This window comes from Arthrobacter sp. NPDC080031 (genome assembly GCF_040702485.1).
Lineage (GTDB): Bacteria > Actinomycetota > Actinomycetes > Actinomycetales > Micrococcaceae > Arthrobacter.
Genome location: NZ_JBFBLA010000021.1, coordinates 1 through 56,290, shown reverse-complemented (window position 1 = coordinate 56,290; position 56,290 = coordinate 1). Strand labels below are relative to the sequence as shown.

The following is a 56,290-nucleotide window of genomic DNA, read 5'->3' as shown; positions in this document are numbered from 1 at the left end:
CGTGATCACGCGGCAGCAGCCCAGGATGCTCTTTGGTCCCGTCCTGGCATTCATCCTGGTCCCCGCTGCGGCCGCGTTCGCCTGTGCATGGATAGTAAAGGGCGGCCCCGGCAAGTTGCTTCCGGTCATCACGAGCGACTGGACCCAATGGTTGGTGGCCGCGTGCCTGGCGATAGTGGCGATTGTGCTGCTCGGCTACAGCCTGCCGCGATTCATCCGCTGGCGCGGCATACGGTACATCCTGACAAGCGGCCGGATAGTTGCCCGCTTCGGAATGCTTCGCCGGGGCGACTGGCAGGTTCCGCTGGCTGCGGTGCGCAGCGTGGGGATCGAACAATCGCTCCTCCAACGGATATTGCGCTCCGGGAATATATCCTTGGATACCGGGCACCCCGGCGCGGCCGTCCTCACCGACGTCCCGGAGGTCGGCAGGTTTCGAAGTTTCATCCTGGATGCCATGGCCGAGCTTCCGACGAATATCAGGTTCGGCCCCGGCGACGTGCCGGAGACCGGCGATTTTGACAGTTTTGCCGGACCAGGTGACTACCCTGGTGCCGCGTTGCCCTGGGATATGAGAGAAGGTGGAAGAGATGAGCGTTGACGAGCAGGAGCCTGAGTACATGGACCACGAGCCCGACGCCGTGCCCGAACCTTCCGTGGACCAGGCACCAACGGGGGTCCCCCCCGTCGTGTCCCCGCCAACCGGCGCCCTGTCGGCAGAACGGCTTGCCATCAAGGCTTTGGAAACAAGGCTGCTGGGCGGCGAACGCAAACTCCGGCGACGCGAAGTGGCGGCGGGCGCAGGCGTCTCGCTGCTGTCGGCCCGGAAACTATGGCGAGCGCTGGGTTTCCCCAACATCGGCGACCAGGACGTGGCATTCACAGAGCGCGACCTTGCCGCGCTTTCCACGATCCTTGACCTTGTCCGCGCAGGAAAGCTCACCGAGGAAGCTGCCATTTCCGTGACGCGCGCCATCGGGCAGATGACCGACCGCATGGTGGTGTGGCAAGTCGAGGCACTCATTGAAGACATGGTGGTGCAGCAAGGCATTCCCGACGCGGTTGCCCGCAAACAGTTGGTCAACGAACTGCCCAACCTCGTGGATGCCATGGAAGAGATCCTGCTGTACTCGTGGCGCCGCCAGATGAACGCCGGCGTGCAGCGCCTGGCCGTCCGTGCCGAAGCGGGCTTGCAGGCCAGCGAGGCCGGCCGCGAAGGCGACGAAGACGATGCCCCGTTGCCCTTGGCACGCGCCGTGGGCTTTGCCGACCTCGTCTCCTACACGAGCCTGTCACGCCGCATGAACGAGAAGACCCTAGCCCAGTTGGTCCAGCGCTTCGAGAACAAATGCGCGGAGATCATCTCCATCGGCGGTGGACGCCTCGTCAAGACTGTCGGCGACGAAGTCCTCTACATCGCCGAGACGCCGGCCGCCGGCGCTGAGATCTCCCTGGCACTCGCCCAGGCCTTCACGGAAGACGAAATCCTGCCGGAAGCCCGCGTGGCCATGGTCTGGGGGCGCATCCTTTCCCGTCTCGGCGATATCTACGGCCCCACCGTCAACCTTGCGGCCCGACTCACGGCCTTGGCTGAACCCGGCACGGTCCTCGTGGACGAGATGACGGCGGCAGCGCTCGGCCAGGACGATCGCTTCGTCCTGGTTCCGCAGGCCGCCGAGAACGTTCGTGGCTTCGGGGAAATCCTTCCTGTCCGGCTTGCCCGCGGCCTTGGCAAAGGACTGGTTCTCGACTGATGAATTCACCCTCCGCATCGACCGCCCCTGAGCCGGGATTCACGCTGAGCTATGGCTACGGGACGGACCGCGGACTCAGCCGGGAACTCAACGAAGATTCGTTCATTGCGGAGGATCCGGTCTTCGCAGTGGCCGACGGCATGGGCGGGCATGAGGCAGGCGAGATTGCCAGCGCCTTGTGCGTGCGTACTCTCGGCAGCCTGCCGCAATTGGCGTCGGGAGTCCGCTCGGCGACCGCTGTTGCCATGCAAGAGTGCATCTTCGCGGCCGACTTCCAGATCCGGAATGCCACAGGTGGCCGCGCCGGAACCACACTCACCGGCGTCGTCGTCGCTGAGCACATGGGCGTCCCGTATTGGCTGGTCATGAACATCGGCGATTCGCGGACGTATCGCTTGAGCGGGGGCGATTTCAGGCAGATCACCGTGGACCATTCGGAAGTCCAGGAACTCGTGGAGGCCGGAAGCATCACGCGTGACGAGGCCATGGTGCATCCGCGCCGCCATGTAGTGACCCGCGCCCTTGGAACCGGCGGCGCAAACGAGCCGGACTTCTGGTTGCTGCCCATCGAGGATGGGGACCGGATGCTGATCTGCTCGGACGGACTCACGGGGGAGCTGAACGACGAGCACATGTTCCGGATCCTGAGCACGGTGGAGAAGCCTCAGGACGCCGTGGACGCCCTCATCCAGGAGGCGTTGCTGAGCGGCGGACGGGACAACGTCACGGCGATCGTGGTGGATGCCAGACTCGGGTAATACGACGGCGAATGGGCCGGCGCACGCTCCTGCCGATGGGGTTTTTGGAGAACGGGATTTGCGACACGCCCGGACTATGTAGGAAGATTCCGGACAATACCACCCCAACTCCGGGCGGCCCGTGCCGTCCTGCAGAGGTAAACATGACCCAACGCTCCTCCGCGCGCTCTGGCGGCGCGAACCGTGCCGCTGTGCGACGCCCGTTCTCCGTTGCCCTCGCGGGCATTGCCATGGCTGTGGTGATGTGCGCTTTCCCGTTGCTTTCGGCCCACGCCGAGACCGTCATGGCTCCCGGCCAGGGACAAGTTTCGCCCACCTCCCCGGCCCCGGCCCCGGACCCGGCACCAACCGAGCCCACGCCGACACAGCCGAAAGTCGTGGAACCCGCTCCCTCCAAGCCGCCCGTCGTCGTGCCGGTTCAACCCGCCCCGGTGGCACCCGCGCCGGCCGCGCCTGTCGCCCCCGCCCAGGGCCCCGTGACTCAGGTGACGGTGGAACCGGAACCCGGCGTGGCGCCGTCGGAGGCTCCGGTGGCCTCCAGCCAGGCGACCCCGTCGGACAGCCCGACGACGAGCAGCGCCTCGCCGTCGGCGTCGTCCAATTGGAATACCCCCATCCAAGACGGGCTCAAGGCCACCCAGGCGGCCTCGGTGAGCGATGCCAAAGGGCCGGGTTCGGATATGTTCGCCGTGATCGCCATCATGGGCGGCGTGCTTTTGGTCGCGGCCGGCGGCATTGCCTTCGCTTTGTGGAGCCGCCACCACTTTACGCACTGATTCCTGCTCGTCCCTTCTTCCCGTCTTCCCGTCCCTTCTTCCCGTCCGGGGGCCCTATTTTGTCGCGGCTTTGCGGCAAGATAGGTACGTGAGCACAGCAGAGAGCGAAACCGCAGTTCCAACGGAAGCCGTACGGGAAGAGTACGAAAACCTCGCAGACCTCGTCCGCAAGTACCGCTACGCGTACTACCAGGAGGATGCGCCGACGGTTTCGGACGCCGAGTTCGATTCCCTCTACCGCCGCCTTGAGGAGCTCGAGGCCCTGCACCCGGAGCTCGTGTCCAACGATTCGCCCACGCAGGAAGTGGGCGGAGAGGTGTCGGCCGCTTTCGCCGCCGTCGAGCACCTTCAGAGGATGTACAGCCTGGAGGATGTCTTCACGCTGGACGAGTTGGAAGCGTGGGTCCGAAAGGCCGAGGCCTCGGTCGAAAGACTGGGCACAGCGGCTTCCCGCATTGCATGGCTGACGGAGCTTAAGATCGACGGCCTCGCCGTGAACCTGCTCTATCGCGACGGCAAGCTGGTCCGTGCCGCCACGCGCGGAGACGGCACCACGGGCGAGGACATCACCCACAACGTGCTCACCATCAAGGAGATCCCGCGCCAGCTCAGCGGCAGCGGATATCCGTCCGAGGTGGAAATCAGGGGCGAAGTCTTTATTCCGTCCAAGGCTTTCGCCGAATTCAACGAAGCGCTGATCGAGGCCGGCAAGGCGCCGTTGGCCAACCCCCGCAACGCCGCGGCCGGTTCCCTCCGCCAGAAGGACCCGGCGGAAACGGCCAAACGTCCATTGCGGATGTTCGTCCACGGCATCGGGGCGCGCGAAGGCCTGGATGCCACCAGCCAGTCGGAAACGTACAAGCTCCTGGAAGAATGGGGCTTGCCGGTCAGCCCGTACCTGAAGGTCCTGGACTCCTTCGAGGAGGTCCTGGACTTCATCAAGCACTTCGGTGAGCACCGGCACGACCTCCTGCACGAGATCGACGGCATCGTGGTCAAAATCGACGACTTCGCCACGCAGCGTGCCCTCGGCTACACCTCGCGGGTTCCTCGTTGGGCCGTTGCCTACAAGTACCCGCCGGAGGAAGTCCACACCAAGCTGCTGGACATCCAGGTCAACGTTGGCCGCACGGGCCGCGTCACCCCGTACGGGGTGATGGAACCGGTCAAGGTGGCCGGATCCACCGTGGAGATGGCCACCCTGCACAACCAGGATGTGGTCAAGGCCAAGGGCGTCATGATCGGCGACATCGTGGTGCTGCGGAAGGCCGGCGATGTCATTCCCGAGATCGTCGGGCCGGTATTGGCGCTGCGTGATCAACAGGATCCTCCCGTGCGTGAGTTCGTGATGCCCACGGAATGCCCGTCCTGCCACACGCCGCTGGCTCCGGCGAAGGAAGGCGACGTCGATATCCGCTGTCCCAACGCGAAGTCGTGCCCGTCCCAACTGCGCGAGCGTGTCTTCCACGTCGCGAGCAGGGGCGCCTTCGACATTGAAGCGTTGGGGTGGGAAGCAGCCATCGCCCTCACGCAGCCCGCCGAACCGGAAATTCCGCCCCTGCGCAGCGAGGCGGCGTTGTTCAGCCTCAGACCGGAGGACCTCGCCGACGTCCGCATCCGCCGTGAGAAGCGCTCCAAAGGCGTGGGCACGGGAACGTTCGAACTGGTGCCCTACTTCTATTCCAAGGCCACCGCCAAGACCCCTTCAAAACCCACGGCCACCACGGAGAAACTGTTCAAGGAACTCGAGAAAGCCAAGACGCAACCCCTCTGGCGCGTCCTCGTTGCCCTGTCCATCCGGCACGTCGGCCCCACTGCTTCCAGGGCGCTGGCTACGGCCCTGGGGAGCATGGACGCCATCCGGGCCGCCTCGGAGGAGGAACTGGCCAACGTTGACGGGGTGGGACCGACCATAGCCGCGGCACTCAAGGAATGGTTTGCCGTCGACTGGCACCAGGAAATCGTTGATAGCTGGGCCGCCGCCGGGGTGCGCATGGTTGACGAACGCGACGCAGGCGTCGAGCGGAACCTCGAAGGCCTCACCATCGTGGTGACGGGTTCGTTGCCCACGCTTAGCCGCGACGAAGCCAAGGAAGCCATCATCATCCGGGGCGGCAAGGCAGCCGGCTCGGTTTCCAAGAACACCAGTTACGTCGTGGCCGGAGAGAACGCAGGCTCCAAGCTGGACAAGGCTGAGCAGCTCGGCATCCGGGTGTTGGACGAGGATGGCTTCAAGGCATTGCTCGACGGCGTCCTGGAACCAGCCGGCGGCATCGCTCCGGATGATGAAGACGCCGCTGTTGCCAGGGCGGAAATGGAAGCCTCGTCGGACACGGACGCCGCCGAATGACGGCCGATGTCTTGGAGCTTCTCGCCGTCGCCCGCACGGCGGCCGCGGCAGGAGCGGAGGTGCTCGCAGCCAGGCCTGCCGGCCCCGACTCGGCCGGGAACCTCGGCGTCGTGAACAAGGGCGACGCCGGCGACTGGGTGACGGCCTTCGACGTCGCGGCGGAGAACGCTGTGCGGAGCGCCATCACGGCAGCCCGCCCGCACGACGCCATCACGGGCGAAGAGCACGGCACCACCCGGCCCGAGCACCCCAGTGGCTATCGATGGTCCATCGATCCGCTGGACGGCACCACCAACTTCATCCGTAATATCGTCTACTACGCCACGTCCGTGGCCGTTGCGGATGCCGACGGCGTCTGGCTGGCCGGCGTCGTCAACGCCCCCGCGCTGGGACGCATCTACTCGGCGGCACGCGGCCACGGAGCGTGGCTTGAAGAAAACGGGCAGCGCACCCAGCTGAGCGGACCGCTTTTGGGCCGCACCGGGCTGATCGTTGCCTCCGGGTTCAGCTACGATCCCGCCACGAGGGCCGAGCAGTTCGCCGGGCTCGGGAACCTCATGGAAGGCTTTGCCGACCTCCGCCGGTTGGGCTCTGCAGCGTTGGACCTGTGCCTTGTGGCCGATGGAACCTACGACGCCTTCGGAGAGCGGGGGCTCAACGAACACGACTACGCGGCAGGCGCCCTGATCGCCGAGGAAGCCGGATGCTGGGTCCGGCGCCCACGGCTGAGAAGCCCGCTGGACGGCGGCCCCACAGATGCGGACCGTTTGGAAGCGTGGACCTGCGCGGGAACCCTTGAGCTCTCGGGCAAGTTCCCGCTCTAGCCCCTGCGACGCCCGCTCGCTTATGTGGTGTTTCCCGCGGACGCCCCCTCACTTATGTTGGCTTTTTGGGCGACGGGGTCCGAGTCCCGTCAGGCGCCGGCATTGGCGAGCGGCCCCACCGCTGAGAACCGGTTCGCGGGGCGTTCCAAGCCGTAGTGTTCGCGCAGCGTGTCACCGCTGTACTCGCTGCGGAACAGCCCGCGTTCGCGCAGCACCGGCACCACCTGGTCAACAAAAGTCTCGAGACCCGACGGTAGAACGGCCGGCATGATGTTGAAGCCGTCGGCCGCGCCGTTTTCGAACCATAGCTGGATCGCATCGGCGACTTGCTCCGGCGTTCCGGCGAAGGTCAGGTGTCCTCGGCCGCCTCCCAGCCTGCCGATCAGTTGCCGTACCGTGAGTTTCTCGCGGCGGGCCAACTCCACAATGAGGGTATAGCGGCTCTTCGCTCCTTCGATCGAGTCCTCGTCCGGGAGATCCGCGGGAAGCTGCCGGTCCAGCGGCAGCTCCTCAGGATCCACCCGGAGGGTCCTGGCAAGCTCGGCCCTGGCGTATTCGGGCCGGATGAGCTCGTCCAATTCGCGTTCCAGGTAAAGGGCTTCGGCTTGGGTGGAGGCGATCACGGGGACAATTCCCGGCAGGATCTTGAGGCTCTCAGCTGACCGGCCGAGTGCGACGGTCCGGGCCTTGAGGTCAGCGTAGAACGCCTGTGCAGCTTCCAGGGTTTGCTGGGCGGTGAACACTGCCTCCGCGTACCTCGCCGCCAGGCCCTTGCCGTTCTCGGAGGAGCCCGCCTGGACAATCAGGGGATGGCCTTGGCGTGAGCGCGGCACATTGAGCGGCCCTTGGACCCGGAAATGCTTGCCCACATGATTGATGGGCCGGACCTTGGCCGAGTCTGCCCAGACGCCGCCCTCCTTGTCCGCGAGCACGGCGTCGTCCTCCCAGCTGTCCCAGAGCTTGGCGGCCACCTCCAGGAACTCGGCTGCCCGTTCGTAGCGGGTGGCATGGGCGGGCTGATCATCTATGCCGAAGTTGCGTGCAGCTTCCGGTCCGGCGGTGGTCACGACGTTCCAGCCGGCCCTGCCACCACTGACGAAGTCCACCGAGGCGAAGCGCCTGGCCAGGTTGAAGGGATCGTTGTACGTGGTGGACGCCGTGGCGATGAGGCCAATCTTTTCGGTCGCAGCCGCAATCGCGGTGAGCAGCACCGTCGGTTCCAGCTTCCCCGCGGGGCGGCGTCCGACGTCGCCGAAGATCACGGGGGAGTCGGCGAAGAAGATCGAGTCGAACGTGCCGCGCTCGGCGATTTGTGCGAGGTTTTGGTAGTGCCGGATGTCGGTGTTGGCGCGCGGGTTGCTTTCCGGCAGCCGCCACGAAGCTTCGTGGTGGCCGGTGCTCATGAGGAAGGCGTTGAGGTGGAGTGTGCGTTGCTGCGGGCTCATGGGGGTTCCTTTCGTTGGGTCCTGGCCGCCAATCAACCACGCGGCACCCGCCCTGCGCCAGCATCGCGAAACCTTCCCGCAACAGCAGGAAACCAGGCTTCACCGTCCGCAACCCGACTCAATCTGGCGCCATGCACAGCAATGTTTCAGGCGCCGCCGATGCTCGCTCGGTGTGTATGTGAGCGGGCGTTGGGGTGTGGGGGTGTGTATGTGAGCGGGCGTTGGGGGGTGATAGTTCGGTCACGGAAACGGCGCTTTGGCGCACCGGCCCCCGTGGACGCGACTACCATGGATCAGTGCATTCGCAGATTACTGTCCGTCCCGCCCTGCCCGAAGACTACGCCGCCGTAGCCCGTATCACGATGGCGTCGTACGTGACCGCTGGCTACTACGGCAGCCCGGATCACCCGTACCTGGAGAAGCTGCGCGATGTGGCCGGCCGCGCCCGGCACGCCGACGTTTTCGTCGCCGAGCGCGATAGCAGGGTCATCGGCTCCGTCACGTCAGCCAAGGCCGGAGGCGACTTTTCGGACATTGGCCTTCCGGACGAACTCGAAATGCGCACCTTGGTGGTTGACCCGGAGGTTCAGCGCTCCGGCGCGGGACGAGCCCTCGTTCAGGCGGTAGTCGACCAAGCCCGCTCGATGGATGGCATCAACGCCGTTTCGCTCACCACCGGCGCCACGTGGGAAAGCGCGAATGCCCTCTACGCCAAGACCGGATTCGAGAGGGAGCCCGAGCGCGACTGGTTCGTACCCGGGACCGACATAAAGCTGTTCGTTTACCGGCAGGATGTCCGCCAGCCATAAAGTTTCCTCGTAAACCCCGGTCATCGGGCCGGGTGCGGAAACTGAGAAAGGCGCGGCATGCGCAAGACATTCGGCACGGGTTCGGTCTGGGAACAGACCCTTGGATACTCCCGGGCGGTCCAGGTGGACAACACGCTCTTCATTTCGGCCACGGCGGCCAGTGGCCCCGATGGCATTGTGGGCAATGACTTCTACTCGCAGACCAAGTACATCCTCGAAAAGCTCGAAGCGGTCCTGGCTGACGCCGGGTTCTCTTACGAGGACGTCGTGCAGTCCAAGCTCTACCTGACCGACATCAGCAAGTGGGAAGACGCCGGACGTGCGCACGGCGAAGTCTTCGGCGAGATCGGTCCCACCCTTTCCCTGGTCCACGTCCTGCCGTTCCTCGACCCGGAAATGCTGGTCGAAATCGAACTGGTAGCCCAGAAGAGCGCCTAAGAACGATCAAGGGTTGGGCGCGAGCTGGCAGCAGATGCCCTCAGAAACGGCGGGGAGGGTCATTTGCTGCCAGTTCGCGCGGGGACGCCGTAGCGGTGTTCCGGGCGGCCCGTGGTGCCGTACCGCAGTTGGATCTCGACGGCGCCGTCGTCGCCCAGCGAGGACAGGTACCGTTGCGCCGTGGCGCGCGAGACGCCCACCCGTTCCGCCACTTCCGTGGCCGAGTATTGTTCCCCCGGCGCCAGGGACTCCAGCACTGACGCTTCGGTCGCCGAACGGGCCTTTCCCGACGGCGCCACGTCACCGGCGACGAGCGCCCGCCGTGGTCAGCATGGTCATGGCCGCGGCTGTCCTCACAGGTGTCCTCAACGGCACCGGCATGGTCAAGGAAATGTCCCGGTGGCTGGTCCACATCATCCCCGCCGAGGTGGGTCCGTTCATGGCCGTCATCACCGGCCTGCTCAGCATCCCGATGACGTTCTTCATGAGCAACGACGCCTTCTACTTCGGTGTCCTGCCGGTCCTGAGCGAAACCGCCGCGCACTACGGCATCAGCGGCGCAGAAATGGCCCGCGCCTCCATCGCCGGCCAGCCCTTCCACCTCCAGAGCCCCCTGGTCCCCGCGATCCTGCTCCTCGTCTCGCTGGCCGAGGTGGAACTGGGAGACCACCACAAGAAGGTCCTGTGGCGCACGGCGGTCATCTCCGTCGTCATGCTCGCAGTAGGCATGCTGACTGGAGCTATCGGCATCGGGTAGCAAAGCGATCACCCGCACCAAGCAACGCGGGGTCACTTACAGCCCATCCCGGACCTCCGGATGGACCGTAAGTGACCCCGCGTTGTTCGTCGTCCAACCAACGTAGACTAGTCCGGAAAACCATTTGAACTTTGCAGGGGAGATCCATGGCTGCGATCAACCGTGACGACGTCGCGCATCTTGCGCGTCTGGCTCACATTGAAATGAGTGCCGAAGAGCTGGACAGGATGGCCGGCGAGCTTGCCGTCATCGTGGACTCGGTGAAGTCCGTCAGCGAAGCCGCCGGGGACGATGTCCCGGCTACGTCCCACCCGATTCCGTTGAGCAACGTGTTCCGTGAGGACGTCGTGGGCCACACCTTCACGGCTGAGCAGGCGTTGTCCGGGGCTCCGGATTCCTTCGAGGGCCGCTTCAAGGTTCCGGCAATCCTGGATGAGGACTAAGCGAATGACTGAATTGAACAACTCCGAACTCATCCGCCTGTCCGCAGCACAGCTGGCCGCCAAGCTGGCCGCGCGCGAGGTCACGTCCGTCGAGGTCACCCAGGCATACCTGGACCGCATCGCGGATGTCGATGGGCAAGTCAACGCATTCCTGCACGTCAACGCTGAAGAAGCGCTCGCCGTCGCCGCCGAGGTGGACGCGATCCGCGCCGCCGGCGGTGCCGAAGCTGAAGCGCTGCACGAACTCGCCGGCGTACCCATCGCCGTCAAGGACCTCATCGTCACCATTGGCCAGCCCACCACGGCCGGTTCCAAGATCCTCGAGGGCTGGCACAGCCCCTATGACGCCACCGTCATCAAGAAGCTGCGCGCAGCGAAGATGCCTATCCTGGGCAAGACCAACCTGGACGAATTCGCCATGGGGTCCTCCACGGAACACTCGGCTTACGGCCCCACCCGCAACCCGTGGGACCTGGACCGCATTCCCGGCGGCTCCGGCGGTGGCTCCGCGGCCGCCGTCGCAGCTTTCGAAGCTCCCCTGGCCCTCGGCACGGACACCGGCGGGTCCATCCGTCAGCCAGGCGCCGTCACCGGAACTGTCGGCATGAAGCCCACCTACGGTGCGGTCTCGCGCTACGGCGCCATTGCCATGGCGTCTTCGCTGGACCAGATCGGCCCCGTTTCGCGGACCGTGCTGGACTCGGCCCTGCTGCAGGAAGTCATCGGTGGCCACGACCCCTTCGACTCCACTTCGCTGACGGACCCCTTCGACACCCTCGTTGCAGCAGCCAAGACGGGCAACGTCACGGGCATGAAGATCGGCATCATCAAGGAACTCCACGGCGAGGGCTACCAGGCCGGCGTCGAGAACCGTTTCAACGAGTCCCTTGAGCTGCTCAAGGAGGCCGGCGCGGAAATCGTCGAGGTTTCCTGCCCCAACTTCAAGTACGCGCTGGGCGCCTACTACCTGATCATGCCGTCCGAGGTTTCGAGCAACCTGGCCAAGTTCGACGGCGTGCGCTACGGTCTGCGGGTTCTGCCCGAGGACGGCCCCATGACAATCGAACGCGTCATGGCCGCTACCCGCGCCGCCGGTTTCGGCGATGAAGTCAAGCGCCGCATCATCCTGGGCACCTACGCCCTGAGCGCAGGCTACTACGACGCCTACTACGGTTCCGCGCAGAAGGTCCGCACGCTCATCCAACGCGACTTCGACGCCGCGTTCACGCAGGCCGATGTCCTGATTTCGCCGACGGCTCCCACCACGGCCTTCAAGCTGGGGGAGAAGCTCGACGATCCGTTGGCCATGTACCTCAACGACGTCGCCACCATCCCGGCGAACATGGCCGGTATCCCGGGCTTGTCCCTGCCGGGCGGCCTGGCCGACGAAGACGGCCTGCCCGTCGGCATTCAGCTGCTGGCGCCTGCCCGCGAGGACGCCCGACTGTACCGTGTGGGCGCTGTCCTTGAATCCTTGCTCGAAGAGAAGTGGGGCGGCCCCTTGCTGGACCGTGCGCCTGTTCTCGGTTCCAGCTCCACCATCGCCGGAGGTTCCAACTGATGTCTACCGACGCCATCCTCAGCTTCGAAGAGGCCATGGAAAAGTACGATCCCGTCCTTGGCTTCGAGGTCCACGTGGAGCTCAACACCAAGACCAAGATGTTCTCCTCCGCCCCGAACGTCTTCGGCGACGAGCCGAACACCAACGTCAACGAGGTCGATCTCGGCATGCCCGGCGTCCTGCCCGTGGTGAACAAGACCGCAGTGGAATCCTCCATCAAGATCGGCCTTGCCCTGAACTGCAAGATCGCCGAGTCGTGCCGCTTCGCCCGGAAGAACTACTTCTACCCGGACACACCGAAGAACTTCCAGACGTCCCAATACGACGAGCCCATCGCGTACGACGGCTACCTGGACATCGAACTCTCGGACGGCACGGTATTCCGCGTCGAGATCGAACGCGCACACATGGAAGAGGACGCCGGAAAGCTCACCCACATGGGTGGCGCCACGGGACGCATCCAGGGCGCCGACTACTCGCTCGTGGACTACAACCGCTCCGGTGTTCCGCTCGTGGAAATCGTCACCAAGCCGATCGAGGGCGCAGGCAGCCGGGCACCCGAGCTCGCCAAGGCCTACGTTGCCGCAGTGCGCGAAATCGTCAAGAACCTCGGCGTTTCCGACGCCAAGATGGAACGCGGCAACGTCCGTTGTGATGCGAACGTCTCCCTGCGCCCGCACGGCCGCGAACGTTTCGGCATCCGTTCCGAGACGAAGAACGTGAACTCGCTGCGCGCCGTCGAGCACGCCGTCCGTTACGAAATCCAGCGCCACGCCGCCGTTTTGGACTCCGGCGAGCCGGTCGTCCAGGAAACGCGCCACTGGCACGAGGACACGCGCACGACGACGTCGGGCCGGGCAAAGTCCGACGCCGACGACTACCGCTACTTCCCGGAGCCGGACCTCGTTCCGATCCTCGCGTCCCGTGAATGGGTCGAGGAACTGCGCGCCACGCTGCCCGAGCCGCCCGCGGCCCGCCGCAAGCGGCTCCAGGCCGACTGGGGCTATTCGGACCTCGAGTTCCGCGACGTCGTGAACGCCGGCGTCATGGACTCCATCGAGGAAACCATCGCCGCCGGTGCCAGCGCCTCTGTGGCACGTAAGTGGTGGATGGGCGAGATCGTCGGACGCGCCAAGACGGCCGACGTCGATCCCTCCGAACTCGGCGTCACGCCGGAAACCATCGTGGAGCTCAACAAGCTCGTCGAGGGCGGCAAGATCAACAACAAGATGGCTTCCCAGGTGCTCGACGGCGTCCTCGCCGGCGAGGGCACCCCGGCGGAGATCGTCGAGAAGCGCGGCCTCGCCGTTGTGTCCGACGACGGCCCCCTGTTGGAAGCGATCGACGCCGCACTTGCGGCCCAGCCCGACGTCGCGGAGAAGATCCGCGGCGGCAAGCTTCAGGCCATCGGTGCGATCGTCGGCGGAGTCATGAAGGCTACCCGCGGGCAGGCCGACGCCGGCCGTGTCAGGGAGCTGATCCTGGAGAGGCTCGGCGTCGAAGGCTAGTCCCCGCCGCCACCCTACCCTGCCCCAACTAGGTCGCAGTTGTTGTCGTTATGAGCCGTCAGAACGACAACAACTGCCGGGCCCACGCCGCCCGGGTTCCCTGGCCGAGCGAAGCGAGGTTAGGGAGGCGGTGGGGACTGGTTGTGTCTGGATCCACAGCCGCTACACAGCTTCAAGGATCATGATGGAGTCATCAGTTCTTTGCTGCCCGCCCCTTACCGGCTCGGGGAGGAGCGGAGGAAGGATTCGGCCATGTCCACGATGACTCCGGGGCTTCGCAAGGCCCTCATCGCCGGCGGTATCGCCGTCGTGCTGAGCGGCGGTGGTGTGGCTGCAGTCTGGGCTGCGGGCCAGATCATCCCCTCGTACGTAGAGGCTGCGACGCCCACAAGCACGGCATCGCCGGCCACTCCGCCGCCCGGGGCTACCTCGCCGGCTACCCCGTCGCCCGGCAAGGGCCGGCCGTTCCCGGTACTTCCCCGCGGCCTCGCAGGCCCGGGGATCCACGGTGAGTTCACGGTCAAGAACAGCGACGGCAGCTACACGACCCTGGTGACGCAGCGGGGCACTGTGCAGTCCGTCAGCGATTCGAGCATTTCGGTGAAGAGCGATGACGGATTCACGCAGAGTTACGCGATCACCCCGTCTACCACCATCGTCAAGCTCCCCGCCTCCGGAACCGGCATGCAAGGCCGGCGGCCATCGCCCCAAACCATCAAGGCCACCGACCTGAAGGCGGGGGACACCGTCGCAGTCTCCGGTACGAAGAGCGGCACCACGGTCACGGCCACGCGCATTATCGGGGGTACCCTGCCCACGGCGCCCAATGATGGCGGACGGCGGCTGGGCTATGGGGGCGTTTCTTCCTGACCCGGCGCCCGGTCGTCTGGCTATGATGCTACTACCGCCGAACCACGCCCGTGGTTCGGCGGCTTAGCCAAGAAGGAGACGAATGCGCCCCACGATCAAGTCCGTGGCGGCGGCAGCCGGGGTTTCGACGGCGACTGTGTCCTACGTGCTCTCAGGCAGGAGCGGCAAAGACGGCAGCAGGAGCGGGTCCGGCGTGGCCCCCGCTACCGTGCTGCGGGTTCAAGAGGCTGCCCTTGCCCTCGGATATCGCCCCAACCAATCGGCCAGGGCGATCCGCACCGGACGAACGAACCTGCTCATGTTGTCGCTGACCATGATCTCGGATCCATGGGCACTGGATGTGAGCCGCGCCGTCGGTGCGGCTGCTGCCCAACGCGGCATTACGCCCATGATCCTGGCCGATACCGACTGGCGGGTCGCCCTGAAACGGCAAAACGCAGACGTTACCTTCATCGACGGCGCCGAAGAGCCCGGGGATGCCGAACTGCTGGCGCAGGCGGCGAGATTGCAGCGCTTGGTGGTTTTCAGCGACACCATGGAACCTGAGGGATTCGACGTCGTGCGGCCCTTGGCCGGTTCGTCTTGCGAACAGGCGGTGGATCACCTCACCGGGCGGCACCGCCGGGTAGCTTGCCTGATCTCCTCAAGGCATTCGGTGAGCACCATGGACATCCGGTTGGGCGCCTACACCCGTGGCCTGGCCAAGGCTGGTTTGGATTACCGGGACGACTACGTCGAGACGTATGACCGCGACGAACTCAGCGCCTTCGATGCAGCGCTGCGACTCCTGCAGCGGGCCGACCGGCCGACGGCGATCTATGCGACCACCGACTTCGCCGCGATCGCAGCCATCCACGCGGCCCAACGGCTGCAACTCCGCATTCCCGAGGACATCGAAGTCCTCGGTATCGGCAACACCACTGAAGGCGAGCGCATGACGCCGTCGTTGACCACCGTCGGTCCCGAGGGCTTTTTCGATGGACTGGCCGCATTTTTGCTCGATCGCGCAGAGAATCCCGATGAACCGGCGAGCGTCCTGGAATTCCCGTGGAAGCTCATCGTGAGGGAATCAGCGCCCTCGGTGTGAACCACGCCGCCCGAATGTGAACCTGACCCTATTCCCGCGGCGTGCCAAGGCGCGTGCCCGATGATCATCCCACCCGCTCTCCATGCACTTTGATGACGTTTTCCACCCATAAAAGTTAAAGAAAGATCATTCCGCATCTTGCCTTTAAACGATTAACATGATGTGATCAACTGCACAACACCAGTTGGGTTGGCTGTTCGCCGAATGCGGGCCCGCCCCGAAGGACCGTCGGTCTTCTGACCAAGACATCGGAGAATTCTTATGAACCACAACGTGACCCGCAGGTCATTCCTTTCCTTTGCGGCTGCCGGTGCCGCCGTCGTTTCGCTCGCCGCCTGCGGCGGGAACAGTGCCGCCGGGGGTAGCGCAGCCAAGGCCGCCTACGCTGCTCCCGCCAAGGACCTGAGCGCCGAGCTGAGTTACGCCATCTGGGACGCGGCGCAAAAGCCCGCGATGCAGAAGATCGTGGCCGAGTTCAACAAGCAATACCCGAACATCAAAGTCACCATCGACGTCACGCCGTCGAAGGGCTCGGCCTACTGGACGAAGATCCAAACCCAGGCAAGCAGCAACACCCTGCCGGACGTTTTCTGGATGAATGGCCCGCACATCAAGCTTTACGCGCAAAACAACCAGCTGATGCCCTTGGACGGCCTGGTGTCCGGCAAGGCAGTGGATACGGCCAATTACCCCAAGGCGTTGGTCGATCTGTACACCATCAACGGGGCGTTCTACGGGGTACCCAAGGACTTCGACACCAGCGCGCTTTTCTACAACAAAGCCCTCTTCAAGGAAGCCGGCGTGTCCGAGCCGACGTCCAACTGGACGTGGGACGACGTGAAATCCGCCGGCGCCAAGTTGTCCAAGTTCTATCAGGGCAAGGGCGTCTACGGGTATGCCGGTGACCTCACCGGCGGCCAGACCAGCTACTACAACACGATGATCGAAGCCGGCGGGACCATCATCTCAACTGATGGCAAGAAGTCCGGATACGATTCCGCAGGCTCAATCGCGGGCCTCCAGTTCTGGCGCGACCTGATCGAATCCGGCGTATCTCCCTCGATGCAGCAATTGACGGACACCGCATCGAGCGACATGTTCACGTCCAGGAAATTGGCCATGACCATGGATGGATCCTGGACAGTCGGTCCGGCCCAGAAAGCCCTTGGTGACGATCTGGGCATTGCCAGCCTCCCGAAGGGGCCGAAGAGCAACCAGAGCGTGATCCACGGCCTTGCCAACGTCATTCCCGCCAATGCGAAGAACCCGGCCGCTGCGCAGGCGTTCGTGGCCTTCCTGGGAACCCAGGATGCCGCCAGGATCCAGGCTGAAACCGGAACAGTCATCCCGGCCTTCAACGGCACGCAGGATGCCTGGGTCAAGTCTGTTCCCTCGGTTGACCTCAGTGTCTTCCTTGAGCTGGCCAAGGATGCTTCGCCCTACCCGGCGTCGGCAAACACGTCCGCCTGGAACGAACTTGAGAACACCTTGCTGCCGCAGGCGTTCGCCGGCACCAAGCCGGTTGCCGACGTCGCCAAGGACCTTGCCAGCCAGATGAATGCCGCGCTGGCCAAAGAATCATGAAAGCCCAGACCCTGACGCCGGCCTCCAAAAGCAGCCGGGCCGCCCAAGCAACAGGGGGTCACCGCAGAGGAAAATCGAAGTCGGATGGCTGGTGGCCATGGTTGTTCGTGGTGCCTACCGTTGCGGGCATCGGCGTTTTCTACCTTTGGCCGATCGTCCAGACGTTCTACTACAGCTTCACCAAGTGGGGCGTCTTCGGCGGAACCAAGTTCATCGGCCTGGACAACTACGTACGGATGTTCGCGGATTCCACTATTCCGCAGTCGATCCTCAATACGTTGATCTACACGGTTGTCGTGCTCCTGGGGATTCCCATCGCGGTCATTCTCGCGTCCTTGATCGAGCGGCCCGGCCTGCGCTTCGCAGCCCTGTACCGGACGCTGTACTTCATTCCCTACATCACCATGCCGGCCGCCGTCGGGATCGTGTGGAGGCTGATCTACAACGGTGACTTCGGACCCATCAACTGGTTCTTGGGCTTGTTCGGGATCCAGGGCCCCTACTGGACATCCACGCCGGGGTTCGCACTGCTCGCCGTGGCTACCGTGGGGCTTTGGATGTCGCTTGGATTCAACCTCATCATCATCAGCGCGGGACTGCGCGAGATCCCGCGGGAGCTCTTCGAAGCCGCGGAAATGGACGGGGCCAGCCGGGTCCGCCAATTCTTCAGCATTACCGTTCCGTTGTTGACGCCCAGCATCTTCTTCGTCACGATCGTCACCGTGATCAGCGGCTTCCAGTTGTTCGATCTCCTGTACGTGATGATGGGCAAAGCCAACCTGGCGATGCCGCAGACGCAAAGCCTCGTGTACATCTTCTACAACCAGGCCTTCCTGCAGAACGACAAGGGCTATGCCGCAGCCATCGGCATCCTGATCCTGGTCATCATCGCTCTTCTGACCGCTTTCCAGTTCCGTATCCAGAAGAGGTGGGTCAACTATGTCTGAATCGATGCTTTCAACAAAGAGCGGCGTCGAATCGCGACTGAGCGGAGCGGCTGAAACCAGCCCGTCTCAAGCAGGAGGCAAACCCGCGGAACCCGGGGGCCGCGACGGCAAGAGCCACAGCACCAAGGGCACCAAACGCCACAGCACCAAAGGTGGCAAGCAGGGCTCGAACGTCCTGGCTCACTGTGTACTGGCCATTGGCGGCTTGGCCATGATCTCGCCGCTCCTGTACCAGATCGTCATGTCGCTTTCGACGAACGCCGAAGTCCAAAGCACGCCGCCCACACTGTGGCCCGGCGTCGTCCAATGGCATAATTTCGCGGACGTCTTCACCTCCATGAATTTCGGTTCACAGCTCTGGGTGACGGTGGCAATCACTGTGGTCAGGGTGATCGGCCAGGTGCTCCTCTGTTCGATGGCGGGCTACGCCTTCGCGCGGATGCGGTTCCGGTTCAAAGGGCCCATCCTGGCCATTGTCTTGTCGATCATCATGGTGCCGTCGCAATTGTTCCTGATCCCGCAGTACCAGATCATCCAAAACCTGGGTTGGCTGAACAGCATCGCCGGCATCGTGGCTCCGGGCATCTTCAGCGCCTTCGGCCTGTTCCTGATGCGCCAGTTCTTCATGGGGCTGCCGGACGAACTCGAAGACGCGGCACGGCTCGACGGTGCCAATCCATTCCAGATCTTCTTCCGGGTCATGCTGCCGCTCGCGGCAAACGGCCTGTGGGCACTGGTCATCATTACCGTGCTGTGGTCCTGGAATGACCTCCTGTGGCCCTTGGTGGTGACGTCGACGGCGAACGCCGCGCCGTTGAGCGTCGGGCTTTCCAATCTCCAGGGTGAGCACGCCAACAATTACCCGATCCTCATGGCGGCATCCTTGATGGCCATGGCGCCGATCCTGATCATGTTCCTGCTCATGCAGAAACGTGTCATGGCAGGCATCGGCCGCTCCGGACTCAAGTAGAGACCCAGTTAGAGCCCTACGTAGAGACCACGTAGAGCCCCATGCAGAGACCCAATCAGGAAGGATCGCGGCCTTGACGGAACAGAATCAGGTCCCACAGGACGGCTGGTCGTTCGTGCTGGTGGACTCCTTGGAAAAGGTCTACCCGGACGCTCCACCACGGCCTTTCGACAGGACCATCCCGATGTCCGTTTTTCCCGGCGAGACCGCGTCGGTCCAGGTGGCCCTCAGGCCGCCCATGAAACACGATTTTCGGCTGTCGGGGCCGTTGGAAGTTGCAATCGATGGTCCGGCGGCAGCGTTTTCCTCCATTTCGCAGGTTGAGCTGGTGCCTTGTTCCTTGGCGGCATTCCCGCAGCATGATGGCGGCTATGACCGGGACACTCCCGGTTTGTATCCCGACCTTTTGCGGCCAGCCCCGGACGGGCTGATCAAGCCCCTCTATGGGCAATGGACGGCTGCATGGATCGACCTCGTGGTGCCCTCCGTGGAGCACTGGGGCGATCACGAACTCGGGATCTCGGTGCGGGACATGGGAGGGAACACGCTCTTCAGCACCCAGATCGACGTCACGGTCCTCGGGACTAAAGCCCCGGAATTGGAGATCGTGAACGCGCACTGGTTCCACTGCGACGGCTTGGCGAGCCATTACGGCGTCGGCGTCTTCAGCGAGGAGCATTGGTCGATCATCGATGCCTTCATGGGGTCTGCGGCACGGATGGGAGCCAACTCGCTCCTGACGCCGACGTGGACTCCTCCGCTGGACACAGCCGTCGGGGGAACACGGCTGCCCACCCAGCTGATTGGGATCCGCGAAGACTCCGGCTACCACTTTGATTTCAGCAAGCTGCTGCGCTGGCTGGGCCTTTGCGCCAAACACGGCATCCAGTACGTGGAAATCGCCCACTTGTTTACGCAATGGGGTGCCAAGGCGACGCCGGCGATCTATGTCGAGACCACGCAAGGCCTGGAACGGCGCTTTGGCTGGGACGTGTCGTCGACGTCGCCGTCCTACCGGGAGCTCATGGCCGGGCTGCTGCCGGCCTTGCGTTCATTCCTCGCGGAGCATTGGTCCCTTGACCGGGTCATATTCCACATTTCCGATGAACCCGAGGGGGCCGAAGCCCTGGCGGGGTACCAGCAGGCAAAGGACGTCGTCGCGGATCTCCTGGATGGTCTGACGGTGGTTGACGCCCTGAGCGACTTTGAGTTCTACAGCAGCGGAGCTGTGCCGAAACCGGTTGTGGCAAGCGATGCCGTGGCACCGTTCCTGGCGGCCGGGGTGAAGGACTTGTGGGTCTATTACTGCGTCGGGCAGGACACCGGCGTTGCCAACCGGTTCATTTCCATGCCTTCAGTGCGAAACCGGGTGTTGGGCCACCAGCTCTTCGCTCTGGGATGTGCCGGCTTCCTGCATTGGGGATTCAACTTCTACAACACAGCCCACTCGCTGGCGCCCGTCGACCCGTTCAAGGACACCTGTGCCGGAGGGGCTTTTCCTGGCGGCGACGCCTTCATGGTCTACCCGGGACCGGATGGGGTGCCGTGGGAGTCGATCCGTTACAAGGTGTTCGCCCAGGCCATGTGGGACCACCGGGCACTCTCGCTCCTGGCCGCGCTGGCCGGCCGCGAGGAGGTGCTGGCGCTCATCGATTCGAACGGCTCGGGCGGGAGCCTCGCCATGGACAGCTTCAGCTACGACCCCCTCCATTACCGAAGGGTCCGCGAGCTGGTCAACCAGGGAATCGCGCAGCGCGTGGGTCAAACGCGCCGGCGCATCAACTCATCTAGTTAGGAAAGTATTTATGGACCTCAAAGTAGGCATCGTCGGATTCGGCTTGCGGTCGTCACTGTGGCGCCATGCGCACAAGCCCGGCCACGGTTCGGAAGTCACCGTCGTGTGCGATCTGGGCGAGCGCGGCAGGGCGGATGCGGCCGACAAGATCCCGACGGCGGTAATCACCGATGACTTGGACGTCTTGTTGACCTCCGGCCTGGACGCGGTCCTGGTCCTGACTCCGGACAACCAGCACGCCGCCGTCGCCGTCCGGACGCTCAAGGCGGGCATTCCCACCTTCTGCGAGAAACCGCTTGACGTCACGCTGGAGGCAGCCGACCTTATCCTCCAGACGGCCTTCGACACCGGAACGCGACTTTATGTGGGCCACAACATGCGCCACATGCCGGTGGTGGTGCAGATGCGCGAAATCATCCAGGCCGGGACCATCGGAGACGTCAAGGCAGTTTGGTGCAGGCACTTCGTGGGGAACGGAGGGGACTACTATTTCAAGGACTGGCATGCCCAGCGTGCCAACACCACAGGGCTGCTGCTGCAAAAGGGCGCGCACGATATCGACGTCATCCACTGGCTTGCCGGCGGGTACAGCACCAAGGTGCAGGCGATCGGCGAATTGGCCGTCTACGGGGACGTCGCTTCCCGTCGCGACAACACGGCGCGCCGCATGGGGGATTGGTTCTCCGTGAATAATTGGCCCCCCACCGAACAGACGGACCTCGCCGAGACGATCGACGTCGAGGATATCTCGATGATGAACATGGTCCTGGACAACGGGGTGCTCGCCTCGTACCAGCAGTGCCATTTCACCCCGGACTATTGGCGGAACTACACGGTGATCGGCACCAGGGGCAGGATCGAGAACTTCGGCGACGGGGCGGGCGACCAGATCTACGTGTGGACCACCAGGACCACCTCCGGTTTCGCCGAGCCCGACCAGAAGGTCCTGGTCCGGGACGGAGAAGGCGGCCACGGGGGTGCGGACCCCTTGCTCATAGCCGAGTTCCTGCGGTTCGCCCAGGACGGCGGCGCCACGGCGACTTCGCCGATCGCGGCGCGCGAGGCCGTCGCAGCGGGGGTGCTTGCCACCGAGTCCCTCCGCGGCGACGGCAGCACCCGCGAAGTTCCGGCATTGCCCGAGGACCTCGTCGAGTATTTCAACGCAGGCCAGCCGGCCCGGGTGCGGGAAATTTAGCGCGAGGTGCCCCCGGCCAGTTCGGTCATGACGGTCTGCAATGCTTCGCAGACCGCCATGACCGATTTCCGTTTCAAGGTTTCCGGCCTCGCCAGGATGTCGATCTTGCGCACGGAATTCACCCCCGCGAGCGGACGCAGCACCACGCCGGCGTCAAGTACCCGCCGGGCAGTGAACCGCGGGAGCAAGCCAATCGCGCCACCGTCCGCCACGAGGGAGGCCACGGTGGAGTAGTCGTTGATGCGGTGCAGGACATCCGCCGGACGCCCACTGACGGCGACGACGGCGGCCAGCACGTCCGCGGGGGAGTAGCCGGCGCGGCTGGTCACCCAGGGCTGCCCGACGACGTCGGCCGGCCTGAGTTCGCGGCGCGCCGCGAGCGGGTGCCCGGCAGGCAACGCGACGTCGAGCGGTTCGTCGGCGAGCGGGATCACGGCTACTTTGTCGGTGGGCCACCCGGGGCTGTGCTCCATCCGGTGCGCCAGCACGAGGTCATAGCGCGCGGCGAGGCCGGGAAAGTCCTCCTGCGCTACGTCCTCGTCGGCGAGCTTCACGCGCGGGACGCTGCCTTCCGGACCCGCGTTGCGCGCGGTGGTCAGCAACGCCGCGAGCGGAGCGAACAACGCCTGGCCTGCACTGTGGAAGGCGCTCACGGTCACGGTGGAGCCCGGTGAGTCGTGGTACGCGCCGATGGCAGCCCGGGCGTCGGCCATGGCGCTCACGACGGCAGCCCCGGCGTCGGCGAGGACCCGGCCCGCATCGGTGAGCACCAGGGCGCGGCCTTCCTTGCGGGTCAGCGGCACGTCCACCGACTTCTGGAGGAGTGCGAGCTGTTGGGAGACGGCCGACGGGGTGACCATGAGCGTCTCGGCAACGGCCTTGACACTGCCGAGATCTCCTAGTTCCCTGAGCATTTGGAGCTGATGAACTTCCATTTAGCAAATGCTAAATCGTTGATTGAGAAAAACCTAGTTGTGCTAAACCGTCCGCGGGGCTTCAATGAAGTGAAACGGCACACAAACGGCCCAGTCCCTTGAGTTAGGAAGACCCATGAAGGCTCTCTACAAGTCCGGTCCCCACGCTGGTTTTGAACTCGTCGAACGCCCCGAGCCGGAAGCCGGTCCCAGCGACGTCAAGATCCGCGTCATGACCACCGGCATCTGCGGAACGGACCTGCACATCCAGTCCTGGGATGCGTGGGCACAGAGCATTATCGAGACTCCCTTGATCGCTGGACACGAGTTCTACGGCGAAGTGGTCTCCGTGGGCGAGGACGTCCGCGACGTCAAGGTCGGAGACCGTGTCTCCGGTGAAGGCCACGTGGTCTGCGGAATCTGCCGTAATTGCCGTGCGGGCCGCCGCCAGATGTGCATCCACACGGTGTCGGTGGGCGTGCAGCGCGATGGTGCGTTCGCCGAATACGTCGTCATCCCGGAGACCAATGTCTGGGTCCACCAGGATCCCTCCATCACTCCCGAGCTCGGCGCCATCTTCGACCCCTTCGGCAACGCCGTCCACACCGCCCTGAGCTTCCCCTTGGTCGGCGAGGATGTGCTCATCACAGGCGCCGGGCCCATCGGACTCATGGCAATCGCCGTCGCGCGCCACGCCGGTGCCCGCAAGATCGCCATCACGGACGTCTCCGCTCCCCGCCTCGAACTTGCCCGGAAGATGGGCGTGGACCTCGCCGTCGACGTGTCGAAGATGCGCGTCAAGGATGCCCAGCTCGAGCTCGGAATGCGCGAAGGGTTCGACATCGGACTGGAAATGTCCGGGCATCCCACGGCCCTGCCTGAGATGATCAACAACATGAACCACGGCGGACGCATCGCCATGCTTGGCTTGCCCAGCCAGTCCATCGACATCGACTGGGGCAAGGTGGTCACCCACATGCTGACCCTCAAGGGCATTTACGGCCGCGAGATGTACGAAACCTGGTACGCCATGAGCGCCATGCTCTCCTCCAACCCCGTGCTGCACAGCCACATTTCCGCCGTCGTCACGGACAAGCTGTCCGCCGCCGACTGGGAAAAGGGCTTCGAAATCGCCCGCGCCGGCACAGGCGGCAAGGTTGTCCTCGACTGGACCGAAATCTAAGAACCCGTAAAGTCCTCCCCAGAGACCCAGTACCAGAGACCCCAGTACCAGGAGCCACCATGTACTCAAGCATCAAAGACCAGCTGCAGGGCGAGCTTGAAGAGATCCGTGCCGCGGGCCTCTTCAAGACCGAACGCCACATTGACTCGCCGCAGGCCAGCCACATCTCCGCAGGCCAGCTCGGCCAGCCGGCGAACACCGTCCTGAATTTCTGCGCCAACAACTACCTGGGCCTGGCAGACCACCCGGATATCATCGCCGCCGCCAAGTCCGCCATGGACGAGCGCGGCTTCGGCATGGCATCCGTCCGGTTCATCTGCGGCACCCAGGACCTGCACCTTGAGCTCGAAGCCCGGGTCTCGCAGTTCCTCGGAACCGAGGACACCATCCTGTTCTCCAGCTGCTTCGACGCCAACGGCGGCGTCTTCGAGTCCCTGTTCGGGGCCGAGGACGCCATCATCTCCGATTCCCTGAACCACGCCTCCATCATCGACGGGATCCGGCTCAGCAAGGCCAAGCGCTTCCGCTACGCCAACCAGGACATGGCCGACCTCGAAGCCAAGCTGATCGAGGCCTCCACCGGCGAGGCGCCGGCCAGGCGGAAGATCATCGTGACGGACGGCGTCTTCTCCATGGACGGCTACCTCGCTCCGCTCGAGGCCATCTGCGATCTCGCGGAAAAGCATGACGCGCTGGTCATGGTGGACGATTCCCACGCCGTCGGCTTCATGGGAGCCACGGGCGCCGGAACCCCGGAACACGCGGGAGTTTCCGAAAGGATCGACATCTACACAGGTACGTTCGGCAAGGCGCTTGGCGGCGCCTCCGGCGGCTACGTCTCCGGCCGGAGCGAAATCATCGCCATGCTGCGCCAGAAGGCGCGCCCGTACCTCTTCTCCAACTCCGTGGCCCCGGCAATCGTTGCAGCGACCATCAAGGCGATTGAGCTGGTCCAGGGTTCGGGCGAGCTCCGCTCCAGGCTCTTCGAGAACGCCGCCCTGTTCCGCCGCCGCATGAGCGAGGAAGGCTTCGAACTGCTCGACGGCGAGCACGCCATCATTCCGGTGATGTTCGGCGACGCCGTGGCTGCCGCGAAGGTTGCCGACGAGATGCTCCACCACGGAGTGTTCGTCACGGCGTTCAGCTACCCCGTGGTGCCCAAGGGAGCCGCCCGGATCCGCGTGCAGCTCTCGGCCGCGCACAGCACCGAGGATGTCGAGGCGTGTGTCCAGGCCTTCGTGAAGAGCCGCGCAGCCGCGGGGCTCTGAGTTCCATGATCCTCACCATCCTGGGCGGCGGGGGATTCCGGGTACCCCTGGTCTATTCAGCACTGCTGTCGGACCACGGGCCCGGCCGGGTCACCGAACTCAGGCTGTTCGACGCCGACCCCGCGCGCCTGGGCGTGGTGGCCAGGGTCCTCGCCGACATGGCCGCGGAAGTGCCCGATGCGCCCGCAGTGCGGATGTTCACGGAGCTGTCAGAGGCGTTGCCGGGCACCGACTTCATCTTCTCTGCCATCCGGGTGGGCGGGCTGGAGGGGCGCGCGGCCGATGAGCGGATCGCCCTGGAGCACGGGGTCATCGGGCAGGAGACCGTGGGCGCCGGGGGGATTTCGTATGCCTTGCGGACCATTCCCGTGGTCCTGGACATCGCCGAGTCGGTGAAGAAGCATGCTCCCCAAGCCTGGTTCATCAACTTCACCAACCCGGCCGGCGTCATCACCGAAGTCATGACGAGGGTCCTTGGCAACAAGGTGGTGGGCATCTGCGATTCGCCGGTGGGGCTGGCCAGGAGATGCCTGCTCGCAGCCGGAATCCACCGCGGAGCGGCCGCCTTTCGGGACGGTTCGGTGGAAATCGACTACATCGGCCTGAACCACCTGGGCTGGCTGCGCGGGCTGGTGGTCGACGGTGAGGATGTCCTGCCGCGGCTCCTGGCCGACGACGGCGCCCTCGGGTCCATTGAAGAAGGCCGGCTGTTCGGCGCTTCGTGGATCAAGGCCCTGGGCGCGGTTCCCAACGAGTATCTGCATTACTACTACTTCAGGCGGGAAGCGCTCGATGCCGACCGGCGCGCCGAAACCACCCGCGGCGCCTACTTGGCGAGGCAGCAGTGGAACTTCTACAGCGGGCTGGCGGAAGCAAACGACGGCGGTGCGGGGCCAGCCCCGGGGGTCCCGTCGTCGAAATCTGCCCTCAGGCTCTGGGAAAAGACCAAGCTCGATCGCGAAGAGACGTACATGCAGAGCAACAGGGACGCAGCCGGTTCGTTCGAGCGCGACGCCGGAGACCTGGTATCCGGCGGCTACGAGGCCGTAGCCTTGGCGATCATGCGTGCCATCAGCCAAGGGGAAACGGCGCGCCTGATCCTGAACGTCCCGAATAACGGCACCCTGGCAGAACTCGACGCCGAAGCCGTCATCGAGGCGCCTTGCCTCGTGGATGCCGGCGGAGTCCGTTTGCTCCCGGCCAAGGCCCTTCCGGACTACGCGCGCGGACTCGTCGTCAATGCCAAGGCCGTGGAACGCGCCACGATCGACGCTGCGCTCACCGGTTCCCGGCGCTCCGCGTACAAGGCGATGGCCATGAACCCGCTCGTGGACTCGGTCAGGGTGGCAGAAGCCCTTCTGGATGACTACATCAACCATTTCAAGGAGCTCCAGTACCTGCGCTAGGTCCCCTTCACGGGAGCCCTGTCCCAAGGGGGATCGGAGGCCTAGTATCTGCAGCATGGACAAAGATGCAGCACAACGTGTAACCGAGGTGTTGGATTCGCAGCAATGCTGGAATCTCCTGAGGGGCGTGTCCGTCGGCAGGCTGGCCGTGTGGCTCGGGGACCACCCTGACATTTTTCCGATCAATTACACCGTGGACCAGGGGACGGTTGTCTTCCGGACCGGAGCGGGCACAAAGCTCGCCGCGGCTTTGGGCGAATTCCCGGTGGCCATGGAGGTGGACGGCGTCGACGCGGACACAGGAGTCGCATGGAGTGTCGTGCTCCATGGCAAAGCAACTCCCATCAAACAAATCGACGAGGTGGTCAACTCGTTCTCGCTGCCCCTCTTTCCCTGGGAAGCCGGCAAGAAGGACCATTTCGTGCGCGTTCCCGCGGATTCGATCTCGGGGCGGCGCTTCACCGTCACGGAGCCGCTCACATGGTGGACCCCCTACAGCGGGATCAAGCCGTCCGCGGCGGAATAGCCCCCTCGCATCCGGGCCTGTGCGCTGACAGGATGGTGGGATGGCTGCAAATTATGATGTGGTAATTGTCGGTGGAGGCATTGCAGGATTGTCGCTGGCTTCGGCGCTTGCCGGCCAATGCTCGGTGGCCCTCGTGGAAGCCGAACAGACACTGGCTTACCACACGTCCTCCCGTTCGGCCCGGCAGCTGATCCCGAGCTACGGACCCGCCGTCGTACAGGAACTCACCGTCCGCACGCTGGAACTGATGGCAGCGCGGGACGCCGAGTTGCCGGTGCCGGTGCTGGAGCCGCGATCGTTCATGTTGGTGGGCGACGAAGCAACGGTCAGGGCAGAATCCAGCGGGCACATGCACCCCATCACGTATGCCGAAGCCCTTGAGCTGTGCCCGGCACTGAACCCCGGGGCTTTCACGGCCGCTGGCCTGGATACAGAGTCGTTCGCTTGCAATACGCCCGTGCTCCTGGAGGACCACCGGCAACGTGCCGAGGCCGGGGGAGTGGACATCATTACCGGTGCCAGGGTCCATTCGGCCCAACGCCTTGGTTCCGGCTGGCAGTTGGGCGCCGGGCTGGAAGGCTTCCAGTCCGCCGTCGTCGTCAACGCGGCAGGGGCCTGGGCGGATGAACTCGCGGTCCTCAGCGGCGTGGAGAAGCTGGGCTTGCAGCCGTTCCGGCGCACGGCGGCAATCGTCGATGTCGAACGCCCGCTTCCGCCCGGGAGCCCCATGGTGTGCGCCGCGGATGACACCTACTATTTCCGGCGCGAGGGCGAACAGGTCCTCATTTCGCCATCGGAGACGGTGCCGAGCGGCCCCGAGGACGCACAGCCGCGGCCCGGAGACGTGGAAGCGCTCGTGGCCCGGTTGAATTCGATCACCTCGTTTGGCATCCGCTCAGTAGCCAAAGCCTGGACCGGATTGCGCACTGAAGCTGCCGACGGCGTTCCGGTGGTGGGTTTCGACGCCGAGGCTCCCGGCTTCTTCTGGCTTGCGGGCCAAGGCGGCTACGGATTCCAGACCTCTTCCGCCATCGCCGAACTCGCGGCCGCGGAGATCCTGGGTTCGGCGATCCCCGGCTTCGCGTCGGGTGCTAGTCCGGTATCCCGGACACCGAGGGAGCTGGCAGCGGCCCGTTGGTCCATCCGCCGTTGAACAATAGGTTCATGAGCGGGCAGACGAGCACACTGATCAGCAACATCGGCGAACTGATGACCCAGGATGCGGAGCATCGTGTCCTCAAGGACGCCGCCGTGGTGATCGAAGGTGAGCGGATTTCCTGGATCGGTCCGGCGTCGGAGGCTCCCTCGGCTGATGAGCACGTGGACGCGGAAGGCCGTGCAGTGCTCCCGGGCTGGGTGGACTCGCACTCGCACCTGATTTTCGCCGGGGACCGCACTGCCGAATTCGAGGCCAGGATGGCGGGCCAGAGCTACAGTGCCGGCGGGATCGCCGTCACCACCGGCGCCACGCGCGCCGCGAGCGACGAGGAACTGACCCGGCTTGCTGCCGGACGCGTGGCCGAAGCCGTCTCCCAAGGCACCACCTATCTCGAGAGCAAGACAGGCTACGGACTGGACCTCGAGAACGAGGCCCGCAGTGCACGCATCGCGGCGGCGACTGTGGATGAAGTCACCTACCTCGGCGCGCATTTGGTCCCGGCCGGAGCAGACGCCGAGGAATACACGGACCTTGTCTGCGGTCCAATGCTCGACGCCGTCCGCCCGTACGTCCGCTGGGCCGATGTCTTCTGTGAGCGCGGCGCCTTCACCGAAGAGCAGTCGCGCCGCGTCCTGTCCGCGTGCCGCGATGCGGGCCTGGGCCTGCGTGTCCACGGCAACCAATTGGGTGAAGGACCCGGCGTGCAGTTGGCCGTGGAGTTCGGTGCGGCCAGCGTTGACCACGTCAACTACCTTTCAGCGGCCGATATCGACGCGCTCGCCGGAACCTGGAGCGGCTGGGACGCCTCCACCGGAACGGGTGCGCGCGGCACGGTGGCCACGTGCCTGCCTGCCTGCGATCTTTCCACCCGCCAGCCGCTCGCCCCCGGCCGCGCGTTGATCGACGCAGGGGTGCAGATTGCCTTGGCGGCGAACTGCAACCCCGGTACCTCCTACACGAGCTCCATCGCCTTCTGCGTCACAACGGCCGTGCTGCAGATGCGCCTGAGCGTCCACGAAGCCGTGCGGGCGGCCACCTATGGCGGTGCGCTAGCGCTCGGCAGGGAATCGGGCAACGACGTCGACGGCGAACGGGCGGTAGGATCGATCGCCGTCGGGCACCGCGCAGACCTGCACATGCTCAAAGCGCCATCGGCAACGCACCTGGCGTACCGGCCCGGCATCCCGCTGACTTTCGCGGTGTGGCGGGCAGGCGTCCGCGCAGTCTAGCGGCGCTCCCGGGTCAACAAGGCAGGGCCTCTCCACATGGAGGGGTCCTGCTTTTTCTTTCGGCGCGCTGTAGCCCTCCACGATCCTTGTGCGATTGAATATGATCGTTTAGTGTTTATATGGATCATAAAACGTCAAATCGTTGAGTTGAAGAGCGCGTCGAAGAAGCGCGGACAGGAATGGTAAGTGCGATGAGTAACAACACCCTCGGGGCCTTCATGGAAGAAGAGCTTGTTTCGCAGCCCGAGGTCTGGAGGCGGGCCATCGAGCAGTGCGAACGTGAGCAAGCCAAGGCAGGGCACCTGCTTCCTGCTGACGGTGAGCGAGTCGCCGTCGTCGGTTGCGGTACCTCATGGTTCATGGCGCAGAGCTATGCCGCTGCCCGGGAAGCCGCGGGCAAGGGCGTCACCGACGCGTTCGCGGCGTCCGAAGCCTTCCTCAATCACAACAGCGCCGGCCGCCAATACGACGCCGTCATCGCCATCACCCGCTCCGGCACCACCACGGAGGTGCTTGAACTCCTGGAAGCCGTGCGCGGAAAGGCCGTCAGCGGGAAACCCCGGACGGTTGCGCTTATCGGGGACGTGAATTCACCCATCACCACCTTGGCCGACGCCGTGATCGGCCTTCCGTATGCGGACGAGAAATCGGTGGTCCAGACCCGTTTCGCCACCACGGCCCTCGTGTACCTCCTGACGAGCCTCGGTATCGAACTCGGAACGGCAATCGAGGACGCCCGCGCTCCCGTGGCCGAGCCTGTTTCCCAGGAACTCCTCGACGCCGAACAGTTCACCTTCCTCGGTACCGGCTGGACAGTCGGCCTGGCCCACGAAGCCGGACTCAAGATGCGCGAAGCAGTGCAGGGCTGGACCGAATCCTATGCGGCGATGGAATACCGGCACGGTCCCATTTCCATTGCCGCTCCCGGTCGCGTGACGTGGATCTTCGGCCCGCAGCCTGAGGGTCTGGACGCCGATATGAGCCGCACAGGCGCCCTCTATGTCAACACCGGCAAGCACCCGCTCGCCGAGCTGGCCCGGGTCCATAAAGTCACCCTGGAGCGGGCACGCGCGCGCGGCCTGAACCCCGATGTGCCGCGCAACCTCACGCGTTCTGTCGTCCTGAACGCCACGGCCTAGGCAATCCCATGGTTCTCGGAACCGCCGAATCCGCAGTCCTGGCCTTCGATGTCGGCGGCACGGATCTGAAGGCGGGCCTTGTGGACACTGCCGGGAATGTCCTGGGCCTGCGCCGCACTGCTACGCCGCATGATCCCTTGCGGCCGGCCGAGGCGATCCTGGACGCCATCACCGTGCTGGCTGCCGAGCTTGCCGCTGAATTCCCCGGCCACCCGGCGAAGGCCGCGTGCATTGTCGTTCCGGGAATCGTTGACTCCGACACCGGAGTGGGGATCTATTCGGCGAACCTGGGGTGGCGGAACTTTCCCTTCGGGGAAAAGGCCGCGCAACGCCTCGGGCTGCCGGTCTCCTTCGGCCACGATGTCAGCACGGCCGCCGAGGCCGAATTCCGGTTCGGAGCGGCCCGCGAATTTCGAAACGTCGTGGTGATGGTGGTCGGCACAGGGATCGCCGCCGCTGTCATCTCCGACGGGTACCCGGTGCGTGCAGGCGGCTTCGCCGGAGAGCTGGGCCACGCCCTCGTACCGGACCCCGACGGTCCCGGCCACACGATCCTCGAGGCCGTCGGCTCCGCCGGAGCAATCGCCCGGCGTTACAGCGACAAAGCCGGAACTCCGCGGACCGGTGCCCGTGAAGTCCTCGAACGGGCCAACGCAGGCGACGCGCTTGCAGCCCGGATCTGGGCCGACGCGGTGGACGCCCTCGCTTTCAGCCTCAGCCAATGCGTCAGCATTATCGGCACGGAGGCCGTGGTGGTGGGCGGCGGCCTTGCCGAAGCGGGAGAAGGACTCCTGGAGCCACTGCGTTCGCGCCTCGATGAGCTGCTCGATTTCCAGCGCCGGCCCGTCATCATGCGCGCCCAACTGGGCCAGGATGCAGGCCTGCTCGGCGCAGCCATGAGGGCCCGCGCCCTGCTCCCGGCCGCGAAGGCGGCCGCCGGCACGGGGACGAGGCGATGAAACAGGCCATGAAACGGGTCATCACCGTCACGCCCAATCCGGCCGTCGACCTCAGCTACCACGTCGCCGGGATCACCCCGGGAGCGAGCCATCGTGTCGCCGCACCCGTCAGCCGCGCAGGCGGAAAAGGCCTCAACGTCGCGCGCGTGGCGCACCAGCTTGGCCATCCCGTGCTGGCACTCGCGCCCTCTGGCGGCACTGCAGGTGCGGAATTCGCTGCCGAACTGCTCAGCAGCGGCGTGCCGCATCGCCTGATTCCGGTCGCCGCGGAAACCCGGCGCAGCATCGCCCTCGTCGATACGGTGGGCGGCGAAACGTCCATCTTCAACGAGGAAGGGAGCCCCCTCCAACCGTCCGAATGGCAGGCGCTGGCCGCCGCCGTCGTCGACGCCCTGCACATCGACAACCCGGACGGGCAAAGCGCAGGAGTGCTTGTCGGTTCCGGCAGCCTGCCGCCCGGCGCGCCCGCCGACTTCTACCCGGCGCTGGTGCGTCTGGCGCACGACGCCGGGATTCCGGCCGTCGTCGATACCTCCGGTGCCGGGATCATCGCCGCCGCACGGGCCGGGGCGGACCTCCTCAAGCCCAATAACCACGAACTCCTCGAAGCAACGGGGGAAAGCAGCCTGGACGTCGCGGCACGGCGATTGATCGCCCTCGGGGCCAAAACCGTCCTGGTCAGTGCCGGCGCCGAAGGCATGCTTGCCTTCCACCATGCCGCCCCGGCAGGCTACTGGAGCGCCCGGCTCCCGGAACCACTCAGCGGCAACCCCACCGGAGCCGGCGACGCCGGAGTTGCGGCGGCCGCCGTCGCGCTCGCCGCCGGAGTCTCCGACATCCCCACGATCCTCCGCAGGGCAACCGCCTGGTCCGCCGCAGCGGTGCTCATGCCTGCCGCCGGCGAAATCTCGCCGCTCTATGCGGACCTTGAAAACCAACTCATTCTCAGCTGGAAGGAGACCCTGTGACGCTCGTCAGTACACGGGAACTCATGGATGCCGCCGCCGCCAACGGAATCGGACAGGGCGCCTTCAACGTCATCCACCTCGAAACCGCGGAAGGCCTGGTGGCGGGCGCGGAGACAGCGGGTGTCCCGTTGATACTGCAAATCTCGGAGAACTGCGTCCGTTTCCACGGCGGACTCGTCCCGATTGCCCGGGGTGCAATGTCCATCGCCCGGGACTCCTCGGTGCCCGTGGCGCTCCACTTGGACCACGCCGAATCCGAAGAGCTGGCCCTGCAGGCCGTCGACCTCGGGTTCGGGTCCGTCATGTACGACGGCGCGCACTTGCCTTATGACTCGAACGTTGAAGCCACGCGCCGGATCGCCGGATACGCCCGGGACCACGGGGTGTACGTCGAGGCCGAGCTCGGGAAAGTCGGAGGCAAGGACGGTGCCCATGCTCCGGGAGTCCGGACGGATCCGGCCGAGGCCCGTTCCTTCGTGGACGCCACCGGCGTTGATGCCCTCGCCGTCGCCGTCGGTTCCTCGCACGCGATGACCGAACGCAGCGCGGCCTTGGACTTGGCCCTCATCACCCGGCTCAAAGAGGCCGTCCAGCTGCCGCTCGTCCTTCACGGGTCCTCCGGCGTGCCGGACGAAACGCTCGTAGCGGCAATCCGGGCCGGTATGACTAAGATCAACGTATCCACACACTTGAACGGGTTCTTCACCCGCGCCGTCCGTGAGTACCTGGATGCCAACCCTTCCGTGGTGGACTCCCGCAAGTACATCAAGGCCGGACGGGACGCCCTGGTGTTGGAAACCGCACGTCTGCTGACGCTGTTCGCGAAAGTGAACTAGTCCCCATTTCCGGAAGGTTCGTGATGACCCGCAACGATCGACTGACAGCCATCCTTGATCTCCTCGCCGAGTCAGGGCATGTTGAGGTCGAGGATATCGTGACCCGGCTGGCCGTCTCGCCGGCTACCGCGCGCCGTGACCTGGACAGCCTCGCCAAGCAGCGGCTCCTGAGCCGTACCCGCGGCGGTGCAACCACGGGATCAGTGGCCTACGAACTTCCGGGGCGCTACAACAGGGATGATCACGCCGAGGCCAAGCAGCAGATTGCCTTGGCAGCTTCGGAGCTCATCATGCCCGGCGCGGTGATTGGACTCAGCGGCGGCACCACCAACACGGCCCTGGCCCAGGTGCTGTCCACCCGCGAAGACCTCAACGCGCCCTCCAACCGGCCCATGCTGACGGTGGTCACCAACGCCATCAACATCGCCGCCCAGCTGGCCGTGCGCCCCAACATCAAGATCATGGTCACCGGCGGCATCCTGAACCCGCGTTCCTATGAACTTGTCGGGCCGTACACGGATGTCATCATGCAGAAGGTCGCTTTGGACATCGCCTTCATCGGCGTTAACGGAGTCGATCCCAAGATCGGCCCCACCATCACCGACGAGGGAGAAGCCATGGTGAATACCGTCATGGCCCGACGCGCCACCGACTCCTATGTCCTGGCCGACTCCACGAAGATCGGCAAGCGCGCCTTCGCGGCCATGGCGGGGTACGATTTCCGCCGGCTCATCACGGATTCGGGCATCACGGCAGAGGACAAGGCAGCATTTGAAGCCAGCGGCACCGAGGTGATCGTTGCCAAGGACGCCTAGCAGCGTTCGTGCCCGTCAGAAGACCATCGGGGGAGCGTTCAGCACGGTTTCGTCCGTGCTGCGCTGCACCCACTGGCTGAAGGGCGTGTCGAGATCGTACTTGTCCTGCTCGTTGCGGATAAGTGTCCGTAGCTCCGCGTTTCCCGGGTTGTTGAGGGACTCGAAGTACTCCACCGACCAGTGGAACCACCGCATGCAGAAGAGCCGCATCGTGAGGCCATGGGTTACCAGCAGGGTGTTGGGCGCGTAGTCGGGTTTTTCCCAATGCCGGTACAGGGTTTCCATGAAGGACGAAATCCGGTCGTAGACATCGGAGCCTGATTCGCCCTCGCGGAACCGGTAGAAGAAGTGTCCGTAGAGGTTGCGAAGCTCCTTTTGGTCCCCGATGTCGCCGGCAATCTGGAAGTTGGCCCAGTCCTGCTCACGCAGCCGGGGCTCTTCGATCACCCTTTCCGTCAGGCTGCCCAGATTCAGTGCTTCGAGAGTCTGGTATGCCCGGAGATAGGGCGAGACATAGACGCACACAGGTTCGCCGTCGAGCTTCCTGCGCAGGGCCTCACCCGCGGCCCGTGCCTGTTCTACGCCAAGCTCCGTCAGCGGGATGCGGTAATCGGGCACACGGTTGTAGATGGAAGTATCGGCATTGGCGGCGGACTGGCCGTGCCGGATCATGAAGATTCGTGCTGGCGCGCTCATCCCACCAAGCATAGGGTCAGGGGCCGCCCGGCCTATGCACGCGGACGGCGGCGACCCGGTTCCGAGGAAAACTTCAGGCAAATGCAGGCAAGATAGGAGCATGCTCCTAGCCTCAACGCGCCGGTTGCGCGCCGAAGTGCTGATTGTCCTTGGCCTGTCCCTGGGCCAATCGGCCGTGTACTCCGTCGTGCAGTTGTTGGACAAGATGACCCAAGGGCCCTTGGCCCACGCGACGTCCACCCTCAACCGCTCGCAGAGCACGCGTGAGTACTTCGATCTCACCTACCAGCTGCTGGATATCGCGTTCGCGCTGGTCCCTGTGGTGTTGGTGTTCTACTTCCTGTCCTTGCACCGCCAAACGGCCGAAAGTCCCTCGGGCTTCACCCGGCTGGGCTTCAACTTCGCCCGCCCGGGCCGTGACGCGTTGCAAGGACTGGGCCTCGCCGCGCTGATCGGAATCCCGTCGCTGGGCCTCTACGCGGCCGGCCGCGCCCTGGGGATCACGACGGCGATCATCCCCAGCGGTCTGGACTCCTATTGGTGGACCGTGCCGGTGCTGGTCCTCTCCGCGGTGCGGCACGCCGTCGTCGAAGAAGTCATCGTAGTGGGCTACCTCCTGGACCGCTTCGGGAAGTTCGGGTGGAGCACCCCGCTCGCGATCGCGCTCAGCGCGCTCCTTCGCGGCAGCTACCACCTGTACCAAGGCTTCGGGCCGTTCATCGGCAACGCCGTCATGGGCCTCGTGTTCGGCTGGATTTACACGAAGACCAAACGCGTCATGCCGCTCGTCGTGGCCCACGCCCTCCTGGATATCGTGGCATTCGTCGGCTTCAGCGTCTTCGGAAAGGCCATCGGGCTGGGGTAAGTGTCGAGTTAAAGGGTTTCGGCCGCCATCGCGGGGTGACGTCATTGGCACCCGCTATGGCGGCCGAAGTTTCCCGGGCCCTCCTGGCCCGATGATCCGTCAGATGGTGACGGGTTGGTCCGTCAGATGGTGACGGCTCCGTTGGCGGTTTCGAACGTTACCGACATGATTCCCGGCGTTCCGTGCGGAGCCATCCATTGGACTGCAACGTCCTCAAGCGGCTTCTCCACGGGTTCCCCAAGCCACTCTGTGACGCGCTCCGCGGAGCCGGCAATCGTGAGGCTGGACATCTTGACATCGCTTGGGTACACGAGGGACGGGTGAAGTGCAGGGTCGCCCTCCCAGCGGAGCAAATATGGAACCTGGGGATCGGCGATGAGGCCCAGGATGCCGATCTGCGACCAGACGAGTTCGCGGCCGTCGGGAAACTTGCGATTGCCGGGGACGGCGGCGCGTCCGAGCCGCTGTTCGAACGGGCTCAGGTCGTCAACAGCGACGCACCAGCCCATCCACCCACCTCCTGCGGCGGAGCGTGCACGGACGGCTTGTCCGAAAGGTGCCTTGTCGGATGCCGGGTGGTCAAGGACCTCGACAACTTCCAGGTATTTGTGGTCAGCAAGGGGGATGATCATGTTCCGGGTGCCGAAGCGCGGGTGCACTCCGCCCCGGACTGCGTCCACTCCCAATGCTGCGGAAATCCGCTCGGTGGTGGCCAAGAGGCCATCTCGTTCACAAGCGTAAGAGACGTGATCCATGCGCATGGCTTCATCTTGGCACTTTGTGATGGAGCTCTCAGCTAAGTCAAGCCTAACTAAGGTGGGACGTATCGAAAAGGCAGCTCAGAGTCACTTCAGGACGCGCCAAGACCGAAAACTACTGCGTTCGTCACAAAGCTTCCGGAGCCCGCAACACCGTCCCTAGACTGGCGGCAACCGAACGCCGGCAGGCTGAATACCGCAGCTCCGCAGGCTGAAACACGGCAGAGAGCCCAGACAACCAGGAGTCAGCATGTCCCAAGGATGGTCATTCGAAACGCGCCAGATCCACGCCGGCCAGGAGCCGGACGCCGCCACCGGCGCCCGGGCACTGCCCATCTACCAGACCACCTCGTTCGTCTTTCCCAGCGCGGAAAGCGCTGCCAACCGCTTTGCGCTCGCCGAGCTGGCGCCCATCTACACCCGGATCGGCAACCCCACGCAAGATGCGGTGGAACAGCGCATAGCGAGCCTGGAAGGTGGTTTGGCGGCGCTCCTGCTGAGCTCCGGCCAGGCCGCGGAAACGTTCGCCATCCTCAACGTCGCCGAGGCGGGCGACCACGTGGTCGCCAGCCCGAGCCTCTACGGCGGCACCTACAACCTGCTGGCCCACACGCTGAAGAAATTCGGCATCTCGGTCACCTTCGTCGAGGATCCGGACAACCTCGACCACTGGCGCGACGCCGTGCAGCCAAATACCAAGCTCTTCTTCGCCGAAGTCGTCTCCAACCCCCGCCAGGATGTTTTGGACATTGAGGGCGTATCCCGCATCGCGCACGAGGCGGGGGTCCCGCTCGTTGTGGACAACACCCTCGCCACGCCCTACCTGATCCGGCCCATCGAGTGGGGCGCGGACATCGTGGTGCATTCGGCCACCAAATACCTGGGCGGGCACGGATCTGCCATAGCCGGCGTCATCGTGGACTCCGGCAACTTCGATTTCGGCAAGGACCCTGGGCGGTTCCCCAACTTCAACACCCCGGACCCCAGCTACAACGGCCTGGTCTACGCCCGCGACCTCGGCACGGACGGTGCCCTCGGCGCGAACCTCTCCTACATCCTCAAGGCCCGGGTCCAGCTCCTGCGCGACCTCGGCTCGGCAGTTTCCCCGTTCAACGCGTTCCTGATCTCCCAAGGGATCGAAACCCTCAGCCTGCGGGTGGAACGCCACGTGGATAACGCCACCAAAGTGGCGCAATGGCTCGAAGGGCGCGACGACGTCGAATCGGTCGCGTACGCGGGGCTGCCTTCCAGCCCGTGGTTCGAACGCGGGCGCAAGTACGGACCCCGCGGTACCGGCGCGGTGGTCTCCTTCACCATCCGCGGCGGGATCGACGCCGGCAAGCGCTTCGTGGACGCCCTGGAACTGCATTCGCACGTAGCAAACATCGGCGACGTCCGTTCCTTGGTCATCCACCCGGCGTCCACGACGCACAGCCAGCTGACGGCCGATCAGCAGGCCGTTGCGGGGGTGACCCCGGGCCTCGTGCGGCTGTCCGTCGGGATAGAGCACATCGACGATATCCTCGCGGACCTCGAGGCAGGATTCCGGGCGGCCAAGGGCGCCTAGTACGGCTCCGGATGGCGCAGGAGGCCGGCAGGCGACGCAGCATGAATCTTCGCCGGCTGGCTTCCGCATCCCTTGCTTCGTGAACAAAACGCGGTCAAGTGTCACAAAGATGTCATAATCTTCGTCAGGAGGGGTCCGGTTTTCCTAGACTCTTCCCATAGGTCATGAGTGCCAGCGACAGCCCCGGCTTGCTGGCCGGCAACCCTCCTTTCGCGGCGGGGTGCCCCGGGTGAAGACCTGGCCCTTCGCTGTATTGGCGGCGGGCAAGTGCGATGTGAGGTGTCAACGAATGACAATTGCTGCAACAGCCATACCCCTTTCCGGTACCCAGGACGGGACCCTCAAGTATGTTTCCGTGGGCGGACTCGAACTCGAGGCCGGAGGTTTCCTGCCGGACGTAGTCCTTGCCTATGAGACGTGGGGGCGGCTCAACGAAGACGCGTCCAACGCTGTCCTGGTGGAGCACGCACTGACTGGCAGCACCCATGTGGCCCGTGGCGAGAGCGGGGAAGAAGGCTGGTGGGAACAACTCGTTGGCCCCGGTGCCACCATCGACACGGACCGCTACTTCGTGGTCTCCGTCAACATCGTGGGAGGCTGCTACGGCAGCACCGGCCCGTCGTCGAACGCTCCTGACGGCAGGCCGTGGGGCTCCCGCTTCCCGCTCGTGACCCTGCGGGACAGCACCGTAGCCGAAGCCCGGTTGGCCGACGCCCTGGGGATCCACGGCTGGCATACCGTCGTCGGCGGGTCCTTGGGCGGTGCCCGGGCACTGGAATGGGCCGTGAGCTATCCGGACCGCGTCCAGCGATGCGCCGTGATTTCGATCGGGGCGTACAGCACCGCCGAGCAGATCGCTTTCGCGCAGGCCCAGACGCTTGCCATCCGGCAGGACGCCGACTTCAACGGCGGCGACTACTATGGCCACGCCGCGCCAGAGGCGGGGTTGGCCCTTGCCCGCCGGATCGCCCACATCACCTATCGTTCGGCGGATGAACTGGACTTCCGCTTCGGCCGGAACGCCCAGGACGGCGAGGCGCCCCTCCAGGCTGCCGCGTTGGGGGACCGGGGCCGCTACCAGGTGGAGAGCTACCTCGACCACCAGGGGAGCAAGCTCGTCCAGCGCTTCGACGCCAACAGCTACATCGCCATCACCGAGGCGCTCATGAGCCACGACATCACCCGGGGCCGGGGCTCGTTGGAGGAGTCGCTGTCCGTGGCAACGGCGAAGTTCTTCGTTGCCTCGGTGGACTCGGACCGCCTCTATTTCCCGGAACAATCCCACGAGTTGGCCAAGGCCTTGCCCGGAGAAGTTCCCGTTCACGTGATCGAGGCGCCGATCGGGCACGACGGTTTCCTCACCGAGATCGGCCAGCTCGGTCCCCAGCTGCGCGAAGCTTTCTTCGGCTGAATCAGCCGTTCATGATCTCCTGGCGGAGCTTCATGTAGTCCTCCATGGCGATTTTCCCGTCGCTGTACTCCTGGTCCAGTTCCGCCAGTTTCCGCGCCCGGTAGCCGAGGGGAGCACCGTTCGGTTGGTGCGCCGCGTCCGGTTGGGGAACAGCGTCCGGTTGGGGAGCCGACGACGGCGGGGCGCCCTGCGGTGTGGGCCTCGCCACCGGAGGTTGCGGCTCAGCCGGGATGATTACCAGGGGTTGCTCCGGGTATCCGACGGGGTAGTTCCGTGGAGGATATTGCTGTCCGGGGAACTGGCCCGGAGGGGGGCCGGGGTACCCCCCGTAGCTGTTGTTCCCGTAGTCCCCGTTCCGGAGCCTGCGCTGGCGCGACCGGTTGTACATGCGGATCCCCATGGGAATCAGCCAAGAGCAGACGATAATCCAGAAGATCAAATTGTTCACGGTGGGGGCCTCCCTGTCTTTCACCAGCTTAGCCCCGCTCCCTGTGACCCACCTCGTGGTTCCCGGTCAGCTCCGGGGCTGGATGGTGTCGGCAGGACCGAAGACGGGTCCCGGCGTCGGGCGTTTCGGAAGGATTCCGTCGCCGGAGGACCGGTGCCGGATCCGGCGGATGACCCACGGGACAAAATACTCCCGCGCCCAAACGAGATCACCCGAGCGGGCTTCGCGCCAACTGCGCTGGGGGAGCGGCTTGGGGAACAGCGGTTCGAGGTTGTGCGGCACATTGAGTGAATCGAGGACCATCGCGGCGATCGTGTGGTGGCCGAGCGGCGAGAAGTGCAGGCGGTCTTCGTCCCACATCTGGGAGTCCGAAAGTTGCCGCAGGGACCACATGTCAGCGATCACGGCATCGTGGCGGGCGGCGACGGTGCGGAGGTTTTCGTTGTAGATGGCCACCTTGCCGCGGATCCGGCCGAGTACGGATGACACGGTGTCCGGACCATTAAAGAGAACCACCGTGGCGCCTTCGGAACTCAGGATCTGCACGGCGGCATCGAGTTTCTCGGCCAAGGCGTCGGGATCGCCGCCTGGACGGATGAGGTCGTTGCCGCCTGCGGAAATGCTCACGAGGTCCGGCTTGAGGTCCATGCACGGGCCAAGTTGTTCGTCGATGATCTGTTGTAGCAGTCGACCGCGGATGGCGAGGTTGGCGTAGGCGAAATCCCGGTGTCCCCGGCTCAGTTCCTCCGCAACGCGGTCCGCCCAGCCGCGATGTCCCCCGGGGTTGTTGGGCTCGGGGTCGCCGATGCCTTCGGTAAAGGAATCACCCAATGCCACGTAGCGGGTCCACGGATGATTCCGCTCGGCCGGCTTCGGCCCCACCGTGGAATCAGTGTCACTCACGTTCATATCCTGCCTCTTGCTGCATCGCTACGCGCCCGTAGCTTGTTACTCATGGGTAACTGCAAGAATAGTCCCATGAGTCAAGCCTCCGCCTTCCCTGCCCCTGCTTTTCCGGATCCGGTCGTTTTGTGGTCCCACGAAGAGGAAGAACGGGCTGGTAAACCGTTGCTGCTCCTGTTGCACGGTTACGGGTCCAACGAGCAAGACCTCTTCAGCCTTGCCGGGCTGTTGCCCCAGGACTTCGTCGTCGCTTCGCTCCGAGCGCCGATCGCCACCGGCCCGGGCTTCACGTGGTTCCCTCTCACGGCGTCCATTGACTACTCCCTCGACGCCGTCAAGGACGCAGCGGAGTACGTGTTTTCCTGGTTGGACCCGATCAAGGCCAACCACAGTTCGGTGACGCTCCTCGGATTTTCCATGGGCATGGCCATGGCCACCTCGCTGCTCCGGCAGCGCCCGGCGGACTTTGCCGCCGTCGTCGGGCTTTCAGGCTTCGCCGTTGACGTCGATGCCGACCCCGCGTTCCATGACGCCGAACTTGACGGTTCCGTGCCGCTCTTCTGGGGACGGGACCAGCAGGATCCCGTCATCACCCCGGACAAGATCGAATACACCATGGAGTGGGTGCGAAAGCACACGGACCTTACCAAGGTGCTCTACACGGGCATGTGGCACGGCATCAACCAGCAGGAAATCGGCCACGTTGCAGAATTCCTGGAGCATAAGGTCCTCGCCTCCGTCTGAAGCAACACGGGGTCACTTACGGCCCGTTCAGAGGCATGTAACGGGCCGTAAGTGACCCCGCGTTGCTAGGAACCCTTGGTGATCCGCACCGTCTGTCCGTTGACGGTCACTGTATCGCCTACGTGGAGTTGGCGGCCGCGTCGATCGTCGATCTCGCCGTTGACCTTGACCAGGCCGTTCTTGATGAGTTCCGTGGCTTCCACGCCGTCCTCCACCAGGTTGGCGAGCTTCAGGAGCTGGCCGAGGCGGATCATGTCGTCGCGGATGGGGACTTCTTCGATTTCCGGGTTGCTCATACAAGCAATGATGCCTGAAGTAAGGTGGTGAAAATGCCGCAGTCATCCCGCCCCTTGCTCACCGGGCTGCTCCTTGCCGTAGCAACCGGACTCGTGATTCCCCTTCAGGGCCGGATCAACGGCGCCCTGGGAGCAACGCTCGACGACGGCATCGCGGCCGCCGTCGTCAGCTTCACCACCGGACTGGTTCTGATCGCCGCGATCGGACTGACGCTGCCGAAGGGCCGTGCCGCCTTGCGAAGGATCCTGCCTGCCCTCAAGGAGCGGAGCTTTCCACGGTTCTACGTCCTGGCCGGCGGCATCGGCGCACTGTTCGTGTTCGCCCAATCGTTCACAGTCGGCTTGCTTGGCGTGGCCTTGTTCACGGTTGCTGCGGTGACTGGCCAGACCCTGAGCGGACTACTCGTGGACCGGCTCGGCATCGGGCCCGGCGGCAAACGCTCGATCACCGGGGTCCGCATCCTCGGCAGCGTCCTGACGATCGCCGCCGTCGCCTGGGCCGTTTCGCCGCGCCTCGGGGCAGCAGCCGACGTCGGGTCCCTGCTGCTCCCGATCCTGTTGCCCGTCGTGGCGGGCTGCCTGGTGAGTTTCCAACAGGCGATGAACGGCACGGCGACCGTCCACTACGGCAGCCCGGTCGCCGCGACGCTGGTGAATTTCGTGGCCGGAACGGTCATTCTCTGGATCGCCTGGCTCATCAAACTGATCCTCGTTGGTCCTGGCCACGCCCTGCCCGCCGAATGGTGGTATTACTTGGGCGGGCCGATGGGCTGCGTCTTCATCGGCTTGGCGGCCTTGTTGGTCCGCAGCCTGGGTGTCCTGGTGACGGGGCTGGGAATGATTGCGGGCCAGTTGCTCGGATCCCTCGCGCTTGACCTGGTCCTGCCGGCGCCTGGGACCGTGGTTGCCTTGCCCACGATCCTTGGCACCTTGCTGACGCTGTTTGCCATCATCGTCGCCACGTTGCCTTGGCCCAAGGGTGCGCTCTCTTCCCGCCGTCGCGCCGGGGCGAGTCAGGCCAGTCCCGGAGGCAGGACCGCGGCCAAAGGCCGGTAGGCTAGGACACGCAGCTTCCTGCACAGCATTACCTTCGCGCACAACCACGGACCGCACCCAGCGGCCCTGTAGAACATTGGAGTACCCATGGCAGCAAAATCCGTCCTCGACCAGGTCATTTCCCTCTCCAAGCGGAGGGGCTTCGTGTTCCAGGCCGGTGAAATCTATGGTGGCTCCCGGTCCGCATGGGACTACGGCCCCCTCGGTGCCGAGCTCAAGGAAAACATCAAGCGCCAATGGTGGCAGAGCGTCGTCCGCGGCCGCGAAGATGTGGTGGGCCTGGATTCGTCCGTAATCCTGCCCCGCCAGGTATGGGAAGCCTCCGGCCACGTCGAGGTGTTCTCGGACCCCCTCGTCGAGTGCCTTTCCTGCCACAAGCGCTACCGCGCCGACCACCTCGAGGAAGAGTACGAGGAAAAGAAGGGCCGTCCCGCCGAAAACGGCCTCAAGGACATCGCCTGCGCCAACTGCGGCACCCGCGGCCAATGGACCGAACCGCAGGAGTTCTCCGGCCTGCTCAAGACCTTCCTTGGCCCCGTGGCCAGTGAAGAAGGCCTGCACTACCTGCGCCCGGAAACCGCGCAGGGCATTTTCGTCAACTTCAGCAACGTGCTCACCACATCCCGCAAGAAGCCGCCGTTCGGCATCGGCCAGATCGGCAAGTCCTTCCGCAACGAAATCACGCCGGGCAACTTCATCTTCCGCACCCGCGAGTTCGAACAGATGGAAATGGAATTCTTCGTCGAGCCGGGCACGGACGAGGAATGGCACCAGTACTGGATGAAGGAACGCATGTCCTGGTACACCGGCCTGGGAATCCGGCCGGAAAACCTGCGTTTCTTCGAGCACCCGTTGGACAAGCTCAGCCACTACTCCAAGGGCACCACGGACATCGAGTACCGTTTCGGTTTCCAGGGCTCCGAGTGGGGCGAGCTCGAGGGCATCGCCAACCGCACCGACTTCGACCTCTCCACCCACTCGAAGGCCTCCGGCCAGGACCTCAGCTACTTCAACCAAGCCACCAACGAGCGCTACACGCCGTACGTCATTGAACCGGCCGCCGGCCTGACGCGGTCCTTCATGGCCTTCCTCGTGGACGCCTACACCGAGGACGAGGCACCCAACGCCAAGGGCGGCGTCGACGTCCGCACTGTCCTGAAGCTCGACCCCCGCCTGGCACCGGTCAAGGCAGCCGTGCTGCCGCTGAGCCGCAACGAGGACCTGTCCCCGAAGGCGAAGGACCTGGGTGCCCAGTTGCGCAAGAACTGGAACATCGACTTCGACGACGCCGGTGCCATCGGCCGCCGCTACCGCCGCCAGGACGAGATCGGTACCCCGTTCTGCATCACTGTGGACTTCGACACGCTTGATGACCAGGCCGTCACCATCCGTGAGCGCGACACCATGAGCCAGGAACGTGTGTCCCTGGACAAGGTGGAGGGTTACCTTGCTGCCCGACTGATCGGCGCCTAAGCGTGTCCATCGAATACCGCGAATGGCGTGAGGGCGACGACCTCGCGCTCCTGGAAATGTGGGGCGGGCCCGAGACCCTGCCGGCCCAGCAGTTCCGTGCAGCCCTGGCGCCGTCGAGCAACGGCGGCCAAGGCCAGCCTTGGCGCCGGTGCATCGTGGCCGAAGACGTCATTGACGGCATCGGCATCCCGGTGGCCGCGGGCGTGGTCCATGAGGCGTCCCTGCACCCGGAACGGCTCTGGGCCTACGTCGAGGTTGCCAAGGACCACCGCCGGAGCGGGATAGGGGCCACGCTCCTGACCATGCTGCGGCGCGAAGCCGAACAGTCGCCGTCGGGGGTTACCAAGCTGCGCAGCAAAGTGGAGCCCGGCACGTCCGGCGCCGCCTTCGCCGAGTGGGCAGGGCTCGCGCCTATCCAGCGTTCCCGGCTTGTGGTGGTGGATCCCGAGCCGCTCAGGCTGCCTGTGTTTGGAGACGGCTCCGAAGAAGCCGCTTCCGAGCAGGTGGAAGACCTCGCCACGGGGTCCGTGGAACTGAGCGACGTCGTAGGCCGGTACTACACGGCCGTGCACCACTGGGACAACCCCGGCGAGCTCGGCATCCCCACGGTGCAGCGGCTGTTCCTCGACGAGCTGACGGGGGCGCACGGTGCGCTCGTGCTGCGTGCGCCCAAGGCGAGTGCCTTTGGTGCGGGAGTTCCGGCCACCCGCAAGGGCAAGTTGCAGGCCTTCGCTATCAGCTATGCCCAGGGCAGCTCGGATGAGCCCTCGGAAGTATTCCTTGGCCACGATCCGCTTTTGCAGGATGACGAGGCCCGCGCCGCGATCCGTGACCTGCTGGCGCTCATTGCCTACCAGCACCCCGTGCTCCTCGAAGTGGACGATTCGATGACGGCCGTGCGGGCCGTCGTCGATCCTTTGCTGGAGCTGGGCAAGGCGAAGCTCCGCAGTGCGGACACCTTGGTGGTCAGCGAATAACTGTTGTTCTCCCGTTACCGGCCCAACTGGCTCGCATTAGTTGTCGTTTAGAGCCCTCATAACGACAACAACTGCGAGCCAGTTGGGCGGGGCGCAGCGCTGCCCCACGTAGGCTTGTGGGCATGAGGTTTTGCAGCTAATGGGTCACGGCCATTCACACGGACACACAGAGCATTTCGAGCCCAGCCCGCAGGCGCTCGCGGCACGCAAGCGGGCCAACTGGCTCCTCGTAGCCGTGCTGGCTCCGATTGCCGTGCTCACGATCGTTGCCATGCTGCTCATGTGGCCGTCCGGGAGCAAGGAAGGCATCACGTTCGCGAGCCCCTACGCAGCCGCTCCCGGGGTGACGTTCGATACCGGCAAGATCCAAGCCGTCACCCAGGAAAGCTGCACGCAGGGGACCCAAGCTCCGGGTGCGAACGGTACGAACGGTGCGAACCAAAGCAGCGGGACACAGCCGCAGGGTTCCCAATGCACCTTCGCGTCCACGCAGCCGGATAACGGCGGCAGCCCTGTCAAAGTGGTCATTAACCCGGATGTCGCCAAGTCCCACGGCGTCAAAGTGGGGGACAGCATCCGCTACCTGAACCTCTCCGGGGTGCAGGGCGCAGCGGCAGGCAACGGCTCGCCGTCGTACGTTTTCCTGGATTTCGTGCGGACGGTTCCCATGGCCCTCCTGGCGATCCTCTATGCCGTGGTGGTCATTGCCGTCGCGCGTTGGCGCGGCTTCAGGGCGCTCCTTGGACTGGCCGGAGCCTACGTGGTGATGGTCAGCTTCATGCTTCCGGGATTGGTGGAAGGCAAGCCGCCGCTGCTCGTGGCGTTGGTTGGCTCCACGGCGATCATGATGGGCGTGCTCTATTTCGCCCACGGGTTCTCGGCCAAGACCTCCACCGCGTTGTTGGGCACGATCTTCGGCCTCGGCATTACGGCGCTGCTGGCGGCCTGGGCCACGGATGCGGCTAACCTGACCGGCATCGCAAGCAGCGAAGGCGCCACACTGGTGAACATGTCGGGCAAGATCTCCCTCACCGGGATCATCCTTTGCGGGCTGATCATCTCCGGACTCGGAGTCCTCAACGACGTGACCATCACCCAGTCCGCGGCCGTGTGGGAACTCTACGAGCTGGCACCGGAGACCGGCGCGCGCAAGCTGTTCACCTCGGCCATGAGGATCGGCCGGGACCACATCGCCTCCACCGTCTACACGATCGCCTTCGCCTACGCCGGTGCCGCCCTCCCCATCCTGATCATTGTCATGCTGTACGACCGCCCGTTGGTCGATGCCCTCACCAGCGCCGAGTTGTCCGAAGAAGTCATCCGCACCCTGGTCGGGTCCATCGGCCTGGTGCTGGCGATCCCGGTGACCACACTGATCGCCGTGATGGTGGTCAAAGCGACAGGTCCGAGGCGGCTGGCGGCCGCCGTCGCCCCGGATTCGGCGCCAGGAGACGACGACGGGAAGGTCCGCGAGCTTGAAACCGCCGGATCCGCCGATGCCTTCGAATCGTTCGATACCGGCGAGCTTGCCGCCGTCGTCATGACCAGGCGGGCACGCAGGGAAGCCGAGCGCCGCTAGCTCGCGGCGTCGAAACCGCGGGTGCGGGCCGAGCGCTGCGTTCCGGTCCGCAGCCACCGGGCGAAACCCACGTATTCACCGATAACAGGGTCCACATGACATTTGTCATCCCTCATTGGTGACACGCGCCCGGGCACCGGCCACGGATCCCGGCTTTGATGGGTAGTGAAGTGAACCAAAGCCAAGGAGAGCCATGACAACAGCGAGTGTGCCGGCCGTTCACGCCGCCGGACTGCACAAGAGCTTCGGGAAGGTCCACGCCGTCCGCGGCCTGGACCTCACCGTGCAGCCGGGGGAGGTGGTGGCGTTCCTCGGTCCCAACGGAGCGGGCAAGACCACCACGATTGATATGATCCTCGGATTGAGCGCCCCGGACCAGGGACGCGTTTCCATCTTCGGCCACACTCCCCGGGGAGCCATCGCCCGCGGCCAGGCGGCAGCCGTGATGCAGACCGGCGGCTTGCTGCGGGACATCAGCGTCCGCGAGACCGTGCAGCTCAATGCCGCCATGTTCGATTCCTCCCGCCCCGTGGACGAAGTCCTGGCGCGGGCGGGCATCCTGGAGATCGCCGACCGCAAGGTGGAAAAGTGCTCCGGCGGCCAGCAGCAACGGCTGCGCTTCGCCATGGCCCTCGTCTCCGATCCTGGATTGCTCATCCTGGACGAGCCCACCACCGGCATGGATGTCGCGGGACGACGCGACTTCTGGACCGCCATCAGGACCGACGCCCAGCGCGGACGGACCGTCATCTTCGCCACCCACTACCTCGAAGAAGCCGATGCCTACGCGGACCGGATTGTCCTGGTCCGGCAGGGCAGCATCGTTGCGGACGGCACCGCCGCCCAGATCAAGAACCTCGCCTCGGGCCGCACCGTCAAGGCTTCGCTTCCGGCCGCAGAGCGCGGACTGCTCGCCGGGATGCCGCCCGTCGAAAGCATGGAGTACGACGGCGGCCGCCTCACCGTCCGCACGGGCGACTCGGACGCCGTCGTGCGGTACTTGCTCAACAACACGGGCGCACACGACGTCGAGGTGGCGGCCAACAACCTCGAGGAGGCGTTCGTAACCCTCACCGGAGACGATGCCGTGCCGGAATCCACGAGCATCACTTTCGAAGGAGACCTCGTATGAGCACGGCAACAGTCGCCCAGGAACGGAAGCCGTCCGCCGGCGGGGTCAACCGCACGTTCCTCTGGATCGAGATCAAGCGGATGCTCCGGAACCGCCGGACCATCATGTTCACGGTATTCATGCCGGCCATCTTCTTCTTCATTTTCGGCTTGTCCAACAAGGACAAGCTTCTGCCCAACGGACACAGCTACGGCCAGTACATCCTCATCAGCCTCACGGTCTACGCCGCGATGACCGCTGCGACGGGCGCCGGCAGCCAAGTGGCGGTGGAACGTGCGCAAGGTTGGAGCCGCCAGCTGCGCCTCACGCCCCTCCTGCCCGGTGCATATATCGCGGTGAAAGCCATGGCCGCGTTGACGCTGTCCTTCGTTGCCGTCGTGGCCCAATTCGTCATCGGTGCCTTGGCAGGTGTCACGATGGATGCTCAGACCTGGCTGACGGCGGGGTTGGTAGCTTGGCTGGGCTCTCTGGTCTTCGCGGCCCTCGGCCTGTTCGTCGGATACCTTATGCCGAGCCAGAACGTCATGCAGATCCTCGGGCCGGTCCTGGCGATCCTTGCCATGCTCGGTGGGCTGTTCATGCCGATCGAAATCATGGGGGAGACCTTCGGGAACATCGCCAAGTTCACGCCGGCATACGGGATCGGGCAGTTGGCCCGGAGTCCCATCACCGGCGAGTTCGATTGGGCGTGGATCGTCAATGTGCTCACCTGGCTCGCGATCTTCGTGGCCGGGGCTGCGATGGCGTTCCGCCGCGACACGAAACGTGTCTGAACCGGCCGCTAGGGTAGGCACCATGACCAGCAACGCCATGTTCCGCGGCCCCGGGCCACGAGGCTGGTTCATCGGTGCGGGACTTTCCATCCTGCTCTGGGCCTGGCCGACGTGGAACATCGTGTGGTCCGTGGACGAGCCGCTGGCCTGGAAAGCGGCGGCTTCGGCGTCCCTGATCGTGTTCTTCGCAGCCTACGTCTTCCTGCCGCACATCAGTTGGCGCCTGGGCGTCCGGGCGGGCATCGTGTCCGTTTGTGTCCTGCTGGCGCTGAACGGGCTGATGATCCTCATCATCGGAAGGGAGGCCTTGTGGACCTGGACGTTCCTCGCCTGCGCCATCGCGATGACGTCCCTTCCGCAGCGCGCCGATTTCTTCCTCATCGTCGCCTTGTCCCTCGCCTCCTTCTGCACCCAGCTGGTGAAGGGCAACGGGGAGCAGGCCTTGCTCCAGGCCGGGATCATCTTGTCCCTCGGCCTCATGATGTCCGCCTTCGCGCGGCTGATCCGGCAGACCGCACGGCTCCGGGAAGCACAGACTGAACTGGCCGACGCCGCCGTGGCCGCTGAACGCAGCCGGGTGGCCCGGGACATGCACGACATCCTGGGGCACTCCCTGACGGTGATTGCCGTGAAAGCCGAGCTGGCCGGGAGGATGCTGGACACCGTCCCCGGCGGCCACCCTGCCCGGGACCGGGCAGCCGCCGAGATCTCCGCGGTCCAGGATTTGGCCCGCGGTGCGCTCGCCGACGTCCGCGCCACAGTGGCAGGGTACCGCGGAGTCAATGTCCTGGCCGAGCTCGCTGTTGCCCGGACGGCATTGGAATCGGCCGGGATCGACGCCGAATTGCCGGGAGCCGTGGAGCAGGTTCCGGCGCGGCACCGGGAGCTTTTCGGCTGGGTCCTGCGCGAAGGCGTCACCAACGTTGTGCGGCACTCCGGTGCCGCGCGCTGCCGCGTCCGGTTGACGGCGTCGAGCGTTCTCGTTGAGGACGACGGCGTCGGCCCGGCTTCCGGGGGCCGCTCCGGGAACGGACTGGCCGGGATCCGCGAACGCGTGGGTGCCGCCGGGGGAACGGTCAGCATTGGCCCGAGTGACCTGGGAGGGTTCAGATTGGCGGTGCAGGTATGAGCATCCGATTGGTGATCGCGGACGACCAGGCGCTCGTGCGCGGGGCACTCGCAGCGTTGCTGGGACTGGAGCAGGACATCGAGGTGGTCGCTGAACTGGGTGACGGGACAGGGGTGGCGGCCGCCGTCGTCGAGCACTCCGCCGATGTGGCGATGCTCGACGTCGAGATGCCCGGCCTGGACGGGATCAGCGCGGCGGCGGCCGTGCGGCGGGCCGCGCCGTCGTGCCGGGTCCTGATGGTGACCACATTCGGTCGGCCCGGCTACCTCAAGCGTGCCATGCAGGCCGGTGCCTCCGGATTCGTCGTCAAGGACACGCCCGCGCGGCAATTGGCCGAAGCGGTGCGCCGCGTCCACCAGGGGCTCAGGGTGGTGGATCCCGTGCTCGCCGCTGAATCTTTGACCGCCGGGGACAGTCCGTTGACCGAACGCGAGGGGGAGGTGCTCAAGGCAGCGTCCGACGGCGGAACGGTGGCCGATATCGCGAAGTCGGCGATGCTTTCCGAAGGGACCGTGCGGAACTACCTCTCCGCCGCGATGGCCAAGACCGGCGGCCGGACCCGTGCCGAGGCTGTGCGGATCGCCGAAGACAACGGCTGGCTGCTCTGAGTTCGCCTTGAGAACGTGGGTGCGGGCCGGGCGCTGCGTTCCGGGCCGTAGCTGTCGGCCCGCACCCACGTATTCGGCAAGCTCCAGTCTGAGACAATGGACGGGTGACTGTAGTAGCAACGCCCCCCTCGCCCAAGCTTGAACTGCCCCCGCTGCAGCTCGGCCGGATCACCGTGGACACCCCCGTGATCCTCGCGCCGATGGCCGGGATCACCAACTCGGCCTTCCGCCGGCTGTGCCGTGAATACGGCGGCGGTCTGTACGTCGCGGAGATGGTGACCTCCCGTGCGCTGGTGGAGCGCACGCCGGAATCGTTGCGCATCATCTCGCACGACGACGACGAAAAAGTCCGTTCCGTGCAGTTGTACGGCGTAGACCCGGTCACCGTGGGCCAGGCCGTACGCATGCTCGTCGAAGAAGACCGGGCGGACCACATCGACCTCAACTTCGGCTGTCCTGTGCCCAAGGTCACCCGGCGGGGCGGCGGATCCGCCCTTCCCTGGAAGATCGACCTCTTCACCTCGATCGTCCAGACCGCCGTCAAGGAAGCCTCCAAGGGCGATATCCCGCTGACCATCAAGATGCGCAAGGGCATTGACGAGGACCACCCCACGTACCTCGACGCCGGCCGCATCGCCCGCGATTCCGGCGTTGCCGCCGTCGCGCTCCACGGCCGCACGGCCGCGCAGTTCTACTCCGGCCAGGCCGACTGGTCCGCCATCGCACGGCTGCGCGAAGCCCTCCCGGACATTCCCGTCCTCGGCAACGGCGATATCTGGTCCGCCGAAGACGCAGTCCGCATGGTGCGCGAAACCGGGATCGACGGAGTTGTGGTGGGCCGTGGCTGCCAAGGCCGCCCGTGGCTCTTCGGTGACCTCCAGGCCGCGTTTGAAGGAAGCGATCAGCGCCACCGTCCGGGCCTGCGCGAGGTGGCCGACGGCGTCTACCGCCACGCCGAACTCATGATCGAAACCTTCGGCAACGACGAGTACAAGGCGCTGCGCGAGATCCGCAAGCACATGGCCTGGTACTTCAAGGGCTATGTGGTGGGCGGGGAACTGCGCGCCAAACTGGCCACCGTGCCGACCCTCGAGGTCCTCCGCGAGCTTCTGGACCAACTGGACATGGACCTGCCGTACCCGGGCGTCGACTCGGAGGGTCCGCGCGGACGAGCAGGTTCCCCCAAGAAGCCGGCCTTGCCCAAGGACTGGCTGCTCAGCAGGCAGATGGATGCCGATCAGACGCGCGATATCGCCGCAGCCGAACTCGACGTCTCAGGCGGCTAAACCGCGGCATGGGGCGCCGCGTGCACGCGCACGGCCGGAGTCGTGGAAAACTGGCTGCATAGGCACCGGCTGAACAGGCGCCGGTGCACGGCAAGCGGAGGAGGCAGATACCCATGGGAACTGAAGCGATGTCTGCAGCACGCCCGGCCGAAAACGCAACGGGCATTCCAGGCTATGTGGAGGCCGACTCGGAACGCTGGGTCCAGGAACCCCGGAAGAATACCTACCGCTCGGACTTCGAGAGGGACCGGGCAAGAGTGCTGCATTCGTCAGCCCTCCGGCGGCTCGGGGCCAAGACCCAGGTAGTGGCCCCCGACACCGACGACTTCGTCCGCACCCGCTTGACGCACAGCCTTGAAGTGGCCCAGGTGGGCCGCGAGTTGGGCCGGGCGCTCGGTTGCGATCCGGATGTCGTTGACACGGCATGCCTGAGCCACGATCTTGGCCACCCGCCTTTCGGCCACAACGGGGAATCCGCGCTCAACGAGGTAGCCCACGCAATCGGTGGCTTCGAAGGCAACGCCCAGACCCTGCGCCTCCTGACCCGCCTTGAACCCAAGGTCCTTGCCGCCGACGGCAGGCCCGCCGGACTGAACCTGACCCGCGCCAGCCTTGACGCCGCGTCCAAATACCCGTGGTCCGCCGTCGACGCCCCCGTCATCCACGGGCAGCGGAGCAGCAAATTCGGTGCCTATGAGGACGATCTGCCCGTGTTCGCCTGGCTTCGTGACGGCGCGCCGGGCAACCGCTCCTGCATAGAGGCCCAGGTGATGGACCTGGCCGACGACATCTCGTACTCGGTCCACGACGTCGAGGACGCAATCGTTGCCGGCCATTTCCAGCTGAAGTGGCTCGACAATCCGGATCACCGGGCCCGCGTGGTGGGGTACACCAAGCAGTGGTACCTGCCCCACAACGATCCCGCAGAAATCGATGCCGCCCTGGCCCGCCTCGAAGCCACGAGCGTGTGGGTCCGAGAGGCCGACGGCAGCCGCAAGTCGATGGCTGCGCTGAAGGACATGACGAGCCAGTTGATCGGCCGGTTCTGCCAGAGTGCACTGGAGACCACGCGCGCCCGCTTCGGACCGGACCGCCTCACCCGTTACGGCGCCGAACTCATGGTCCCGGAGGAAACCGTCACGGAGATCGCCGCCATGAAGGGCCTTGCCACGACGTTCGTCATCTCCACCGACCACCGGCAGCCCGTCTATGAGCGTCAGCGCGAAGTCCTGCACGCCTTGGTGGGCGTGCTCAATGCGAGCGGGGACCGCCACCTGGAGCCGATGTTCGCTGCGGACTGGCGGGACGCCCCCGACGACGGCGCCCGGCTTCGCGTCGTCGTCGACCAGGTTGCGTCACTGACGGACGCTTCGGCGCTGGCGATGTACGAACGGCTGGTCGGCAGCCTGCCGTCGCTCTGGTAGGCCACCGTTGGGTTGTCGGCCCGCTCAGGGGCTGTCCTCACAGGGGCTGTCCGCGCGGAGCGACTAGGATAGTGACGTGGCTGGCCTGATCAAACGTGAAGATATCGACGAAGTACGCCAGCGCACCGATATCAAGGAAGTGGTGGACGGCTACGTCACCCTCAAGGGCGCAGGTCTGGGCACCTTCAAAGGCCTCTGTCCCTTCCACGACGAGCGCTCGCCGTCGTTCACTGTCCGTCCCCAGGTAGGCCGGTACCATTGCTTCGGCTGCGGTGAAGACGGCGATGCGATCTCCTTCGTCCAGAAAATGGACCACAGCTCCTTCCACGAAGCCGTGGAAAAGCTTGCAGCCCGGATCGGCTATGAGCTGCGCTATGAAGACGGCGGCACCGGTCCCAACCGCGAGGAGGTCGGCAAGCGCCAACGGCTGCTGGATGCCCACAAGATCGCCGACGAGTTCTTCCGCGCGCAACTGCTCACGGCAGGTGCCGCCGAGGGCCGCAACTTCCTCCACGGCCGCGGCTTCGACCGGACCGCCGCCGAACAGTTCGGCGTCGGCTACGCGCCGCAAAGTTGGGACTCGCTCCTGAAACACCTCCGCGGGCGAGGTTTCACGGACGCCGAATTGAAGCTGACGGGAATGTTTTCCGAAGGCAACAGGGGCATCTACGACCGCTTCCGGGGCAGGCTCATCTGGCCCATCCGGGACATCGCCGGCGACACCATCGGCTTCGGAGCCCGCAAGCTTTACGAGGACGACCAGGGCCCGAAATACCTGAACACTCCGGAGACCGTGCTCTACAAGAAGTCCCAGGTCCTCTACGGGATCGACCTCGCCAAACGGAACATCGCCAAGGACCGGCAGTTGGTGGTGGTGGAGGGGTACACGGACGTCATGGCCTGCCACCTTGCAGGAGTCGGTACCGCGGTGGCCACGTGCGGCACGGCTTTCGGTACCGACCACATCAAGATCGCCCGCCGCTTGCTGTCCGACGACGGCACCGGGGGAGAGGTCATCTTCACCTTCGACGGCGACGCCGCCGGGCAGAAGGCGGCACTCCGCGCCTTTGAGGAAGACCAGCGTTTCGTTGCGCAGACGTACGTGGCGGTGGAACCGAGCGGGGCAGATCCGTGCGATTTGCGCCAGCTCAAGGGGGACGCGGCTGTCCGGGACCTGATCGGCACCCGCCGGCCGCTCTTCGAATTCGCCATCAGGGCCTCCCTTAAGCGCCACAACCTGGACACTGTGGAAGGCCGGGTCGCAGCCCTGCGGGAGTCGGCCCCTGTAGTGGCACAGATCAGGGATTCCGGCATCCGTCCGGCGTATGTCCGCGAGCTGGCGGGCTGGCTCGGCATGCCCATCGAGGAGGTCAGCCGGGCCGTGGGCCTGGCTGCCAAGCGGGCTGCTTCCGGCGCGGCGGGCACCGCAGGAACTGCGGGAACGGCAGGAGCCCCGGCGGCCGGGCAGGGCACAACGCCGGGACAGGCCGGCCAGCCGGCGGCAGCACCGCCGTCGGCCGCTCCCATCGCCTTCATGCGCCCGGATCCCCGGGATCCCATTGCCGCCATGGAGCGGCAGGCCCTCGAAGTCGTCATCCAGAATCCTGCCGTCCTGGGGGGCGAAGCTGCGCTTAGCGGTGGAGCGTGGGAACGTTTTGAGGCCTGCCATTTCGTCACTCCGGCCTACTCCGCGGTGCACACGGCCGTCCGGGCGGCGGGGCTCGCCCACGCGGGAGACCCTGTGGCGTGGGTGGAAGGGATCCGCCGGGAGGTTCCGGAACCGCTCCAAGGCCTGGTCTCCGAGCTTGCCGTCGTTCCGCTGCCGGCCAGCACGCCCGAAGCGCTTCAGCGGTATTGCCGCGACATTCTGGCCCGGCTTTTCGAACTACAGATCACCAGGGTCAAGGCGGACAAGATGGGCCAATTGCAGCGCCTGGATGCCTCTGCCCAGCCGGAGGAGTTCCAACGCCTCAACCGGGAACTCATGCAGTTGGAAATGCAGCGCCGCGCCCTCCGCATGGACAGCTAACGGCCTTCCCCGGCGCCGATTTCGTTTCCCGGCAGCCCTTTGTTAGGCTGGTACACGCTTCATTCCTCCGTAGCTCAATTGGCAGAGCATTCGACTGTTAATCGAAGGGTTACTGGTTCAAGTCCAGTCGGAGGAGCTTTGAGTCGGAATCCCCGTCAGCCGCGTGCTGGCGGGGATTTTTCGTACCCAGCCCGTTCGTGGGGGACAGGCTCTTGTCAGTGGCTCCGCTCCGTGTAGTACCGGACTTCGAACATCTTGGCTCCATTCTCGGAGACCCACGGACCGTGTTCCATACCCGGAGGACGGGTGGCCCAGTCGCCGGCTTTGAAGGTCCGGCCGAGCCGTTTGTCCATAAACGAGCCTTCGAAGATGAAGACCTCTTCCCAGAATTCGTGCGTCAGAACGCCGTTGGGGGAGGTGTCAGTGCCGGGCTCGAACTTCAGGATGCGCGTGACGCAGTCGTTGTCTGAATCCCGCGCCAGGATCGCCTCGGACAGGCCCTCAATATGCGGGTTGCAGGGGGTGAAGTCCACCGATTCCGTAGGGGTGAACTCAAATTCGGGCTTTGCCATCGCTATTCCTCTTACCTGACGTTTATGCCGTAGATGCTTCACGAACTGAAGACCCATTGCTCCGTTGCTCAAAAATCCGCGTCCCCAGTAGAGGGCGGGGATTTTTGGCGTCTGATTCGTATACCTGATCGTGAGGGCGACTATCGAGTGGTGAGGGTGATGTCGTCGAGGTACATCCAGGTGTCGTCGGCGGGGCTGGAGCCGTCGAGGTGGACGTTGAACCAGAGGGTGATGGTCTGGCCTTTGTAGGCGGTGAGGTCGGCGGTGAGCTGGGTCCAGGTGCCGTTGTTG

The 56,290-nt window shown here is 65.1% G+C and carries 52 protein-coding genes, 1 tRNA gene, 2 pseudogenes and 1 riboswitch (1 of these 56 cut by a window edge); of the genes and pseudogenes, 46 read left to right on the top strand and 9 right to left on the bottom strand.

Annotated elements, in window-relative coordinates; translation table 11 throughout:
• The 6 genes from AB0323_RS17280 to AB0323_RS17255 all read left to right on the top strand — a co-directional run.
• Positions 1–601: the 3' portion of a PH domain-containing protein gene (locus AB0323_RS17280; protein ID WP_366178409.1), read on the top strand. The gene continues 35 nt to the left of window position 1, outside the view; the window shows 601 of its 636 coding nt (coding positions 36–636); its start codon lies off the left edge, out of view; its stop codon occupies positions 599–601.
• Positions 591–1,754 carry an adenylate/guanylate cyclase domain-containing protein gene (locus AB0323_RS17275; protein ID WP_366178408.1) on the top strand — a complete coding sequence of 388 codons (1,164 nt, stop codon included), beginning with the start codon at positions 591–593 and terminating at the stop codon, positions 1,752–1,754. The genes AB0323_RS17280 and AB0323_RS17275 overlap by 11 nt, the downstream gene beginning before the upstream one ends.
• Positions 1,754–2,512 carry a protein phosphatase 2C domain-containing protein gene (locus AB0323_RS17270; RefSeq protein ID WP_366178407.1) on the top strand — a complete coding sequence of 253 codons (759 nt, stop codon included), beginning with the start codon at positions 1,754–1,756 and terminating at the stop codon, positions 2,510–2,512. The genes AB0323_RS17275 and AB0323_RS17270 overlap by 1 nt, the downstream gene beginning before the upstream one ends.
• A gap of 143 nt (positions 2,513–2,655) precedes the next feature.
• Entirely contained in the window at positions 2,656–3,288 is a 633-nt protein-coding gene (locus tag AB0323_RS17265; protein ID WP_366178406.1) for a hypothetical protein, read from the top strand.
• A 70-nt stretch (positions 3,289–3,358) separates the two neighbouring features.
• Positions 3,359–5,638 carry an NAD-dependent DNA ligase LigA gene (gene ligA, locus AB0323_RS17260; RefSeq protein ID WP_366178405.1) on the top strand — a complete coding sequence of 760 codons (2,280 nt, stop codon included), beginning with the start codon at positions 3,359–3,361 and terminating at the stop codon, positions 5,636–5,638.
• Complete coding sequence (locus AB0323_RS17255; RefSeq protein WP_366178404.1) at positions 5,635–6,462, top strand: inositol monophosphatase family protein; 828 nt, start codon at positions 5,635–5,637, stop codon at positions 6,460–6,462. The genes ligA and AB0323_RS17255 overlap by 4 nt, the downstream gene beginning before the upstream one ends.
• 89 nt (positions 6,463–6,551) lie before the next feature.
• Here AB0323_RS17255 and AB0323_RS17250 read toward each other — a convergent pair whose 3' ends face one another.
• The gene (locus AB0323_RS17250; protein ID WP_366178403.1) at positions 6,552–7,907 is read right to left on the bottom strand and encodes an LLM class flavin-dependent oxidoreductase; all 1,356 of its coding nucleotides are present in this window, start codon (positions 7,905–7,907) and stop codon (positions 6,552–6,554) included.
• A 296-nt stretch (positions 7,908–8,203) separates the two neighbouring features.
• Here AB0323_RS17250 and AB0323_RS17245 point away from each other — a divergent pair, with 296 nt between their 5' ends.
• The gene (locus tag AB0323_RS17245) at positions 8,204–8,716 is read left to right on the top strand and encodes a GNAT family N-acetyltransferase (protein ID WP_366178402.1); all 513 of its coding nucleotides are present in this window, start codon (positions 8,204–8,206) and stop codon (positions 8,714–8,716) included.
• Positions 8,717–8,773: 57 nt separating this feature from the next.
• The gene (locus tag AB0323_RS17240; RefSeq protein ID WP_366178401.1) at positions 8,774–9,154 is read left to right on the top strand and encodes a RidA family protein; all 381 of its coding nucleotides are present in this window, start codon (positions 8,774–8,776) and stop codon (positions 9,152–9,154) included.
• Between the two features lie 59 nt (positions 9,155–9,213).
• Here the strand turns inward: AB0323_RS17240 and AB0323_RS17235 are convergent.
• Positions 9,214–9,477, bottom strand: a pseudogene (locus AB0323_RS17235) (helix-turn-helix domain-containing protein); the annotation flags it as partial.
• Between AB0323_RS17235 and AB0323_RS17230 the strand changes: the two are divergent.
• From AB0323_RS17230 to AB0323_RS17180, 11 genes and pseudogenes are all read left to right on the top strand, one after another.
• Positions 9,474–9,911, top strand: a pseudogene (locus AB0323_RS17230) (SLC13 family permease); the annotation flags it as partial. The pseudogenes AB0323_RS17235 and AB0323_RS17230 sit on opposite strands and share 4 nt — an antisense overlap.
• 146 nt (positions 9,912–10,057) lie before the next feature.
• Positions 10,058–10,354, top strand: coding sequence for an Asp-tRNA(Asn)/Glu-tRNA(Gln) amidotransferase subunit GatC (gatC, locus tag AB0323_RS17225; RefSeq protein ID WP_078105822.1), 297 nt, complete (start codon positions 10,058–10,060; stop codon positions 10,352–10,354).
• Positions 10,355–10,358: 4 nt separating this feature from the next.
• Positions 10,359–11,915 carry an Asp-tRNA(Asn)/Glu-tRNA(Gln) amidotransferase subunit GatA gene (gene gatA / locus AB0323_RS17220; protein WP_366178400.1) on the top strand — a complete coding sequence of 519 codons (1,557 nt, stop codon included), beginning with the start codon at positions 10,359–10,361 and terminating at the stop codon, positions 11,913–11,915.
• On the top strand, positions 11,915–13,423 hold the full coding sequence (gatB, locus tag AB0323_RS17215; protein ID WP_364532183.1) for an Asp-tRNA(Asn)/Glu-tRNA(Gln) amidotransferase subunit GatB: 1,509 nt from the start codon (positions 11,915–11,917) through the stop codon (positions 13,421–13,423). The genes gatA and gatB overlap by 1 nt, the downstream gene beginning before the upstream one ends.
• Before the next feature lie 252 nt (positions 13,424–13,675).
• Positions 13,676–14,293: a DUF5666 domain-containing protein gene (locus tag AB0323_RS17210; protein WP_366178399.1), complete on the top strand. Its 618-nt coding sequence runs from the start codon at positions 13,676–13,678 to the stop codon at positions 14,291–14,293.
• Positions 14,294–14,375: 82 nt separating this feature from the next.
• Positions 14,376–15,380, top strand: a complete 1,005-nt coding sequence (locus tag AB0323_RS17205; RefSeq protein ID WP_366178398.1) for a LacI family DNA-binding transcriptional regulator — start codon at positions 14,376–14,378, stop codon at positions 15,378–15,380.
• A gap of 261 nt (positions 15,381–15,641) precedes the next feature.
• Positions 15,642–16,964: an extracellular solute-binding protein gene (locus AB0323_RS17200; protein WP_366178397.1), complete on the top strand. Its 1,323-nt coding sequence runs from the start codon at positions 15,642–15,644 to the stop codon at positions 16,962–16,964.
• Positions 16,961–17,911, top strand: a complete 951-nt coding sequence (locus tag AB0323_RS17195) for a sugar ABC transporter permease (protein WP_366178396.1) — start codon at positions 16,961–16,963, stop codon at positions 17,909–17,911. Before AB0323_RS17200 ends, AB0323_RS17195 begins: the two co-directional genes overlap by 4 nt.
• Positions 17,904–18,881 (top strand): carbohydrate ABC transporter permease, encoded by a 978-nt coding sequence (locus AB0323_RS17190; protein WP_366178395.1) that lies wholly within the window; start codon positions 17,904–17,906, stop codon positions 18,879–18,881. Before AB0323_RS17195 ends, AB0323_RS17190 begins: the two co-directional genes overlap by 8 nt.
• A gap of 73 nt (positions 18,882–18,954) precedes the next feature.
• Positions 18,955–20,676, top strand: coding sequence for a DUF4091 domain-containing protein (locus AB0323_RS17185; protein ID WP_366178394.1), 1,722 nt, complete (start codon positions 18,955–18,957; stop codon positions 20,674–20,676).
• Between the two features lie 10 nt (positions 20,677–20,686).
• Entirely contained in the window at positions 20,687–21,871 is a 1,185-nt protein-coding gene (locus tag AB0323_RS17180; RefSeq protein ID WP_366178393.1) for a Gfo/Idh/MocA family oxidoreductase, read from the top strand.
• Here the strand turns inward: AB0323_RS17180 and AB0323_RS17175 are convergent.
• Complete coding sequence (locus AB0323_RS17175; protein WP_366178392.1) at positions 21,868–22,806, bottom strand: LysR family transcriptional regulator; 939 nt, start codon at positions 22,804–22,806, stop codon at positions 21,868–21,870. The genes AB0323_RS17180 and AB0323_RS17175 overlap by 4 nt on opposite strands.
• A gap of 115 nt (positions 22,807–22,921) precedes the next feature.
• Between AB0323_RS17175 and tdh the strand changes: the two genes are divergently transcribed.
• The 11 genes from tdh (at position 22,922) to AB0323_RS17120 (ending at position 34,273) form a co-directional block, all read left to right on the top strand.
• Positions 22,922–23,968 carry an L-threonine 3-dehydrogenase gene (gene tdh / locus AB0323_RS17170; protein WP_366178391.1) on the top strand — a complete coding sequence of 349 codons (1,047 nt, stop codon included), beginning with the start codon at positions 22,922–22,924 and terminating at the stop codon, positions 23,966–23,968.
• A 59-nt stretch (positions 23,969–24,027) separates the two neighbouring features.
• On the top strand, positions 24,028–25,236 hold the full coding sequence (locus tag AB0323_RS17165; RefSeq protein ID WP_366178390.1) for a glycine C-acetyltransferase: 1,209 nt from the start codon (positions 24,028–24,030) through the stop codon (positions 25,234–25,236).
• Positions 25,237–25,241: 5 nt separating this feature from the next.
• Positions 25,242–26,642 carry a 6-phospho-beta-glucosidase gene (locus tag AB0323_RS17160; RefSeq protein WP_366178389.1) on the top strand — a complete coding sequence of 467 codons (1,401 nt, stop codon included), beginning with the start codon at positions 25,242–25,244 and terminating at the stop codon, positions 26,640–26,642.
• Positions 26,643–26,697: 55 nt separating this feature from the next.
• Positions 26,698–27,168, top strand: a complete 471-nt coding sequence (locus AB0323_RS17155) for a pyridoxamine 5'-phosphate oxidase family protein (protein ID WP_366178388.1) — start codon at positions 26,698–26,700, stop codon at positions 27,166–27,168.
• A gap of 40 nt (positions 27,169–27,208) precedes the next feature.
• The gene (locus AB0323_RS17150) at positions 27,209–28,321 is read left to right on the top strand and encodes an FAD-dependent oxidoreductase (protein ID WP_366178387.1); all 1,113 of its coding nucleotides are present in this window, start codon (positions 27,209–27,211) and stop codon (positions 28,319–28,321) included.
• A gap of 11 nt (positions 28,322–28,332) precedes the next feature.
• Entirely contained in the window at positions 28,333–29,556 is a 1,224-nt protein-coding gene (hutI, locus tag AB0323_RS17145; RefSeq protein WP_366178386.1) for an imidazolonepropionase, read from the top strand.
• Between the two features lie 191 nt (positions 29,557–29,747).
• A complete protein-coding gene (locus AB0323_RS17140; RefSeq protein WP_366178385.1) occupies positions 29,748–30,695 on the top strand; it encodes an SIS domain-containing protein in 948 nt (315 codons plus the stop codon).
• An 8-nt stretch (positions 30,696–30,703) separates the two neighbouring features.
• Entirely contained in the window at positions 30,704–31,654 is a 951-nt protein-coding gene (locus AB0323_RS17135; RefSeq protein ID WP_366178384.1) for an ROK family protein, read from the top strand.
• Positions 31,651–32,622 carry a hexose kinase gene (locus AB0323_RS17130; RefSeq protein WP_366178383.1) on the top strand — a complete coding sequence of 324 codons (972 nt, stop codon included), beginning with the start codon at positions 31,651–31,653 and terminating at the stop codon, positions 32,620–32,622. The genes AB0323_RS17135 and AB0323_RS17130 overlap by 4 nt, the downstream gene beginning before the upstream one ends.
• Complete coding sequence (locus tag AB0323_RS17125) at positions 32,619–33,458, top strand: class II fructose-bisphosphate aldolase (RefSeq protein ID WP_366178382.1); 840 nt, start codon at positions 32,619–32,621, stop codon at positions 33,456–33,458. Before AB0323_RS17130 ends, AB0323_RS17125 begins: the two co-directional genes overlap by 4 nt.
• A 23-nt stretch (positions 33,459–33,481) precedes the next feature.
• Complete coding sequence (locus AB0323_RS17120; protein ID WP_234750768.1) at positions 33,482–34,273, top strand: DeoR/GlpR family DNA-binding transcription regulator; 792 nt, start codon at positions 33,482–33,484, stop codon at positions 34,271–34,273.
• Positions 34,274–34,288: 15 nt separating this feature from the next.
• Here the strand turns inward: AB0323_RS17120 and AB0323_RS17115 are convergent, their stop codons facing one another.
• Positions 34,289–34,969: a phosphoglycerate mutase family protein gene (locus AB0323_RS17115; protein WP_364532127.1), complete on the bottom strand. Its 681-nt coding sequence runs from the start codon at positions 34,967–34,969 to the stop codon at positions 34,289–34,291.
• 100 nt (positions 34,970–35,069) lie between these two features.
• Between AB0323_RS17115 and AB0323_RS17110 the strand changes: the two genes are divergently transcribed.
• Complete coding sequence (locus AB0323_RS17110; RefSeq protein ID WP_366178381.1) at positions 35,070–35,834, top strand: type II CAAX endopeptidase family protein; 765 nt, start codon at positions 35,070–35,072, stop codon at positions 35,832–35,834.
• Positions 35,835–35,956: 122 nt separating this feature from the next.
• On the opposite strand, the gene AB0323_RS17105 is transcribed toward AB0323_RS17110, so the two are convergent.
• Entirely contained in the window at positions 35,957–36,595 is a 639-nt protein-coding gene (locus AB0323_RS17105) for a VOC family protein (protein ID WP_028266517.1), read from the bottom strand.
• Between the two features lie 247 nt (positions 36,596–36,842).
• On the opposite strand from AB0323_RS17105, the gene AB0323_RS17100 reads away from it, so the two are divergent.
• Positions 36,843–38,159: a bifunctional o-acetylhomoserine/o-acetylserine sulfhydrylase gene (locus AB0323_RS17100; RefSeq protein ID WP_366178380.1), complete on the top strand. Its 1,317-nt coding sequence runs from the start codon at positions 36,843–36,845 to the stop codon at positions 38,157–38,159.
• Between the two features lie 160 nt (positions 38,160–38,319).
• Positions 38,320–38,435, top strand: a riboswitch (SAM riboswitch).
• 13 nt (positions 38,436–38,448) lie between these two features.
• On the top strand, positions 38,449–39,570 hold the full coding sequence (locus tag AB0323_RS17095; protein WP_366178379.1) for a homoserine O-acetyltransferase: 1,122 nt from the start codon (positions 38,449–38,451) through the stop codon (positions 39,568–39,570).
• Between the two features lies 1 nt (position 39,571).
• Here the strand turns inward: AB0323_RS17095 and AB0323_RS17090 are convergent, their stop codons facing one another.
• Together AB0323_RS17090 and AB0323_RS17085 are read right to left on the bottom strand one after the other, a co-directional pair.
• Positions 39,572–40,018: a hypothetical protein gene (locus AB0323_RS17090; RefSeq protein ID WP_366178378.1), complete on the bottom strand. Its 447-nt coding sequence runs from the start codon at positions 40,016–40,018 to the stop codon at positions 39,572–39,574.
• 66 nt (positions 40,019–40,084) lie between these two features.
• Complete coding sequence (locus AB0323_RS17085; protein WP_364532114.1) at positions 40,085–40,927, bottom strand: SGNH/GDSL hydrolase family protein; 843 nt, start codon at positions 40,925–40,927, stop codon at positions 40,085–40,087.
• Between the two features lie 69 nt (positions 40,928–40,996).
• Between AB0323_RS17085 and AB0323_RS17080 the strand changes: the two genes are divergently transcribed.
• A complete protein-coding gene (locus AB0323_RS17080; protein WP_366178377.1) occupies positions 40,997–41,665 on the top strand; it encodes a phospholipase in 669 nt (222 codons plus the stop codon).
• Between the two features lie 65 nt (positions 41,666–41,730).
• Here AB0323_RS17080 and AB0323_RS17075 read toward each other — a convergent pair whose 3' ends face one another.
• Positions 41,731–41,961, bottom strand: coding sequence for an RNA-binding S4 domain-containing protein (locus AB0323_RS17075; RefSeq protein ID WP_366178376.1), 231 nt, complete (start codon positions 41,959–41,961; stop codon positions 41,731–41,733).
• Between the two features lie 33 nt (positions 41,962–41,994).
• Here AB0323_RS17075 and AB0323_RS17070 point away from each other — a divergent pair, with 33 nt between their 5' ends.
• The 12 genes from AB0323_RS17070 (at position 41,995) to AB0323_RS17015 (ending at position 55,563) form a co-directional block, all read left to right on the top strand.
• On the top strand, positions 41,995–43,017 hold the full coding sequence (locus AB0323_RS17070; protein WP_366178375.1) for a DMT family transporter: 1,023 nt from the start codon (positions 41,995–41,997) through the stop codon (positions 43,015–43,017).
• An 87-nt stretch (positions 43,018–43,104) separates the two neighbouring features.
• Positions 43,105–44,490, top strand: a complete 1,386-nt coding sequence (locus tag AB0323_RS17065; protein WP_234750757.1) for a glycine--tRNA ligase — start codon at positions 43,105–43,107, stop codon at positions 44,488–44,490.
• 2 nt (positions 44,491–44,492) lie between these two features.
• A complete protein-coding gene (locus tag AB0323_RS17060; RefSeq protein ID WP_366178374.1) occupies positions 44,493–45,467 on the top strand; it encodes a GNAT family N-acetyltransferase in 975 nt (324 codons plus the stop codon).
• Positions 45,468–45,606: 139 nt separating this feature from the next.
• Positions 45,607–47,046 (top strand): YibE/F family protein, encoded by a 1,440-nt coding sequence (locus AB0323_RS17055; RefSeq protein WP_366178373.1) that lies wholly within the window; start codon positions 45,607–45,609, stop codon positions 47,044–47,046.
• A 193-nt stretch (positions 47,047–47,239) separates the two neighbouring features.
• The gene (locus AB0323_RS17050; protein ID WP_366178372.1) at positions 47,240–48,178 is read left to right on the top strand and encodes an ABC transporter ATP-binding protein; all 939 of its coding nucleotides are present in this window, start codon (positions 47,240–47,242) and stop codon (positions 48,176–48,178) included.
• Entirely contained in the window at positions 48,175–48,951 is a 777-nt protein-coding gene (locus AB0323_RS17045; protein WP_366178371.1) for an ABC transporter permease, read from the top strand. The genes AB0323_RS17050 and AB0323_RS17045 overlap by 4 nt, the downstream gene beginning before the upstream one ends.
• A 22-nt stretch (positions 48,952–48,973) precedes the next feature.
• Entirely contained in the window at positions 48,974–50,080 is a 1,107-nt protein-coding gene (locus AB0323_RS17040) for a histidine kinase (protein ID WP_366178370.1), read from the top strand.
• Complete coding sequence (locus AB0323_RS17035) at positions 50,077–50,688, top strand: response regulator transcription factor (protein WP_366178369.1); 612 nt, start codon at positions 50,077–50,079, stop codon at positions 50,686–50,688. The genes AB0323_RS17040 and AB0323_RS17035 overlap by 4 nt, the downstream gene beginning before the upstream one ends.
• Positions 50,689–50,792: 104 nt before the next feature.
• Complete coding sequence (gene dusB, locus AB0323_RS17030; RefSeq protein ID WP_366178368.1) at positions 50,793–51,974, top strand: tRNA dihydrouridine synthase DusB; 1,182 nt, start codon at positions 50,793–50,795, stop codon at positions 51,972–51,974.
• 128 nt (positions 51,975–52,102) lie between these two features.
• On the top strand, positions 52,103–53,398 hold the full coding sequence (locus AB0323_RS17025) for a deoxyguanosinetriphosphate triphosphohydrolase (RefSeq protein WP_366178436.1): 1,296 nt from the start codon (positions 52,103–52,105) through the stop codon (positions 53,396–53,398).
• Positions 53,399–53,474: 76 nt separating this feature from the next.
• Positions 53,475–55,427 carry a DNA primase gene (dnaG, locus tag AB0323_RS17020; RefSeq protein ID WP_366178367.1) on the top strand — a complete coding sequence of 651 codons (1,953 nt, stop codon included), beginning with the start codon at positions 53,475–53,477 and terminating at the stop codon, positions 55,425–55,427.
• 63 nt (positions 55,428–55,490) lie between these two features.
• Positions 55,491–55,563, top strand: a tRNA-Asn gene (locus AB0323_RS17015).
• Between the two features lie 79 nt (positions 55,564–55,642).
• Here AB0323_RS17015 and AB0323_RS17010 read toward each other — a convergent pair.
• Positions 55,643–55,999: a cupin domain-containing protein gene (locus tag AB0323_RS17010; protein WP_366178366.1), complete on the bottom strand. Its 357-nt coding sequence runs from the start codon at positions 55,997–55,999 to the stop codon at positions 55,643–55,645.
• Positions 56,000–56,290: the final 291 nt, after the last annotated feature.

Excerpts from the sequence above, each read along its gene's own strand:
- AB0323_RS17275 (WP_366178408.1), top strand. The coding sequence starts at position 591 with ATGAGCGTTGACGAGCAGGAGCCTGAGTACATGGACCACGAGCCCGAC.
- AB0323_RS17270 (WP_366178407.1), top strand. The coding sequence starts at position 1,754 with ATGAATTCACCCTCCGCATCGACCGCCCCTGAGCCGGGATTCACGCTG.
- AB0323_RS17265 (WP_366178406.1), top strand. The coding sequence starts at position 2,656 with ATGACCCAACGCTCCTCCGCGCGCTCTGGCGGCGCGAACCGTGCCGCT.
- AB0323_RS17255 (WP_366178404.1), top strand. The coding sequence starts at position 5,635 with ATGACGGCCGATGTCTTGGAGCTTCTCGCCGTCGCCCGCACGGCGGCC.
- AB0323_RS17250 (WP_366178403.1), bottom strand. The coding sequence starts at position 7,907 with ATGAGCCCGCAGCAACGCACACTCCACCTCAACGCCTTCCTCATGAGC.
- AB0323_RS17240 (WP_366178401.1), top strand. The coding sequence starts at position 8,774 with ATGCGCAAGACATTCGGCACGGGTTCGGTCTGGGAACAGACCCTTGGA.
- gatC (WP_078105822.1), top strand. The coding sequence starts at position 10,058 with ATGGCTGCGATCAACCGTGACGACGTCGCGCATCTTGCGCGTCTGGCT.
- gatA (WP_366178400.1), top strand. The coding sequence starts at position 10,359 with ATGACTGAATTGAACAACTCCGAACTCATCCGCCTGTCCGCAGCACAG.
- gatB (WP_364532183.1), top strand. The coding sequence starts at position 11,915 with ATGTCTACCGACGCCATCCTCAGCTTCGAAGAGGCCATGGAAAAGTAC.
- AB0323_RS17210 (WP_366178399.1), top strand. The coding sequence starts at position 13,676 with ATGTCCACGATGACTCCGGGGCTTCGCAAGGCCCTCATCGCCGGCGGT.
- AB0323_RS17205 (WP_366178398.1), top strand. The coding sequence starts at position 14,376 with ATGCGCCCCACGATCAAGTCCGTGGCGGCGGCAGCCGGGGTTTCGACG.
- AB0323_RS17200 (WP_366178397.1), top strand. The coding sequence starts at position 15,642 with ATGAACCACAACGTGACCCGCAGGTCATTCCTTTCCTTTGCGGCTGCC.
- AB0323_RS17195 (WP_366178396.1), top strand. The coding sequence starts at position 16,961 with ATGAAAGCCCAGACCCTGACGCCGGCCTCCAAAAGCAGCCGGGCCGCC.
- AB0323_RS17190 (WP_366178395.1), top strand. The coding sequence starts at position 17,904 with ATGTCTGAATCGATGCTTTCAACAAAGAGCGGCGTCGAATCGCGACTG.
- AB0323_RS17180 (WP_366178393.1), top strand. The coding sequence starts at position 20,687 with ATGGACCTCAAAGTAGGCATCGTCGGATTCGGCTTGCGGTCGTCACTG.
- AB0323_RS17175 (WP_366178392.1), bottom strand. The coding sequence starts at position 22,806 with ATGGAAGTTCATCAGCTCCAAATGCTCAGGGAACTAGGAGATCTCGGC.
- tdh (WP_366178391.1), top strand. The coding sequence starts at position 22,922 with ATGAAGGCTCTCTACAAGTCCGGTCCCCACGCTGGTTTTGAACTCGTC.
- AB0323_RS17165 (WP_366178390.1), top strand. The coding sequence starts at position 24,028 with ATGTACTCAAGCATCAAAGACCAGCTGCAGGGCGAGCTTGAAGAGATC.
- AB0323_RS17160 (WP_366178389.1), top strand. The coding sequence starts at position 25,242 with ATGATCCTCACCATCCTGGGCGGCGGGGGATTCCGGGTACCCCTGGTC.
- AB0323_RS17155 (WP_366178388.1), top strand. The coding sequence starts at position 26,698 with ATGGACAAAGATGCAGCACAACGTGTAACCGAGGTGTTGGATTCGCAG.
- AB0323_RS17150 (WP_366178387.1), top strand. The coding sequence starts at position 27,209 with ATGGCTGCAAATTATGATGTGGTAATTGTCGGTGGAGGCATTGCAGGA.
- hutI (WP_366178386.1), top strand. The coding sequence starts at position 28,333 with ATGAGCGGGCAGACGAGCACACTGATCAGCAACATCGGCGAACTGATG.
- AB0323_RS17140 (WP_366178385.1), top strand. The coding sequence starts at position 29,748 with ATGAGTAACAACACCCTCGGGGCCTTCATGGAAGAAGAGCTTGTTTCG.
- AB0323_RS17135 (WP_366178384.1), top strand. The coding sequence starts at position 30,704 with ATGGTTCTCGGAACCGCCGAATCCGCAGTCCTGGCCTTCGATGTCGGC.
- AB0323_RS17130 (WP_366178383.1), top strand. The coding sequence starts at position 31,651 with ATGAAACAGGCCATGAAACGGGTCATCACCGTCACGCCCAATCCGGCC.
- AB0323_RS17120 (WP_234750768.1), top strand. The coding sequence starts at position 33,482 with ATGACCCGCAACGATCGACTGACAGCCATCCTTGATCTCCTCGCCGAG.
- AB0323_RS17115 (WP_364532127.1), bottom strand. The coding sequence starts at position 34,969 with ATGAGCGCGCCAGCACGAATCTTCATGATCCGGCACGGCCAGTCCGCC.
- AB0323_RS17110 (WP_366178381.1), top strand. The coding sequence starts at position 35,070 with ATGCTCCTAGCCTCAACGCGCCGGTTGCGCGCCGAAGTGCTGATTGTC.
- AB0323_RS17105 (WP_028266517.1), bottom strand. The coding sequence starts at position 36,595 with ATGCGCATGGATCACGTCTCTTACGCTTGTGAACGAGATGGCCTCTTG.
- AB0323_RS17100 (WP_366178380.1), top strand. The coding sequence starts at position 36,843 with ATGTCCCAAGGATGGTCATTCGAAACGCGCCAGATCCACGCCGGCCAG.
- AB0323_RS17095 (WP_366178379.1), top strand. The coding sequence starts at position 38,449 with ATGACAATTGCTGCAACAGCCATACCCCTTTCCGGTACCCAGGACGGG.
- AB0323_RS17085 (WP_364532114.1), bottom strand. The coding sequence starts at position 40,927 with ATGAACGTGAGTGACACTGATTCCACGGTGGGGCCGAAGCCGGCCGAG.
- AB0323_RS17080 (WP_366178377.1), top strand. The coding sequence starts at position 40,997 with ATGAGTCAAGCCTCCGCCTTCCCTGCCCCTGCTTTTCCGGATCCGGTC.
- AB0323_RS17075 (WP_366178376.1), bottom strand. The coding sequence starts at position 41,961 with ATGAGCAACCCGGAAATCGAAGAAGTCCCCATCCGCGACGACATGATC.
- AB0323_RS17070 (WP_366178375.1), top strand. The coding sequence starts at position 41,995 with ATGCCGCAGTCATCCCGCCCCTTGCTCACCGGGCTGCTCCTTGCCGTA.
- AB0323_RS17065 (WP_234750757.1), top strand. The coding sequence starts at position 43,105 with ATGGCAGCAAAATCCGTCCTCGACCAGGTCATTTCCCTCTCCAAGCGG.
- AB0323_RS17055 (WP_366178373.1), top strand. The coding sequence starts at position 45,607 with ATGGGTCACGGCCATTCACACGGACACACAGAGCATTTCGAGCCCAGC.
- AB0323_RS17050 (WP_366178372.1), top strand. The coding sequence starts at position 47,240 with ATGACAACAGCGAGTGTGCCGGCCGTTCACGCCGCCGGACTGCACAAG.
- AB0323_RS17045 (WP_366178371.1), top strand. The coding sequence starts at position 48,175 with ATGAGCACGGCAACAGTCGCCCAGGAACGGAAGCCGTCCGCCGGCGGG.
- AB0323_RS17040 (WP_366178370.1), top strand. The coding sequence starts at position 48,974 with ATGACCAGCAACGCCATGTTCCGCGGCCCCGGGCCACGAGGCTGGTTC.
- AB0323_RS17035 (WP_366178369.1), top strand. The coding sequence starts at position 50,077 with ATGAGCATCCGATTGGTGATCGCGGACGACCAGGCGCTCGTGCGCGGG.
- AB0323_RS17025 (WP_366178436.1), top strand. The coding sequence starts at position 52,103 with ATGTCTGCAGCACGCCCGGCCGAAAACGCAACGGGCATTCCAGGCTAT.
- AB0323_RS17010 (WP_366178366.1), bottom strand. The coding sequence starts at position 55,999 with ATGGCAAAGCCCGAATTTGAGTTCACCCCTACGGAATCGGTGGACTTC.